A 57,128-nucleotide genomic window follows, 5' to 3' on the forward strand; every position below is an offset into this window, starting at 1 on the left:
AAGGATTTGCGAGGCAGTTATTACTCGTTGTTCAGTTTTCAAAGAGCAATCTTTTCTCTCTTGTCGACCGTGTATCTCGTTGGCGACCTAGATAATATATCATAGGCGCCTATGGCATTGCAAGTGTTTTTTTCATTATTTGCGAAAAACTTTTTGCATTAGCATTTCATACCTTCTTTTCACCTTTGCAGCTAGCCATAATGGCTTGTTTAAACAATATAACTTGCTACAACATATTATATAATTTCCTAACTTTCATTAATTATTCTTCTAATACAATAAAAAAAGTAAGTACAGTGTTACGGTGAGAAGACTTCGTTTAGTCTCCTTATCATTACACTGTACTTACTTAAAGTTTTGACGAATTCGCTTATCTGAGCACTTCTTTAATATGAAGATGCCTGTCTACGATTAAGTTTACAATGACACCTTCAATGGATACCCAAGGCCTAGTCGGATAATTACGATCCGAGAATACAATCTCTCCAATACGTTCATCGCTAAGCTTAACGACCGTCCCATTATGGAACTGAGTAGCCTTCTCTACAAATGTACGGACATAAGTAGGATCCAGCTTCCCGAAGGAATCGCTTTGGATTTGTTCCAATACGAGATATGGAGATGCAGCTTTCCTGTATGCCTTGTTCAAAGTCATTGCATGAAATATATCAGCAATCGCTACGATCTTGGCGTACGGGTTTATCTTCGTCGCATCAATGCCGAGCGGATAACCTGTTCCGTCAACCTTCTCATGATGCTGAAGCGCCGCCATCTTTACACCCTCATTAAGAGCAGATACATTTTTGAGCAATTGGTACCCAAGAACCGTATGACGCATCATTTCTTCTTTTTCTTCTGTTGATAATGTATTAGGCTTCGTCAAGATTGCTTTGTCAATTCGGACGTTGCCGATATCATGCAATAAACCGGCAAATGCAATTTGCATCCAATCCTTTTGAGGAAAGCCAGTCCACTGTGCAATTTGATAGGAGGTTAATGCAGACGTAATGCTGTTATGAAGCAAATAGTCTTTCTCCAAAAATTGACGCGGTACAAAGGTCAGCAAGTTGTAGCTCTTTATGTGCTCCAGCATTTTCTCAAGCTGCTTGCGTACATCCATGATCGGCATGGCTTGACCCGCTGCAACAGAGTTAAATACTTGGCGTAAAACAATAATCATTTTGTCGTACTCTTCATGAAGGGGAGATGCGACTAATGCTGAACTCGGTTCTTGGCTTGCATCCTCATCGGTATCCTCTTTTGTCTTGCTCAAATCAATATTGGATTCAATCTCGACACTTGTGATGAGAAATGCTTGCAATATTTCTATTTCTTTAGGGGTAACGATCTTTCCCTTTTGAAATAAAACACTGCCAAGTGGGGTGAGGACATCTTCAATGATTTTGTCGCCTAATTTGAGATGTAATAATGTTACTGCTGCCACGAGAGTCCTCTCCCCTTGTGCCTGAATAGTAATTATGTACTCCCATAAATAAAGCAAACCTAGGCTGACCCGTCATGCGACGGAGTCAGCTGCGTCTGCTTTCATTTATTCTTGCGTCGTTTCGCCGCCATCTTGCTCTTCATTTTCATCTATAGCTTCATTCTCTTCACTGCGAGCAACACGTGTAACAGTCGCTACCGTATCATCTTCGCGTGTATTAATCAGCCTTACGCCTTGCGTATTCCGTCCCATCGTAGATATGCCTTCCATGCTGGTACGAATCATCGTGCCAGATGAAGTCATAATCATAAGATCCTCATCATTCTCAACCACTTTGAGTGAGACGATCGGTCCATTCTTATCGGTTACGTTAAGCGTCTTAATCCCTTTACCGCCACGGTTCTGAATACGATAATCGGCCACTGGTGTCCGCTTGCCGTAACCTTTGGAGGTAACGATCAGGATATCATTATCCGGTACGATAACATCCATATCAATAACGGTATCTTCATCATCAAGCTGGATACCTTTCACGCCTGTAGCGGAACGTCCCATAGAACGGACATCCTGCTCAGAGTAACGTATGGACATGCCCTGCGCAGTTCCCATAATAATTTCCTGGTTACCGTCAGTCAGCTTAACGCCAATTAGATCATCGTCCTCACGAAGTGAGATTGCGATCAATCCGACTTTCCGAATGTTGACGTAGTCATCAAGCGGAGTCTTCTTCACAACCCCTTGCCTTGTAGCAAAGAACAAGTAATGTTCCGAATCAAATTCTTGTACAGGTATGACCGCATTGATTGTCTCACCCTGTTCAATTTGAATGAGGTTGATAATAGGCGTACCGCGTGCAGTACGGTTAAGATCAGGAATCTCATAGGCTTTCAGCTTATACACCTTACCTTTGTTCRTAAAGAACAACAGGTAGTGATGCGTATTGGATACAAATAGATGCTCAACAAAGTCATCATCCTTAGTACCCATGCCGACAACGCCTTTGCCGCCGCGCTTCTGGCTGCGGTAAGTGCCAACCGGCAAACGCTTGATATAGCCCGTGTGAGTAATGGAGATGATAACATCCTCACGAGGAATAAGATCCTCATCGAGAATTTCCTCATCACTTGCCATTATCTCCGTACGACGCTCATCACCGAAACGGTCCTTCAATTCAGCAAGCTCTGTGCTAATAATATCGAGCACAAGCTGCTCATCAGCTAGAATCGCTTTATATTCAGCAATTTTACGCATAAGTTCTGCATACTCTGCTTCTATTTTATCTCTTTCCAGACCAGTCAGGCGCTGCAAACGCATATCCAAAATCGCTTGCGCCTGCTCATGGCTGAGCGAGAATCTTGTAATTAAGCCTTCACGAGCTTGATCAGCTGTTTGGGAAGCGCGAATGAGTGCAATGACCTCATCCAAATGGTCAAGCGCTATTCGCAAGCCCTCCAAGATATGTGCGCGAGATTCAGCCTTTTTGAGATCAAACTCCGTACGACGACGAATAACCTCGATCTGATGCTGTAAATAATGATAAAGCATATCGCGTATGTTAAGCGTCTTAGGCTCACCATTTACGAGTGCCAGCATGTTAATCCCAAAATTGGATTGCAGCTGTGTATGCTTGTACAAATTATTAAGTACGATGCTCGGGTTAACATCACGACGAAGCTCAATGACTACGCGCATGCCGTTACGATCCGATTCATCTCGCAAATCAGTAATACCTTCAATTTTCTTCTCGCGAACGAGCTCGGCAATTTTCTCAACTAAACGAGCTTTAATGACTTGATAAGGCAGTTCATGCACAATGATGCGCGCTTTGCCGTTATTTTCTTCAATCGTCGCCCTTGCTCGCATTGTTACCGAACCGCGGCCTGTCAAATAAGCTTGACGAATCCCCATACGGCCCATTACAAAACCGGCTGTTGGAAAATCCGGACCTTTTATGTGTTCGATAAGTTCGAGTGGCGTAATGTCAGGATTAACAATAAGCGCCTGTACTCCATCGATAACCTCATTCAAGTTATGAGGTGGAATATTCGTAGCCATACCAACCGCTATCCCAGTAACCCCGTTTACGAGAAGGTTTGGATAACGTGCAGGCAATACAACTGGTTCCGACTCTTCACCGTCATAGTTAGGAACGAAATCAATCGTTTCCTTGTTGATATCGCGTAGCAACTCCATTGCCATCTTCGAAAGACGAGCTTCCGTATAACGCATGGCAGCTGCAGAGTCGCCATCAACTGAACCAAAGTTACCATGTCCATCTACGAGCATATAACGCATGGAGAAATCTTGTGCCATCCGCACCATCGACTCATAAACTGCGGAATCACCATGCGGGTGATACTTACCGATTACTTCTCCTACAATTCTCGCTGACTTCTTATGGGGCTTGTCCGGTGACATGCCCAGCTCAGACATCGCATACAATATGCGTCGATGCACTGGTTTAAGTCCATCCCTAACATCGGGAAGAGCGCGACTTACGATGATACTCATTGCGTAATCCATAAAGGAATCCCGCATCTCCGTACCAATATCTCGATCTCTTACAGACATACGTTGTTCTTCCGCCATGATTTACCTCCCTGACGCCATCTATAGCTACTCTTAAATCAACATAACTCTTATATTACTTTCTCAAAAAGCGAGCATATAAACCTTTTGCGCTCATGCTTTTGGAATTCCTGCGAAACTTTCGTCTTTACTTGCTAAAAATAGGTGAATTACCGCTCTCCATACATGAAAACCTGCCATAAAATAAACAGACCCAACTTTCATTATACCACTCAATCGAAAGTCTGTCTCCTGCATCATTTCAAATCGATGACCTGTAAAAGCAGCATTTTGAAAGGAGAAAAATCGTTGAGTATACAACGCGTTACGAGCAAATGGGCCAAAACAAAAGTCATGTTGAAATCTGACTATTTGCGCTCTTATATGCCCCCAACAAAACTATTCGGACGCGGCAGCCTTCAGTCAATGCTTAGTGAATATGGTATGGTCTACGTCAAGCCGATAAACGGTACGTTCGGCAATGGCGTCATCCGCGTGGAGAGAACTACTGTACCTGCTCTCGGATATCGCTATCAGCTAGGGACAAAAATCTTGTTTTTCTCAACACTCGACCAGTTATACCATAAGCTAGCTCAACAAACGAAGAAGCGAAGCTATCTTGTTCAAAAAGGTATCCATTTGCTAAAACATCAAAAGCGGCGCTTCGATATTCGCGTTATGGTTCAGAAAAACCCTCATAACGAATGGGAGGCCACTGGCATTATCGGTAGACTCGCCCATCCTGCGAAAATAGTAACCAATTATCACAGCGGCGGGACTCCGATGGCTCTTGAGCGGCTCATGGGCGATCATGCTAATGCTTCAGAACTTGCTGCCTTCAAAAACAAATTAAGAAAAGTCAGCATTACGATTGCCAACCAGTTACAAGGTGCCTACCCCAATATAAAAGAGCTAGGCGTGGACATCGCAATTGATGCAAAACTGCATCCATGGATTTTGGAAGTCAATACACTACCCGACCCATTTATCTTTCGAAAGCTGCCTGACCAAAATGTTTTTCATAAAGTATATCGTTATGCAGTCGCCTATGGCCGATTTAAAAAAAGAAGCAGTCGTCCATAATGGGCGGCTGCTTCTTTACGAGATCCTTTATTTTAAACATCTAGATTCGTTACGTATCTAGCGTATTTTTGAATAAATTCGCGGCGCGGTTCAACGTTATCGCCCATAAGCGTGTCGAACACGATATCCGCTTCAATTGCATCCTCAATCGTTACCTGGAGCATCGTACGGCTTTCAGGATCCATCGTTGTCTCCCAAAGCTGAGTAGCGTTCATCTCTCCAAGACCTTTATAGCGCTGAACGTTTACTTTTACGCCTTCTCCAAATTCAGCCAAAATCTTCTCGCGTTCCTTCTCGGTTTGCGCGTAGCGAATGACCTTATTACGCTCGATCTTGAATAGAGGAGGCTGTGCAATATAAATATAGCCAGCGTCTATAATTTCACGCATATAGCGATAGAAGAACGTTAAGATGAGCGTACGAATATGAGCGCCATCGACATCCGCATCGGTCATAATGATGATTTTGTGATAACGTGCTTTAGTTAAATCGAAATCATCGCTTATACCGGTGCCCATCGCTGTAATCATTGCCCGAATCTCAGCATTGCCAAGAATACGATCGAGACGCGCTTTTTCTACGTTCAAAATCTTACCGCGAAGCGGCAAAATGGCTTGGAAATGACGATCGCGGCCCTGCTTGGCAGATCCACCGGCAGAGTCACCTTCTACGATGTACAGTTCGCTGATCGATGCATCCTTGGATGAGCAGTCAGCAAGCTTACCAGGTAGAGAGCCAACTTCCAGAGCGCTCTTACGGCGAGTCAGCTCACGCGCTTTGCGCGCTGCTTCACGAGCACGAGCAGCAGATAGACCTTTTTCTACGATTTTACGCGAAACAGAAGGATTCTCTTCTAGAAATTCCTGCAGCTTCTCGGCAAAAAATGATTCTACAATTCCGCGGACTTCGCTGTTGCCAAGCTTAGTCTTTGTTTGTCCCTCAAATTGCGGTTCCGGGATTTTGACAGAAATAATAGCCGTCAAGCCCTCACGCACATCATCTCCGGAGAAATTCGAATCATTATCCCTGATGAGATTTGATTTGCGGGCATAATCGTTAATAATACGCGTAAGTGCGCTCTTAAAGCCCGACTCATGCGTACCGCCCTCATGTGTATTAATATTATTTGCGAAAGAGTATATATTCTCGGTGTAGCTGTCATTATACTGTAGAGCGACTTCTACTTGGATATGATCCTTCGAGCCTTCCACATAAATTGGCAGCTCATGCAAAGGTTCGCGATTGCGGTTCAAGTATTTTACAAACTCGATAATACCGCCCTCATATTTAAACGTATTGGATACGCCAGTACGCTCATCACTAAGCACAATTTCAATGCCTTTATTCAAAAACGCAAGCTCGCGAATACGCGATTGCAGCGTCTCATAGTCGTATACGGTCGTTTCCGTAAAAATTTCTGTATCAGGCTTAAATGTTACTTGAGTACCTGTTTCCGTTGTCTCGCCGACAATTTTAATATCATACTGCGGAGCACCCTTGCGGTACTCTTGCTGATAGATATTGCCTTCGCGTTTTACTTGAACAATGACAAGCTCGGACAGTGCGTTTACGACAGATACGCCGACCCCGTGCAAGCCGCCGGATACTTTATAGCCCTCTCCGCCGAACTTACCTCCCGCATGCAAAACAGTCATAACGACTTCTAGCGTCGATTTTTTCAGTTTCGCATTCTCTCCTACAGGGATACCGCGTCCATTATCGATAACCGTTACGCTGTTATTCTCATGCACGATAATTTCGATTTTTGAGCAATAACCGGCCAAAGCCTCGTCAATACTGTTATCAACAACCTCCCATACGAGATGGTGAAGACCTTTGCCACTAGTGGAGCCAATATACATCCCCGGACGTTTGCGTACCGCCTCTAAACCTTCCAAGACCTGTATCTGACTCTCGTCATACGTATGCTGTTCCAAAGACATGCAACTTCACTGCTCCTCTCAACTGCTGTTCCTGATCGCCTTCGCTCTAGCCGTTAGCCACAAACTGATGGGCTCTTTTCTTAAGCGTAGAGGATGAAATAGGCGAATAATATATTTTTTGCTTCGTTACAACGATCGATTTTGGCTCTTCCTCGCCTATCGTTTCAACGTCCTTACGCTTGCGTGCTCCCGCAACGAATTGCTTGGATAGTTTAGAGGATTGCTCGATAGAAATATCAAAGATGGCCACGAGCTCCGCAGCCCGAATTATTTTCTCGCCGCCCAAATGGATGTACATGTCCTCTTCCTCACCTCTCCTATTCGCAATTTAACGTGTCACTCGGCCGTCATGCACATGATAGATGCCGGCATCCTGAAGCCTGCTCACATTCACGCTTTCAAGGCCGGTCGTTGTAATAAAGGTTTGTACTTTGCTCTGAAATGTCTCAATAAGCTGTGTCTGACGGTTCTGATCAAGCTCTGACAGCACATCGTCAAGCAGCAAAATCGGATACTCACCGATTTCCTCGTTAATGAGTTCTATTTCTGCCAATTTTAAAGACAGGGCCGTTGTTCGCTGCTGCCCCTGTGAGCCGTAGACTTGCGCTTCTTTGCCGTTGATAAAAAACGCCAAATCATCGCGATGCGGACCCACGAGCGTAACACCTCTGCGAATCTCCTGTTCTTTCACCTGTGTTAACTTTATCATAAATTGATCAAATAAAACAGATTCATCTTGCTGGGCATCTGTATCAAAAGAAGGACGGTAGTCAATCGTGAGCTGCTCAGTCCCGTTCGTTATGCCTGCATGTATTCGTTCTGCAAACGTTTGTAATTTATGTATAAAGTGTTTCCTTTTTTTCATGATTTTAACACCATGCTCTGCGAGCTRCTGATTCCACACCTCAAGCATCGTTTGATTTGCCCCCCCAGGATAGGAGGCTTTCAAAAAATTGTTGCGCTGCTGCAGCACTTTTCCATATTGCTGGAGTGTATACAAATAGCCGGGCTGTACTTGTCCGATTTCCATATCGAGAAACCGTCTTCGCACTCCCGGCGTTCCTTTTACAATTTCAAGATCCTCTGGCGCAAACATGACGACATTTACCGAACCGATGAAATCACTGAGCTTACGCTGCTCAAGTCCGTTTATTTTCGCTTTTTTTCCTTGCGCTGAGAAAAGGAGATCCAGCTTAATCGCTCCGTACTTCTTATCGACCTCACCAGTAATGCGAGCGGAGCTTTCTTGCCAGCCAATAAGCTCCTTATCCTTAGAGGTACGATGAGACTTCGTTAAAGCAAGTACGAATATAGCCTCTAGCAAATTAGTTTTGCCTTGAGCATTTTGCCCAAGAAATATATTGACCTTATTCGGCGTTTGCAAGTCAATCTCGCTGTAGTTCCGATAATTTTGCAGCTGTATGCTCGTTAAAAACACGTTTTGACCTCCCGGTCCGTTGGTGCGTTACTCTCTACCTACCGTAAAGACGCCGCAGCCTTCAACTTCTACTTTATCGCCAGCATACAATTTTCTTCCTCTGCGGTTATCCGCTTCTCCGTTAATAACGACAGTGTTTTCTTGAAGGAAAAACTTCGCATGACCGCCGGTTTGAATGCAATCAGAAAGCTTCAAAAATTGGCCAAGCGTTATATATTCCGTCTTGATGGCGATTTCTTTCATGAAAATAGGTCAGCCCTTTCTTGCTTATATTTGAGATTTAGCCCGTTGTTCTATAAGGCAAGATGACATACATGCTATATGCATGATCCATAGGACGAATAATAATAGGGCTCATTGCGCCTGTAAAGCCAATAAACAATTGCTCGCTATCAATGACTTTAAGGACGTCTAGCATATATTTAGAGTTAAATGCGATTCGAAGAGGCTCACCATTAAATTCTTTTGCTTCAAGCTGCTCCGTTACTCGTCCAAGCTCAGTCGAGCTGGATGAAATTTCAATCGTTCCATCTTCAAGCGTCATAAGGCGTACGATATTCGTTTTTTCCTCACGAGACATGAGGTAGGCACGATCAATCGCGTCCATCACATTTTTTGTATCAAGTACAAGTTCTGTTTTGAACGTTTGCGGAATAATTTTAGAAGTATCGGGATAAGTTCCATCAAGGATACGTGTATAAAATAATACATTTCCGAGTTTAAACAACACTTGGTTGTCTGTTACAACGATATCGACAAGAGCATTTTGCTCTGGAACGAGCTTGGATAGCTCAATTAGTGTTTTCGCTGAAATGATGACATTGCTGAATTTGAGCTGTGCTTCTGTTTCAACTTGTGCCGTACGGCTTGCTAGACGGTGGCGGTCCGTTGCTACAAATTTCAATTCCCCTTCAAGCAAGTTCCAAAGTACACCTGTCAAAATAGGCGTTTGTTCACTTGCTGAGGCTGCAAGCACAGTTTGACGAATCATTGCTTTTAATAGATCGCCAGGCATTTGCAATATATCGTTTTGTTCGATGGAAGGAAGTACTGGAAATTCTTCCGGATCAAGTCCGACCATTTGTATTTCAGTAGAGCCCGAACGGATCATCGTCTGGTAAGTATTGCTCACATCGATAACGACTTGCTCGGATGGGAGTTTTTTTACAATCTCCACGAAAAACTTTGCGGGCAAAACGACGCTTCCCGGTTTATCCACATGTGCAATAACGAATTGATCTCTTTCCACAGGGATGAAGCTTTGAATAGAGATATCGGTATCGCTTGCTGTAAGTGTTACCCCAAGATGAGTAACCTCAATCTTGATACCGCCGAGAATAGGTATAGCAGGACGTGAGGAAGCAGCCTTTGCTACTTGCTGGATCGCATCGTTTAATTCATTTTTTGAGATTGTTAATTTCATGATTTCACTCCTAGCGTTCTTATAAATTCATCCAAGTATGAGCTCTCACAAACGATTTTTTTGAAAACGGCGTAAATGGGTTATGTTTTGATGATTTCGTGTTTATTTTAAACGTTATACAAACCTTATACTTGACTGCGAAGCGAGCATTTGCCTGTAAAGGCTGGCATCAGCCGTTTTGCCGTATTTGATGATGTTTTTTTAAAGATTTTTAGTAGTCGTAGTAGTAGGGGCACTGAATATGTGGATAACCCCTTGGAAGACCGATAAAGCAAGCCTATCCACATGTGCATAGCTTGTGCATAGGCTTGCCTAGTTGTTCACATATGATTTTTGATCTTTTCGGTCAGGTTTTGAATGATTTTGTACAGGTCCTGATCTATTTTAAGCTGCTGTGTAATTTTCTCATGTGCGTGGATAACGGTTGTATGGTCACGCCCGCCAAAAGCTTCGCCAATCTTCGGAAGCGAGAAATCGGTGAGCTCCCTGGATAGATACATTGCGATTTGCCTAGGATAGGCTACCGCCTTCGTTCGTTTCCGCGCTTTGAATTCCTCTAGCCGCAGCCCGTAGAACTCCCCAACCTTCGTCTGAATATCATGCATCGTAATCATTCTAGGTCTGCTGGAAGGAATGATATCCTTAAGCGCTTCTGCTGCCAAATGCGACGTAATGTCTGCATTTATCAAGGATGAATAGGCGACTACCCGAATAAGGGCACCCTCCAGTTCACGAATATTTGTATCGATTTGATTAGCGATATAGATCATCGCTTCGTTAGGAATATCTAGATTCTCAGCGCGTGCTTTCTTGCGCAGTATTGCAATCCGCGTCTCCAGATCCGGCGGCTGAATGTCGGTAATAAGTCCCCATTCAAAGCGAGAGCGAAGCCTTTCTTCCAGCGTAGGAATTTCCTTTGGAGGCCGGTCACTTGAAATGACAATTTGTTTCCGCTCCTCATGCAGCGCATTAAAGGTGTGGAAAAACTCTTCCTGCGTCTGTTCTTTTCCGGCTAGAAATTGAATATCGTCAATGAGCAGAACGTCGATATTGCGATACTTTGTACGGAAGCTTTCACCACGATTATCGCGGATAGCGTTAATGAATTCGTTGGTGAATTTCTCAGACGAGATGTAAAGAACTTTCGTATTCGGGTTGTGATCCATGATGTAGTGGCCAATGGCATGCATTAAGTGGGTTTTGCCTAGCCCAACTCCACCGTATAAAAACAATGGATTGTAAGCTTTGGCCGGCGCTTCCGCTACGGCAAGCGATGCTGCATGCGCAAAACGGTTGTTAGCACCGATAACGAATGTATCAAACGTATACTTCGGGTTAAGCATATGAGTAGGTGTCGCTTCCTCATTCATGACAGGGGAATGCACCGCTTTCGGTGGGAACATATATGCGGGCTCCGCACCCTTCGGTTCCTCAATAGAGAAGCGAACATCGACTTGTCTGCCCAAAAACTCAAACAGTGTCGTTCTTATTAGCTTCGTATAACGGCCCTCCAGCCATTCGGCCGCAAATGTTGTCGGCGCTGTTACTTCAAGCATGGAATCATCAACAAAATTAGCTTTCGTTGCTTTGAACCAAGTGTCAAAGCTCGGTTTGCTCAATTTCGTCTGTATGATCGACAACACTTGCTGCCATAAATCATAGGTATGGCTGTCCACAGACTGTCACTCCTTATCCAAATCGCCACAAGTGGCGCAGTTGCAAGAAAAAATGTCGAAAACAAGGGTATTATAACGAAAGCATCCACATTATGAAGAGAAATAAGTGAATGAGTTATAAATAGGGGATGAGTTTGTTCACAATGTTATCCACAGGCTGTTGATAAAACTGAGGCAATATTGATCTAATCCACAGTGAAAACATAATTATCATAGCAAAAGATGCCTTATATTTCAACGAAATCGCATATTTTATCCACATTCTCAACTGCTTGTGCATAAAAGTTATCTACACCACTACATATTGTTTATATCTTGTTAAGATTTCGACAAAGTTCGTTTAACCCGCCTGTGGATTGTGCACATGTTATTAGTTTTTGAAAAATGAAGTCAATTCATGCGTTTATCCACAGCTGACTTGAAATTATTTTTATCAACAAGAGGGTGCTGGAGCTGATCATTGACTTTTGGGGCTGGGCATGGTTTAATAAAAAAAGCGTTTTTTTAAATATAAGACGTTATAGGTGCATGCTTATAATGCTGCTTATATACACCGCGAAACGATGCTGCTCCGTCAAACTATGACGGCGAGAGCCGTTTACGCTTGATTGGAAACACGCAGTATAGGAGGTGCAGAACGATGAGACCTACATTTAGACCTAATGTAAGCAAACGCGCGAAAGTGCATGGATTCCGCAAACGGATGAGCACGAAGAACGGACGTAAAGTTTTGGCAGCGCGTCGTCAAAGAGGAAGAAAAGTACTGAGCGCATAAGCAGAAGACCACGTCCGGTGGTCTTTTTTTTTTGCTTGTGAGGATGAGGAGTGAGTGAGCAGCAGCTTAGGCTGCTCGCTTGCTGACTATACTTAGAAGATGAACAAGAGAACGGTGGCCAACAGTCGTGCATAGAAAATTGCGTCTTCGCAATCGTGAAGACTTCAGCCGGATTTATCGAGGCGGCAAATCGTTTGCGAATGGGCAATTCGTCGTCTATTGGTCGAAACAACCATCGGCGGAACCATTTCGCCTCGGTGTATCGGCAAGTAAAAAAATAGGCAATGCGGTAGTACGTAATCGCATGCGCAGAATGATTAAAGAAATTGTTCGTCACCAAGCCAATCGAATCGTTCCCAGAACCGACTTCATACTAATAGTAAGAAAGCCTGCTACATTGATGAAGATGAAGGATATGGAGAAGAGCGTTCTTCATGTATTGAAGAAGGCCGGTTTGCTGAAAAGCACGAGTATTTCAAAAGAGAAGCAGGCAGATTAACGATATTTTGCCGGCTTGCTTCGCATGCCTAAAAAACGCGATACAGCATGCGCCAAGAAAGCGGATGCAAGGATAGTCTCGTTGTTTCTTTGTCCCATAAATTATGGTATAGTCTAGAATGAAAATATAAGATTGTATTAGTCATACAATGCCTGTATTTTTCCACGAAACATATGCTGCGCCGCAAGAGCACGGCTATTGCCGCTGACGCTTGATGTAATGGCTTTCAGAGAGGAGTTTTAAAGTTGTTGTTTTGGACAAAAAACAAGAAAATGATTTTAGTGTTCGGTCTTGTTCTGCTTATGGGTGTGCTGGCAGGATGCGGCGCTCCATCAACAGAGACAACCGAGACTGCTGATCTATTGAAGGGGAACTTCTGGGAGAAGAACGTCGTTTATTACTTTGCCTTAACGCTTGATACGTTCGCAGGCTGGTTTGGCGACTCCTACGGACTTGCGATATTGCTCCTGACGATCATTGTAAGAACATTGATTTTGCCGTTAACGCTAAAACAGTACCGCAGCTCCAAAGCTATGCAAGCGTTGCAGCCGCAAATGGCTGAAATTAAGAAAAAGCACAAAGACAATCCGCAAAAGCAGCAAGAAGAGACAATGAAGCTTTTCCAAACGCATAAGGTAAATCCGATGGCGGGCTGTTTGCCTCTAATTGTTCAAATGCCGATTTTTATCGCTTTGTACAATTCAATCTACAAAAACCCTGATATTCGTGAGCATACATTCCTGTGGCTTCAGCTTGGAGAGAAAGATCCGTATTACATTCTTCCTATTCTCGCTGCCGCTACAACGTTCATTCAGTCAAAGATGATGCAGAAGCAGCAAACACAAACAATGCCAGGTATGGGCATGATGCTGGCGATCTTCCCTGTGCTCATTTTTGTAATGGCACTTTCTTTCCCAGCGGCTCTTCCTTTGTACTGGGTTTACAGCAACATTTACACAATCATTCAAAACTACTTCCTATACGTTCGTTCATCTGACAAAGGTAAGGAGGCCCCTGCGAAATGAAGAAAATCATTGCATCGGGGAAAACGGTAGAAGATGCTGTACGTAACGGATTATTACAATTGCAAGTAACTGAAGACCGCGTTAAACAAGTTGTGCTTGAGCAGCCAACCAAAGGTTTCTTTGGACTGTTCGGCGCAAAGGAAGCGAAAGTTGAGCTTGAGCTTATTCCCGATCCCATGCTTGAAGCGGAGAATTTCCTCCGTGAAGTGGCTGGCACGATGGGATTGCAAGTAAACATCGATCGAAAGCAAACAAGAGACGGTATACATATTGCTGTAACAGGCAGTGGAGATCTTGGCATGCTGATTGGACGTCGCGGACAAACGTTGGATGCATTACAGTACTTGGTTAATATTGTGGCTAATCGTTATTCAGACAGTCATTTGCGTATCGTACTTGATGCAGAAGATTTTCGGGAGCGCCGCCGCAAAACGTTAGCGGATTTATCCGATCGTTTGGCGGGACGAGTTATCCGCACAAGGAAAGAAGTTGTCTTGGAGCCGATGTCGCCGCATGAGCGCAAAGTTATTCATTCGCAGTTGCAGAACCACCCTAAGGTGAAAACGTTTAGTAAAGGCGATGAGCCGAACCGGCGAGTCGTTATTGCATTAAGACAATAAGCTGTACATTATAAATGTATACGAATCAATACGCTATCCACAGCAATGGCTCATAATGGTCATTGCTGTTTTTCCATTTGAGAGGTGCTGACAGCAATGGTACATGATACGATAGCTGCCATTTCCACAGCAGTCGGAGAAGGCGGAATCGCAATAATTAGAGTAAGCGGACCTGAGGCAATTGCAGGTATCGCGAGTGTTTTTCGTTCGAAAATAAATCTCAATGATGCGGATACACATACGCTGCATTATGGTCATATTCTCGATCCGAGGTCTGGAGAAGAGGTTGAAGAAGTACTTGTTACGCTGATGAGAGGTCCCCGTTCATTTACTGCGGAGGATGTTGTCGAAATTAATGCACATGGCGGCGTTATTGCTGTTAAAAAGGTGCTTGATGTCGTATTGCAGCTGGACGGCTATCGCACAGCGGAGCCAGGCGAGTTTACGAAGCGTGCCTTCCTGAATGGTCGTATCGATCTTATGCAGGCAGAGGCTGTTATCGATTTGATTCGATCCAAATCTGATCGAGCATTTTCCGTTGCCCGCAAACAAGCAGAGGGCGTTCTGTCGAAGCGGATTAAAGCTTTGCGGCAGACGGTCATTGAGCTGCTTGCCCATATAGAAGTGAACATCGATTATCCGGAGCATGACGTAGAGGAAATGACGAGCTCGTTTATTCGTGACCAATGCGATTCTGCTATTAATGAAATAGATCGTCTGTTAAAAACCGCAAACGAAGGCAAGATACTAAGAGAAGGTATTGTAACAGCAATCGTTGGGCGTCCCAATGTCGGTAAATCGTCTCTTATGAATGTACTGACGCAGGAGAATAAGGCTATCGTTACCGATATCCCAGGTACGACTCGTGATGTCATTGAACAATTTGTAGCGCTAAACGGAATTCCACTTCGACTGCTCGATACGGCTGGTATTCGTGAAACAACGGATGTTGTTGAGCGAATTGGGGTGGAGCGCTCTCGCAATGCGCTTGAAGAAGCGGATCTCATTTTGCTAGTGCTGAACTATAATGAGCCGTTGCAAGCTGATGATCGGGAACTTTTGTTGCAAATGAAGGGTCGCCCAGTCATTGCGATCATAAATAAGACTGACTTGCCGCGTCAATTAGAAATTGAGGTGGTGGAGGAGTCGATTCCGGTCGATTCCATCGTTAAAATGTCGGTTCTTGAGGAAGATGGGTTAGACCGTTTAGAGAAGACGATTAGCGAGATGTTTTTTGAAGGCCAGCTTGAATCAGGTGATCTGACATATGTGAGCAATGTTCGACATATTGCTTTATTGAAGCGGGCAAGGCGATCGCTAGTCGATGCAATAGAAGCATCTGATACAGGAATACCGATTGACCTTATTCAGATCGATGCCAGATCCGCGTGGGAGTCGCTTGGTGAAATTTTGGGTGATGAGGCTGGAGATTCATTAATCGATCAAATTTTCTCGCAGTTCTGCTTAGGGAAATAGATGGAAGTAGGCTTTTGCAGCCGATATGAATTAAACTTACAACATGTGGCTTTAATGAAGAAGTAAAGTTAGTTCGCTGCTAAAAAGTGATTTTGCTAATGAGGCAGAGTTTCCAGCTGTCTCTGTGATTTAAGATTAGCGCAGCTCTAAGTGTTAATTAAGGAAATAGAATATCGAGCTAATCGTTATTCTATTCAGCATATAGGTTTCACTGAAATGATGGGGCATAAGAAAGTTTTCTATGAAAGCCTTCGGATATGCTTACGAAGTGGTTTTCTGCGGCTTACGAAGTGGTTTTCTACGAAAACCTAAGATAATGCTTACGAAGTGGTTTTCTACGAAAACCTTTAGGAGGGTAAAGGACAATGAGATATATAGCTGGTGAATATGACGTGATCGTCATTGGAGCGGGGCATGCAGGCTGTGAAGCTGCACTTGCGGCTGCACGTATGGGCTGCGAAACGCTGCTGCTTACAATAAATCTAGACATGGTTGCTTTTATGCCATGTAATCCATCTATCGGCGGACCGGCAAAAGGCCATGTGGTGCGTGAAATTGATGCGCTCGGCGGTGAGATGGGACGTAATATCGATAAAACGTTCATTCAAATGCGGATGCTTAATACAGGTAAAGGTCCAGCGGTGCATGCACTGCGTGCGCAAGCTGACAAGTTTGATTATCAGCATTTAATGAAAAAGACAATTGAAGAAACACCTCATTTGACTCTGAGACAAGGTATGGCTGAAGAGCTTATTGTTGAGAATGGAAAATGCTTAGGAATCGTTACAAAAACAGGCGCTGAGTATCGTGCAAAGACTACGGTTGTTACAACGGGCACCTATTTGCGCGGCAAAATTATTATGGGCGAGCTGATGTATGAGAGCGGACCAAATAATCAACAGCCGTCAGTCAGACTTTCGGCAAGCTTGAAGGAGCATGGTTTGGAGCTTGTACGTTTCAAGACAGGTACGCCTCCGCGTGTTCACAAAGATACGATTGATTTTTCGAAAACAGAAATTCAACCTGGCGACGATAAACCGAAGTTTTTCTCGCATGAGACGGAATCTTCCACAAACGAGCAATTGCCTTGCTGGTTAACATATACATCTGAAGCGACGCACAAAATTATCAATGACAATCTTCATCGTGCGCCAATGTTCTCAGGTGCAATTGAGGGAACGGGCCCAAGATATTGTCCTTCTATTGAAGATAAAATCGTCCGTTTTGCTGATAAGCCAAAACACCAAATCTTCTTAGAGCCAGAAGGTAAAAATACCTCTGAGTATTATGTACAAGGTCTCTCCACAAGTATGCCGGAAGATGTACAGCTTGGTATTTTACGTTCTATACCAGGTTTGGAAAAAGTTGAGATGATGCGTAACGGATATGCGATCGAATATGATGCGGTAGTTCCTACACAGCTGTGGCCATCTTTGGAGACAAAGGTGATTGACGGTTTATTCACAGCTGGACAAATAAACGGAACTTCTGGTTATGAGGAAGCAGCGGGACAAGGCGTTATGGCTGGYATCAATGCTGCACGCAAGGTACAAGGGAAAGAACCAATTATTATTGGTCGTGCAGATGGCTATATCGGTGTAATGATCGATGATCTTGTTACGAAGGGGACGAACGATCCTTATCGTTTGCTTACTTCAAGAGCAGAATATCGTTTGCTACTTCGCCATGACAATGCAGATTATCGTCTAACGCCAACTGGCTACGAAATCGGTCTTATTTCGGAAGAACGTTACAATAAATTTTTGCGTAAAAAAGAATTGGTTGAGATTGATATTGAACGTCTACGCGGAACTAAAGTAAAACCTGATCAAGCAAATAAAATGCTGATAGCAGCGGGTACAGCTCCAATGGAGCATGGCACTGATGCGTTATCGTTGCTTCGCCGACCGGAAGTTACTTATGCGATGCTAGAAACGGTTGTCCCTTCCGTTCCAGAAATGACAGAGGAAATGAAGGAACAGGTTGAAATTCAAATTAAATATGCAGGTTATATTGAGAAACAGCTTGTACAAGTAGCACGTTTGAACAAAATGGAGAAAAAACGTATTCCTGATGACATTGATTATAGTGATGTTCGCAGCTTAGCATCTGAAGCGAAGCAAAAGCTTTCTGTTATCAGACCGCTATCTATTGGTCAAGCGTCAAGGATTGCCGGTGTTACACCAGCTGATATTTCCATACTGCTTGTTTACTTGGAACATTACAACCGTGTTACTGCAGCGAGAGGATCATAATATGGACGAAACTTTAAAATGGTTTACAAAACGAATGGAGGAGAGCGGCATTCCGCTTTCTCCCGTTCAGCTTGAACAGTTCGAAACTTATTATCGTCTGCTCGTTGAGTGGAATGAAAAAATGAATTTGACCGGCATTACCGAACGAGATGCTGTATACGAGAAACATTTTTATGATTCCGTATCGCTTTCTTTTTATACGAAGATGGACAGTGTTCGTAAGCTTGCTGATATAGGCTCAGGAGCGGGTTTTCCTAGTATTCCTTTGAAAATTTGTTTTCCTCATTTGCAAATCATGATTGTTGATTCTTTGAATAAAAGAATACAATTCCTAACGCATCTGACAGAGCAGCTTGGTTTAGAACAGGTTTTATGTTTGCATGGCCGGGCTGAAGATATTGCACAATTGCCAGACCACCGTGACAAGTATGATTTAGTAACGGCAAGGGCAGTTGCGAGATTAAATGTATTAAATGAATTTTGTTTGCCCTTCGTAAAAAAAGGTGGATTGTTTGCTGCAATGAAAGGCTCGCAATCGGATGAAGAAGTTCGGGAGGCAGCTTTAAGTCTAAGAGAGCTCAAAGGAAAAATTAAATCACAGCATCAGTTATCGCTTCCAAACGAGCAATCAGAGCGACATATTATTTTAATAGAGAAGCTAGATGCTACTCCGCATAAATACCCTAGAAAAGCAGGCACTCCACTAAAACAGCCACTTATGTAGCTGGCATCTAATGTTCCACGTGAAACATTTTGCAAATGGTTACTTGGGGAAAAGAACTTCCATTTTCTTATAACAATTATTTGTTCTAAAATGATGTCAAGCAGGAGATCGTCCAGTGATAGTCGAATTATTATAGTAGATGAAGAGACTGGACGATACCGTTACATAGACGAACCAATAAACGTCTTCATAAGACACATTGAAGTTCGTATCACGGGCAAATATAAGCATCGTATCAAGCTTTACAGCCATACCTGATTATATTTTAACTGAAGCCTCTCCTATCATTTCCGAATGAATTTTGTTATGGATGTTCGCCGTGCAGTTGACGATTATTACCTGAGAGAGGTTCTAGTAACCGAAATAATCCAATTGGCAATGAACCAATCTTACTGCTGAAGCGTATTTATTGCAAAAACCTTGTAATTGCTTTTTAATAGAATGGAGACATTTTCCTAGTTTACTAGTGTTAATGCTGACATTTTGTGTGAAACGCATGCTTCCCATTACTATGATGGGGGTTATGGTTTCTTTTGAAGTGATTAAAAACAAGGTTTATCTCATGATCGGGTGGTAATTATCGATATGAAAGAACAATTTTCTCGATTGTTCGGCCTGTCCGAGCAGCGCATACCGCAAGAAGAAGTTCGGCAAATACCGATTCAAGAAATCGACGCAAGCCCATTTCAGCCGCGGACGATTTTTGATGATGACCGAATTGAAGAATTATGTCAAACGATAAAAACGCATGGTGTTATTCAGCCTATCGTTGTTCGTATGCGTAATGGAAGATATGAAATCATAGCAGGGGAACGTCGCTGGCGTGCTGTTACTAAGCTAGGTTACGATACGATCCCTGGTATTGTTCGTGAATTCAACGATTCACAAACAGCTTCCATTGCATTAATTGAGAATCTTCAAAGAGAAGGTTTATCAGCAATTGAGGAAGCGATAGCTTATCAAAAATTAATCGAGCTTCATCAATTAACACAGGAAAGCTTGGCTCAGCGTCTAGGGAAAAGTCAATCGACGATTGCCAATAAATTAAGATTGTTAATGTTGAATGATACGATTAAGATGGCTTTAATGGAACGGAAAATTACGGAACGACATGCAAGGGCTTTGTTGTCGCTCGATAATGAAGAGTTGCAGCTTAAAGTATTAGATGAAATCATAACTAAAGATTTGAATGTTAAGCAGACTGAGGTTAGAATCGCTTTCCTAAAGGAGTCAACCAAACTCAAGAAAGCGAAACGTATTTCTTTTACTAAGGATGTACGTCTGGCCCTTAATACAATCAGACAATCCATTGAAATGGTTTCTGGTTCTGGATTACAAATTAAGACGAATGAAAAGGATCATGAAGATCATTATGAAATTACGATCCAGATCCCTAAAAGATAGAGTTATATCTTAAAATAGTATAATTTAATGCTTATTTGTGCCGTCCTCACTGAGGGCGGCGATGCCATTTGTAGCTAGTTTTTTATTAAATGTGCTGTACATGTATGATTCATGATAATTAACTAGTTTTATGTTATTAGCATTTTTACGTTAATGGATCTTAAGAAAATAGCACATAAAAGTTGTACACATAGAGGTGAGCCGGTTTTGTCGAAGATAATTGCAATAGCCAACCAGAAGGGCGGTGTCGGAAAAACGACAACGTCTGTCAATTTAGCTGCCTGTCTTGCATCACTTGGTAAAAAAGTGCTGCTAGTTGATATTGATCCACAAGGGAATACAACAAGTGGTCTCGGTATTAACAAAGGGGACGTAACGAATTGTATTTACGATGTGCTTATTAATGAAGTCCATCCAAAAGATGCAATGTTCGAGACGGCTGTTCCAGGTCTGAAAATCATTCCAGCAACGATTCAATTGGCTGGTGCCGAAATCGAATTAGTGCCGACGATATCAAGAGAGCTGCGTTTGAAAAAGTCTTTGCATATGGTTAAGGATGATTTCGATTATGTGCTTATTGATTGTCCTCCATCACTTGGGATATTAACGATAAATTCGTTAACCGCAGCTGATTCTGTTCTTATTCCTATTCAGTGCGAATATTATGCTCTTGAAGGTTTGAGTCAACTGCTTAATACGGTTCGACTCGTTCAAAAGCATTTAAATACATCGCTTCAAATTGAGGGTGTTCTTCTGACCATGCTTGATGCGAGAACGAATTTGGGAATTCAAGTTATTGAAGAAGTGAAAAAGTATTTCCAACAAAAAGTGTACCAAACGATTATTCCACGCAATGTACGTTTAAGTGAAGCGCCATCACATGGACAAGCTATTATCACATACGACCCGCGTTCTAAAGGTGCAGAAGTTTATCTTGAACTCGCAAAGGAAGTGATTATGTATGAGCAAGCGGCTAGGTAGAGGGCTGGATGCGCTTATCCCATCGCTTTCTGTGAATGACGATGATAAAGTGATTGAAATTACCTTATCCCAACTAAGGCCTAATCCGTATCAACCTAGGAAAACATTTGATGAGGATTCGATTAAAGAATTAGCTGAATCCATTAAGCAGCATGGCATCATTCAACCTATTATTGTTCGTACAGTATTGAAAGGTTACGAAATTATAGCAGGTGAAAGACGCTTCCGTGCTTCGCAATATTGTGGAAATGCAACAATACCTGCTGTAGTAAGATCGTTTACTGATCAACAAGTTATGGAGATTGCTTTAATAGAGAACCTACAGCGCGAGGATTTGAATGCAATTGAAGTTGCAATTGCTTATCAGGCGCTTATCGATAAGTTCAAGCTTACGCAAGAAGAGTTGTCCATGAAGGTCGGAAAGTCCCGTTCTCATATTGCCAACTTCGTTCGGTTGCTTTCGTTGCCAACTGAAATAAAAGATAATGTTTCACGTGGAACAATTTCTATGGGTCACGCAAGAGCGTTGGTCGGCATTAAAGATGATAAGGTGCAAAAGGAATTAGCAGATCTTACCGTTTCTCAAGAGTGGAGTGTCCGCGAGCTTGAAGAGGCGATTCAGAAGCTTGATTCTAAGCAGCCGGAAGATACAGCGAAGCCGAATCAGAAAAAACGCGATCCGTATATTGACCATTTAGAGGAGTCGCTTCGTGAACGATTTAAAACGACAGTGAAAATTAAACAGCAAAAAGATAAAGGCAAAATTGAGCTACAATACTATAGTAAACAGGATTTGGAACGTTTGCTAGAATTGCTTCAATACATGGCATAGACTATACCAAACAATGGCATACCTTAGTTGTAATCTTGCTTTTGAAAGATTAAACTAAGGTATGCCATTGTTGTGAGCAGGCAGCTAGGAAAGGTGTGAAATTCGTGAGCAATCATAATCAATCACTCATTTATTTGGATCATGCGGCAACCTCTTGGCCTAAGCCGCCTGCAGTAACAGAAGCAGTCGTTAACGCTATGTTAAATGACGCTGCTAATCCGGGAAGAGGCAGTCATGCTATGGCTGTGCGAGCAAGTCGAATATTATTTGAAACGCGCAAACAATTAGCTAAACTGTTTAACATAAAAAACCCGAATGACATAGCGTTCACCTCTAATACAACGATGTCATTAAACATGGCGATAAAAGGTTGGTTGAAGCCTGGTGATCATGTTATCGCAACTTCAGTTGAACATAATTCAGTAAGAAGACCATTATATTATCTGGAACAGACAATCGGTATTGAAGTGACATATGTAGAGTCGGATGAACGTGGAAATATTAACATAGATGATGTTTCCTCAGCTATTCGTTCTAACACAACACTGGCTATTGTTAATCATAGTTCCAACCTGTTAGGTACAATTATGCCTGTAGCGGATATAGCTGAACTAACAAGGAAGCATGGAATAAAATTGTTAGTTGATGCCGCGCAAAGTGCAGGTATTTTACCTATAGATGTAAGAACAATGGGCATTCATATGCTGGCTTTCCCGGGACATAAAGGGTTGCTCGGCCCACAAGGCACAGGAGGGCTGTACATCGATCCTGAGCTTGATTTGGTGCCTTTATTGCATGGCGGGACAGGGAGCCAATCTGAGGCAGTAGAGCAGCCTCAAGTGAGGCCAGATCGTTATGAGGCGGGAACACAAAATACACCGGGCTTGGCAGGGCTCAAAACCGGTGTACAGTATGTTCTGAATGAGACGGTGCACAATATCCATACTAAGGAATGGCTGCTTACTCAGAGATTAATGCAAGGACTTGAACCAGTAAAGGGAGTCAAAATACTGGGACCAGAGCTTGGGGAACAAAGAACAGGTATTGTAGCTTTTAACCTAGAGGGCGTTGATCCTTCTGAATTATCATTCATATTGGATCAGCATTACCGAATTGCTGTGCGAGCTGGATTTCATTGCACTCCACTCGCACATGCTTGTGCAGGAACATTGGAAACAGGAGCTATACGAGCAAGTGTCGGTGTATTTACAACGAATGAAGAAATTGATGCGTTAACAGGTGCAATCAGAGAGATTGCACAGCAATATGGCGTTTAGCATTGAACTGGGGGCGGAGTAGCTAAGATGGAAGATTGGACATCAAATCCGATGAATGCAGTTACGGTGGGCATTGCGTTATTTGCCATCGTATTATTCATTTGGATAGCGGTTTTAGGCGGACGGCTGAAAAAGCTAAGAAAGCAATATACAGCGGTTATGGGGAATACAGGTGTGACGAATATGGAAGATGTCATTGTTGAATTGAAGCAAGGCCTTGCCGAGCAGCAGCAAGCGAATGCGGAGCTGAAGGCGCAGCTAATTGAAATGCAATCTACTGTAACAAAGCAAAAAGGAAAAGTAGGCGTCATTCGTTATAACGCTTTTGCTGAACAGGGCAGTGATCTCAGCTTTTCAATCGCAATTATCAATGATGAGAAGGATGGAGCCGTATTCTCAGGTATTCATAGCAGGGAGAATACTTATGTCTATGCAAAACCTCTTGAAAAAGGCCAATCAGTATACCCTTTAACCCCAGAAGAGCATAAAGCTATTTTGGAAGCAAAATAGGAAACTTAATTGTTTTAAATATTATCCGATGCTGCGGTTTGTTCAAGAACGCTGGTCGTGATATGCGCATTGTTCGCAATAGCAGTAAATAGACTGAGCGAAATAATGTCAGCCATTTTCATAACGAGATGCAGACGAGTGTTTTGCAGCACAAAATACTCCATAAATCCGCCTACATTAACGATACCAGTAATATGAATGTCGCCAACAGGAGGAAGGTCCTTGTTGACGCCAGCACCAGGACGCACAGGGCCTACACCAACTTGAATGCTGCCTACGCTGGATACTTGACCAAGGCAGGCATCAATGCCAATCACAAATGGTTTGTGGAACCGCCGATTGATCTCGATAAGGGTATCATCTAAATTCATAGCATGAACTGGATTTTCAAGCGTGCCAAATAGTGAAAAATGAGGGCTGCGGTATTTCGATAGTGAGGTTCCAATCAGCGGTCCTAAAGAGTCTCCTGTTGAACGGTCCGTGCCTACGCAGACAACTACGATGGGGCGTGCAGCAGCCATTTCTTCGAGCATGGCTGTAAGTCGATTTACTAGCATGCCAATTACGTTTGCGGTGGTGTAGGGTACCTTCAAAGGCGTCTCTTTAATAAATGAAAGCTTCATAGAATCCCTCCGATTATACCGATATGCTACTAGTATATGGATAGGACAACCATTTTATACGTCAGATAGTTTTGATATTTTGTTTGCCAAGAAAGTTTGTCATGCTAATTTAATGGAGGTCTTGCTTGTGTTAATTGCCTTCGATTCAACTCAGCAAGCATTGCGTGCAGAAATGCTGCTCGAATACGCAGATATTGAAATTGACATATGTCCCACGCCGAAGGAAATTACAGCCGGCTGCGCATTATCTATTCATTTTCCTGAGGAAGATTTGATAACGGTTAAGGAAGTTATTGTGCAGGAAAACGTGGAAGTTAGAGGTATATTTAAGCCGATTGAAGCCGGTTATGAGCAAATCGACATGTAAATATATTCAAAGTTAATGAGGAGGAATTGTGATGTCAATCAGAGAACGATATGATGAATTTGTTGATTGGTTGACAAACAATGAATTATGGCAAGCATTTGGTAGTTCTGCGCTGCGAATCGTTATGTTCTTATTCATTGGCCGTGTAGTTGTATGGGTAATCCATAAAACCATTGATCGAATTATTTTAGAGCGTGAGAACAAGATGTTGATCAACCACACAAGGCGAATGACAACCGTAGGCAAGCTGATGAAAAATGTAACTTCTTACGTCGTCTATTTTATAACCATTATGCTCATATTGTCTGAATTCGGGATTAATTTAGGGCCATTGCTCGCAGGAGCAGGTGTACTTGGACTTGCTGTCGGGTTTGGTGCACAAAGCCTGGTGAAGGATATTATTACGGGATTTTTTATTGTACTCGAAGATCAGTTCGCTGTAGGCGATGTGATTCAGACAGGGCAATTCAAAGGGACCGTAGAAGTCATTGGACTTAGGACAACCCGTATTCAGAGCTGGACCGGGGAGGTTCATATTGTTCCCAATGGCATGATCAATGAGGTTACAAACTTCTCGATTAATAATAGCATCGCGGTTGTTGATATTTCGATTGCTTTTGAGGAAGAAGTCAATCGTGCGCTAGAGGTCATTCGACATACGATGATCACGATGAAGGATGAGAATTTAATTAATGCACCGGAAGTGCTTGGTATTCAGGCTATTGCTCCAACAGGGGTAACGCTTCGAGTGATTGCTGAGTGTCGACCGAATACGCATCCGATCGTATCACGCAAGTTAAATATGGAGCTGAAAAAGGCATTAGATGCGAGCGGTATTGAAATTCCGTATCCTCGAATGGTCACTTATCATCGCAATGGAAAGGGAGGCGAAAAAGATGGAGCGTAAGCAATTTGAGCTAGGTGATGTTGTTCAAATGAAAAAACAGCATCCATGCGGCTCTAATGAAATGGAAGTCATTCGAATGGGGATGGACATCCGCATTAAATGCGTCGGTTGTAAGCACAGCGTTCTAATACCTAGAGCTAAATTTGAAAAAAACATGAAAAAGGTGCTGCGCTCCAAAGCCTCTGAAGAAGGCTTAACGTAAGCAGAAGTATGAACGGCTGAGGTGTTTTAAGGAAATACTTGCGCGTTGACAAGCACTGTGATACAATAATTTTTACATGCGGAGAGGTACCCAAGAGGCCCAAGGGGGCTGACTCGAAATCAGCTAGGCGGGTCAAACCGTGCGTGGGTTCGAATCCCACCTTCTCCGCCATTATATTAAACATTTACGGTTCCTTCAGAGGAACCGTTTTTTTATGTCTTTTTAATAGATTAGGAAATACAAAGGAATAAATAATATAGAAAAGAGAGCTCTTGCGAGCTCTCTTCCTGACGGTGAATAATGGCTGAGTCGATCAATTCTCACTGCAAGCTGTTGAAACATCATTCGTCAATCGGAACAATTCAGCTAAAGCTTCATTAAATCCTTTTGAGCACAATCATACACGACCGATTGAACGGTAACGTGTATCAATGCTCGAATGCGCGTGTGTTACAGACAAGTGTCTTTGGCACAACCCTCCGCTTCTCTCCTGAGTGGACGAAATCCTCACGCGATGAGAGCTAATCCGTTTTTAGACGGGGATAGTGTCTCCGCGTTTGCCGAAATGGTTCAATGGAACCACACCTCTCTTGCACCGTCAAAAATTAGAATGGCCAAACTGATGTTTTATTATTCAAAACCATGTAGAAAAATTAATGGTCCATTCGTTTCCATTTACGCTCGTGATTAGAGGTGTCAGGAAAACGCTGTCCTTTGCTGAGCTTGACCTTCTTCGGATTATTGATTCCCATATGAAATGAGTTCACACCGTCCTCGATGTATGTGCCATCATTCGGAGCTTTGTCGCCCGGCGAAAACATTGTACCTTCACCCATTATGATCAGCCTCCAGCTTATATTTAGAGCGGATAGATAAATGCATAAGATCTATCCCTTCATGTTGTAGTATTAGCGGGCAATGGAATTTGCATGAGTAGCAGATAACGGCTATAAAATGGATTGACCATCGCCAGAAGTTGCCTGCGAAGCAACATCATCTATTTTCGCTTGTCATAGGCGTTCAGATTTGATATAGTATAGAGATGCGAGCAGAAGCTCGTTCCTTGCTCCATTTATGGGGCCGTTAGTCCAAGAGGAGGTGAAACAATATGCGCAAATATGAAGTAATGTACATCGTTCGTCCAGACGTTGAGCAAGAAGCCTTGCAAGCGATCGTTGACAAATTCCATGGCATTATCTCCAATGGCGGAGAAGTCACAAAGCAAGATGTGAGCGGAAAACGTCGTCTTGCGTATGAAATCAACAAGCTTCGTGATGGTTATTTTGTACTCGTTCATTTCAATGCAACTACTGAAGTTGTAAATGAACTTGACCGTATCATGAAGATTACGGATGAAGTTATCCGTTCGTTGATCGTCAGAGACGCCGCTTAATCCAAGCTGGATTGTTCGATTGGGAGGTCAGAAACGATGTTGAATCGTGTTATACTAATTGGTAGATTGACGAGAGACCCAGAGCTTCGCTATACACCTGCAGGTGTCGCAGTTACACAATTTACGTTAGCGGTAGATCGTCCGTTTACAAGCGGTGGTCAAGGTGAGCGTGAAGCGGATTTTATTCCGGTTGTAACATGGCGTCAACTGGCCGAGACTTGCGCCAACTATTTGCGCAAAGGCCGCTTAACAGCGGTTGAAGGTCGCATTCAAGTTCGGAATTACGAGAACAACGAAGGCAAACGCGTCTACGTGACGGAAGTTATCGCTGATAACGTTCGGTTCTTGGAATCCAACAAAGATGGCGGTGGATCGCGTGAAGAGGGTGGAAGCAGCTACAGCGGCGGTACAAGCACCGGCGGAAGCAATTTCGGCGGCAATGCGTCCCAAAGCAGCGGTAACCGTCCATCTGGTAATAACTCACGTAACGACAGCCGTGATCCGTTTCAGGATGACGGACGCCCGATTGATATATCAGAGGATGATTTGCCATTTTGATAATGGTGTAGCTCAGGCTGCACATGTCAATGGAGCAGTTGCACAGCCTTTAGCTGTTGTGTAATTGTAATATTTTCAACGATAAGGAGGATACCTATCATGGCTTTCAAGCAAAGAGATAACGGTGGCGACGAGCGTCCAGAACGTAAGTTCAGCGGACGTAAAGGCGGACGCAACAAACGCCGTAAAGTTTGTTTCTTCACTGTAAACAAAATTTCTAAAATTGACTATAAAGATGTTGATTTGTTGAAAAAGTTTATTAGCGAGCGCGGCAAAATCTTGCCACGTCGTGTGACTGGTACAAGCGCGAAATACCAACGCTTGCTTACAATCGCAATTAAACGTTCACGTCAAATCGCATTGCTTCCTTACACGACTGAATAGGTTGATGTCTGGAATCAAAAAGCCTACTGAGGTTTCTCAGTAGGCTTTTTTTGTATTTCTAATCGAATGATACGCATATATTCACGAGGCAAGTAAGGGGAATATGGCTCCAAATGATGGTTAGAATCATGCGCTGAATATATTTTGTATTGGAGTAAGGATGCAGGCTGCAGCAGCTGTTTGCTCCGCTGCTGGTCCATTTGCTGATCCAAATGCCATGCGCCAGCTAAAATCAGAATGAAAATGAATGAGCTGATCGCTATTTTTGTATGCCGCATGATGATCACTCCTTTAGTAAGAGTAATCCCCATTTTAACTATTTTCATTCTCCCCGCTTTGTCATCTCAATTCTTTTGACAATTTTAGACTTGAACGATATACTAAAGTGTAGTCAAAAAACAACTAAATTAACTTTTTTATCGGAGGAGCCTGCCAACAGCGGGCTCTTTTTGCGTTTTTTTAAGGCTCCGGCAGAAATGGAAGTACTTTTATAGAAATTGGGAAAAGCTATGGAAGTCATTTGTAGAGGAAGGGGAGAGTGTTTTTGCTATCTGTCATCATCATTTTACCATTTATTATGGCTGCTATTAGTCCTTTGCTGCGAAAGCTGCTGCATGGACTTCATACGGGTTGGATTATTCTGCCTTTGCCAATTTTGCTGTTTAGTTATTTTCTATGGAAAATACCAGCGATTCAAAGCGGAGATACCATAACAGCAACGATCCCGTGGATTCCTTCTTTAGGAGTCAATTTCACCGTTTATTTGGATGGTTTAGGTTTATTATTTGCCTTATTAATTACGGGAATTGGCGCGTTAGTCGTCCTTTATTCGATTTATTATTTGGATAAAAATAAGGAAGCGATAACATCCTTTTATGTTTATTTGCTTCTATTTATGGGGGCTATGCTCGGGGTTGTCCTATCAGATAATCTTATTGTGCTGTATGGTTTCTGGGAGCTGACGAGTATTTCCTCGTTCTTGCTGATCGCTTTCTGGAACCATAGAGAGAAATCGAGATATGGCGCATTAAAATCTATGCTTGTTACAGTATTCGGCGGCCTTTCTATGCTGGCTGGTTTTGTACTGCTATATGTGATGTCAGGCACCTTTAGCATTCGTGAGATCATCGGCAGCGTTGATACGCTAAGCGGCCATGCATTGTTTTTGCCCGCAATGCTGCTTATTCTAGTCGGAGCGTTTACGAAATCGGCGCAGTTTCCATTCCATATTTGGCTGCCCGATGCGATGGAGGCTCCAACCCCTGTAAGTGCGTATCTGCACTCAGCGACGATGGTTAAGGCAGGTTTATATTTAGTCGCTAGGTTCAGTCCAATCTTCTCTGGAGAGTCGGCTTGGTTCTGGCTCGTTTCGTTCTTTGGTCTTGTGACGATGATTTATGGCTCTTTCCGAGCGATGAAGCAGACGGATTTAAAATCATTACTCGCGTTCTCAACGATTAGCCAGCTCGGCTTGCTGATGAGTTTATTTGGACTTGGATCGGCGGCGGCTTTCTATACAGGAGGTACAGATTCACTCTTTTATGCAAAAGCAACGATGGCGGCCATCTTTCACTTGATCAACCATGCTGTGTTTAAAGGTGCTTTGTTCATGGTTGTTGGGATCGTTGACCATGAAACAGGGACGAGAGACATTCGCAAGCTAGGCGGACTTATGGCTCTAATGCCAATAACCTTCTCCATTGCGCTTATTGGAGCCTTCTCGATGGCGGGCCTGCCACCGTTTAATGGCTTTTTGAGCAAGGAAATGTTTTTTACAGCGGCTCTTAATATTAGGCAGCTGGACTTTTTCAACGTTTCATTTATGCTGGCTATCATTCCCGTTATCGCATGGGTTGCAAGTATATTTACATTTGTATACAGCATGATTTTGCTATTTAGAACGTTTATGGGACCAGCACAGTTTGAAAAGTTGGCGAAGAAGCCGCATGAAGCGCCGCTCGGCATGCTTATTTCCCCGGTCATTCTTGCTTCTTTAGCTGTCGTTATCGGTTTGTTCCCAAATCTGCTTGCGTACTCTTTAATTGAACCTGCCATGGCTGCGATTCATCCGAATGTGCTGCTGCCCGGCGAGCGTTTCCTCGTGCATATTCAATTCTGGCATGGCTGGACAGCTGAAATATTTATGACGATGGGCGTCGTTATTGCAGGGACACTTTTGTTCAAGTTTCATCAACGTATCCAGTGGATCAATCAACCGCTCTTCCAGCACATCTCATTGAACCAAATGTATGATGGAGGGCTTCGAGTATTGGATAGAGGCTCCAATCGGTTGACCAACCGTTATATGACGGGTTCCATTCGCCACTACTTGATGTACATTTTTGTATTTCTAATTGTGTCACTTGGGTTAACGATGATCCAAGAGAAAGTGAATGTGTTTCAGTTCTCGGATTATGCTCCAATATCCGTATATGAGGCGGTTATTATTATCGTCTTAGTCATATCGGTTATTGCTATACCGTTCACGAAGTCGAGAATGATGGCTATCATTTTAACGGGTGCGGCAGGTTATATGGTCACCTTGTTTTTTGTCATCCTACAGGCGCCTGATCTAGCTTTGACTCAGATGATCGTCGAGACAGTATCGGTGACGCTGTTCCTCTTATGTTTCTATCATTTGCCGAAGCTGAGCAAGGAAATAGCCGCCCTGCGTTTTCGACTATCTAATTTCGTTATTGCGCTTAGTGTGGGAATTATAATGACATTAATTGCGCTTGGTGCAAGCGGAAATCGCGCGTTTGATTCTATATCAGACTTTTTCTTAAAAGAGAGCTACGAATTAGCGGGCGGCAAAAATGTGGTTAACGTCATCCTCGTTGATTTCCGCGGCTTCGATACGATGCTTGAAATTGTTGTCCTTGCCATCGCATCGTTAGGTATTTATGCCATGATTAAGCTGAAGCTGGATACAGAGGATGAAAGAGTGTTTCTGCCTAAGCAAAGCAATAGAGGAAAGCTGGCGTTTCCTGTAGTAAGAAGCAACGATGTTATTCTGCAGACGATAGCGAAAGTCGTTATCTTCATTATATTGACGTTCTCAGTGTATTTGATGTTCGCAGGRCATAACCATCCAGGCGGAGGATTTATCGGGGCATTAATGGCGTCGGCTGCATTTATTTTGCTTACAATGGCCTTTGGATTGCAGACGATGCGAGAGGTTATTCCTATCGATTTCCGAGTATTAACAGCGATTGGGCTGTCGATTGCTATTTTGACGGGAGTAGGATCTTTTATATTTGATGCACCATTTCTCAGTCATGCCTTTGGTCACTTCGAGCTGCCGCTGTTGGGCGATACGGAGCTTGCTACGGCAATGCTGTTTGATTTAGGGGTATATTTGACCGTTATTGGCGTGACGATGACCATCATTTTAACGATAGGGAGGGATAAGTAGCTATGGAATTGTATATGTCACTCGCAATCGGTGTTATTTTTACAGTCGGGGTGTATCTGATCTTGTCCAAAAGCCTGCTGCGTATCATTTTGGGAACCTCTATCCTTACCCATGGTGTTCATTTGCTGCTGCTTACGATGTCCAAGCTGAAAACAGGAGCTGCGCCGCTGCTTGGCGAAAAGGCGGAAACGTATGTTGATCCGCTGCCGCAGGCTCTAATTCTAACTTCTATCGTCATCAGCTTTGGCGTGACTTCCTTTTTCTTTGTACTCGCTTATAAGGCTTATCAGAAGCTGGGTACTGACGATATGGAGCAGTTAAGGGGGAATGACGATGAATAATCTGCTTGTATTCCCGCTTCTCATTCCTTTATGTACGGCAGTTATTCTTTTGTTTTTTAAATATAGTGTGATCGGGCAGCGCTGGATAAGTGCGATTGGTATGCTTTTTAATCTGGCTGCAGCTATTGTCCTTATCTATCAAGTAAAAACGGAGGGCATTCAAACGCTGCATATGGGAGGCTGGCTGCCGCCGTATGGTATTGTGTTCGTTGGTGATATGCTTGCCGCATTGCTTGTTTTGGCTACTTCGATTGTCGGCACCTTCTGTTTGTTCTTTGCATTCGGAACGATCGGCAAGGAGAGAGAAAAATATTATTTTTATCCGTTTTATCAGTTTCTGCTCGTCGGTGTGAGCGGATCGTTTCTTACGGGAGATTTGTTTAATTTATTTGTGTGCTTCGAGGTTATGCTCATTTCCTCCTATGCGCTTATCGTGCTTGGAGGGACGAAGAAGCAGCTCCGCGAAACGTTGAAATATATATTAATTAATATTTTATCCTCAACACTATTTGTTGCAGCAGTCGCCTATTTGTACGGAGTTGTAGGCACTTTGAACATGGCGGATCTATCACAGCGCATAGCTGAAGTAGGTCAGAGCGGCGTCTTGAACGTCATAGCGATACTGTTCATGATCGTATTTTCTTTAAAGGCGGGACTGTTCCTATTTTTCTGGCTGCCCGGCTCTTATAGTGCGCCTCCGGCAGCGGTATCCGCATTGTTTGGTGCGCTGCTCACGAAAGTAGGCTTATATGCTCTCATACGGACATTTACGCTTATCTTTTATCACGAGCCAGCGATTACGCATAATTGGTTGGCTTGGATGGCCGCTGCAACGATGGTTTTAGGCGCGTTTGGGGCAGCTGCTTATTCCGATATTGGCCGTATTTTGAACTACAATGTCATCATCAGCGTTGGTTTTCTAGCTTTTGGGTTAGCAGTGAGCTCAAAGGAAGCGCTAGATGGAGTCGTGTTCTATTTGCTGCACGATATGGTTGCCAAAGCACTCCTTTTTATCATTGGAGGAATGCTTATGTATATTGCTGGTACGGGGCGTTTAAAGGAAATGGGAGGCTTGATCAAGCGTTATCCGTTTATGGGCTGGATGTTTTTTATCACAGCGTTAGCCATTGCAGGCATTCCTCCACTTAGTGGATTCACAGGAAAACTGCTGATCATTATGGGCGGCTTTCAGGAAAAATATTTCTGGCTTACAGCTGTGTCGCTGGCATCAAGTTTCATCGTGCTCTATTCCTTGATCAAAATATTTATGGCGGCTTTCTGGGGTGCAGAAATGAAAAACGCCGAATCGTTGCCTGCCGTTAATAAAGGATTCATCGTTTCCGCAGCAGGGTTATGCTTGATCGTCGTTGCGATGGGCATCGGATCGGAATGGGTGTATCAATATGTTTCTGAAGCAGGGCATACGCTTATCAATCCGGCGCAGTATATTGATGCCGTATTAAAGGAGTAGATGAGATGGCTTTGCAAATCTTATTAAACTTAATCATTTCGTTCGTATGGATGTTTCTTCACAATGACTGGTCGGCTCCGCGGTTTATCGTAGGTTACATCATCGGTATTTTATTTATAGGGCTGCTCAGCCGCTTTTGGCCGCATGACTTTTATATGAAGAGAGTATGGGCAATCCTTAAGCTGCTTGTCCTGTTCATAAAGGAATTGTTTGTTTCCAGCTTCGTTGTGATTGGACTAATCATTCGTCCTAAGCTCGCCATACGTCCAGGTATTTTTGCTCTGCAAACCGAGCTCAAAACAGATTGGGAAATCACAGTGCTGTCCTGTCTAATCTGTTTGACACCAGGGACGCTGACGCTCGACGTATCCAAGGATGGCCGAACGTTATATATTCATGCGATGGATATGGATGATGCGGAGCTGCTCTCACAGCAGATCAAGGATTCTTTTGAAAAAGCGATTATGGAGGTGACTCGGTAATGCTGTCCACTATGCTTATTGCATCATTAGTTATACTATCACTAGCTATTTTGGGTTGTATGTACCGGCTGCTCAAAGGTCCATCCATAACGGATCGGATCGCTGCTTTGGATACGATTGGCGTCATTTTATTATCGATGATTGCAGTCATTTGCATGCTGTTAAAAACAAAAAATTATTTCGATATCATATTATTGATCGGCATATTGACCTTTATCGGGACAACCGCTTTTGCAAGATATATTGAAAGGGGTGTCGTCTTTGAACATGGAGATGATAAGTAAAGCAGGAGAGCTGATTATTGGTCTGATGGTTCTGTTTGGTGCTTTAATTGGTGCTCTAAGTGCTTTCGGCTTAATTCGGCTCCCTGACGTATATTTACGATCACATGCGGCAACCAAAAGTGCGACGCTTGGGGTGTTGATCATTTTGGTAGCTGCTTTCCTATACTTTATGATTTATTTGGAGCATACGAGCGCCAAGCTGCTGTTAGGTATTGTGTTCGTATTCATCACGGGACCGGTAGCCGGACATTTGAATGGAAGAGCGGCCTATCGTTCAGGCGTACCGCTATGGAATAAAAGCATACAGGATGATTTGAAGGACGCCTCTAAAGAGGAACAGGGATAATTTCCAGCAAAGGCTAGCATACCTTTCTAATCGATCCGCTTCAAAAAGGAATGAAACATGATTTTTAATAAAATAAGATGATAGGCGAGCCCGATGCCAAATACCCCTAAAGCAGCTGAAGGCTCGCCTGCTATGCCTAATAAATAGCTTTTGGCAGGCCAGTAGCTTGGAATCCAAGCGCCTAAATATTGCCATGGCAAGGGGGTGAAGGCAGCAATAATAGGCCCTGCAAAAAGTAAACCGCTTATTTTGGACAAGGCTAAGCCTTCGACCTTATTAGAAGCAAAAGTCGCTAGAAACAAAGCCAAACATGGAGCCTCTAGGGTTAGCAATACGGTGGTATACAAACTTTCGATTTGAATCTTTGCAATGCCCGATAACAGGATGAATAAACTGGCTAAGCTTATTGCAAGTGCGCATGGCAGCAGTAATCGATACAAAAAATAGCCTTTACGTGTGAAAGGGGTAATCGCATAATAAGCAATCATGTTTTCATCCCGTTCATCGAGCATAAGAAGCCCAGCCATTGTCCCTGGAAGCAGCGGTATGACAAGCATAAGGAACGTTACCGCGAAATTGGAATAATCCATCAATAAAAAGCCGTACTGCTCCTGTATCCAATCGGATAATGGAGGGAAGGCATAACGTGTAACCACGATAATAGCTAGGGGACCAAATAAACTGGCCATAAGCATAGGATCCATCCTAATTTGCCTCGCATCATTTTTCATAAAAGCTTTAATTTTCAGTATCATTATGAATCCCCCTTTCCTATTTTCATAAGAATGACCTGCTGAAATGACCGTTTAGCCCATAAGAAAACGAGTGTGTTGCCCAATAGTAAAATGAAAATGGCATACATCGTTTCTGCGACAGTGGGCTGTTTGATCATCGATTTTAACAACAAGAGGGTCCCTTCCGTAGGGATGATTATGTATAAATATTGATTGCCAATGTGAAAGAAGTCGAGTAGAGGAAGCGCAAACGGCAGAGCATAGAACTGTGAGCGTAGAATGAAACCGTTTACCGATTGCGAGCGTACAACTACGCCAATAGATAACAAGGTGAAAAAGCTGGATGTAAGCAGGATGCCAATCGTGAAATGAAAGGGTGAAGCGGGTACACCAATGGAAAATAGATGTATAGCCCAGGCAGATGAAATCGAGAGCAAGGCAAGAGAAGAGGCTTTGGCGAGTAAATATTCGGTTACACGAAGCGGTGTTACGAACAGATTGTCATGAATGCCTTGGTCTTTCTCAAGCAAGACAATGCCGCCGGCTAGAATTAACCCTAACGCACTTGGATCAGAGAAGGTAAGCAATAGAGCAACGGTTGTTTTGTAGTCTGTGGGAATAGAGTGGAGCAATAGGAGATATATTGTGCAGATGAGCATGTAGATCAGGTAAAATTTATGGCGCCACTGGAAACGAAGATCATGACATACGGTCATCCACATTCTCATACTAAAGCCCTGCCTGTCACATCAATAAATATTTGTTCAAGAGTTGCTTCTAAGGAATGAATCGTTTCGATTTTTTCATCACGTATAAGGTTCATAAATTGCTGATTCCCCGCAAGCCCAGCCATAGAAAAATGTTCGGTTATCAGCTCATGCTGCTTTAAATATTCAATTCGAACACTGTTTTGGCCATGTCGCAGTCTTAGCTCTCTAGGAGAATCAATAAGCTTAATCTGACCATCGACAATAAAAGCAACACGGTCGCAAAGCTCCTCGGCTGCTTGCATGTTATGCGTTGTGATGACGATGGTAGTACCTGCAGCTTTCCTCTCCAAAATCAACTCTTTCATCCGCTTTGCATTTACGGGATCAAGGCCGGAGGTCGGTTCGTCGAGAAACAAAATATTTGGTTGATGCAGCAGTGCACGACAAAAATTCAACCTCATCTTCATGCCTTTGGATAGCTGTGAAACCTTCATATTCGCCGCATCCTGCAGTCCGACCTGGGAGAGGAGCTGCATAGGGTCCAAGGTAACGCCTGCATAAAGTGAACGAAACAATTTTAAGTTTTCAAGGACTGTAAATTTGCTGTAGAAGTTGGGGAATTCAAAAGCAACGCCGATTTGTTCATAATAGTCGGGACCAGTGTTCTTGATTTCATGATCCAAAACGCGCACACTGCCTGCGTAACCTTTGAGTGCACCGATTAATATTTTTTGCGTAGTGCTCTTTCCAGCGCCTGATGGACCGAGAAAACCAAATACTTCTCCCGGCGCGATTGAAAAGGTAAGGCCGTGCAGAATCGTATTTGTTGTGCCGGGATACTTGTACTCAAGCTGATTCACTTCGATCATCTGATAATTTCGCCTCCTAAATCACGCTTTGCATACATACCTTCCGCAACAATATCAAGCATAAATGAGATGGTATCGGAATAAATGCCGGGCCCGATTTCTTGCTTATGCAAGGTAAGAAGGACAAGCGCTCTAATCATACTAACGATGAGCTCAGGCTTTGTATGAGCGAGAATGCCAGCTGCTTGCCAATGGTGAATAATTGGCATTAAGGCATCTGCATCATCCGAGAAATTATGTTCCAAGAGCTCTGGAGGCAGCTTGCGTACAAGCTGAGCAAATTCACCTTCCAAATACATTTGACGAACCATAGGGCTTTCGCCTAATAGACGGAAGGATTCAATAAGAAATTTGTGAATACTCTCTTTGGTTACGAGTTCACTCCGATTTAGCGAAGCAAGCAGACGATTGCGGATTAAAGCCTCCTCTTCAAGCAGAATGTGATAAAAGAGCTCCTCCTTCGAATTAAAAAACATATAGAAGGAGCCTTGTGCAATGCCGCAAGCTTTCGTTAAATCCTCAATGCTTGTTTTGCGAAGACCAGCAGCTTCGAAGCTGCGTTTACCCTCTTCGAACAGCTTTTTGCTAATCCATTGTTTCTCTTGCTCACTGAATTTTTTGGGCATATGGATTCTCTTTTCTTTTTATGATTTTATGAATAATTTTATTTTATATTCACAATAAGCGATAAAAGAGATTTCAGTCAAGCATAATAAAATAGCAGTACCCAAGTAGAGGATACTGCCCTTCTGCCCTTATTTTGAAATTTTAGAAAGAAGATCATTTGCTGCTGTTATCTTATATTTCTCTGTCAAAGCGGTCACTATTAGCTTCAGCGTCGCCGTGAAATTCTGCTTTTGCCAACTTTTATGGATGGTTTAGACGTTCGCGGCTTGGTGAATACTTTGCTTGAGCTATTCTTTTGCTTATTGTCTTTCACAATCTTGCCCTTGGTCGCTGGCTTTGTGGTGATTGTATTCGTGCTTGCTTTGGGGGAAGAGGAGGAAACACCCGCCTCTTTGGAGCGTCTCATGACCGAGCCGGTACGATTAACGGTAACTGGCGGTGCAAGCTTCTTATCATCAACAGTAGGTATGCGGTACGTTGTCTTCGGCTTGTATGTATCCTTTGACGAATAACCTCGGTATTTGCCGCTGCCGTATTTGCCCTTATCAAACAGATCATCAAGAACACTCGCGATTAAGTAGGCTTGGAGAAAGCTTGAGCTATAATTCTGACGTACATATTCCGTTGAGTTAATTTCGATCAGTGTATCTTCCGGTGCATCAGGAGCCTGCTGCAAATCGATAACTTCATCGGAATAGACGAGAAACATCCGCTCTGTACTTGTCTCGCTCTGCTGCTTCGGTTTACGTTGCTCGTTAAAATCCGAAGCGACATCAGGAACGGAACGATTTGCGGCACGATAGACGTAAGAGGTTTGATTGCCAGAGCCATTGACTGATTCTAACGTGTACTGCTCCTTAACCGTATCTGAAATGGTGCATGCTGTGAGAAGCGGGATGATAAAGCTAAGCAGAAGCAGGTATTTTAAAGATTGATGCCACCATTTGTTCATCGTTATCCTCCTAGCCGCCGCGCAGCACGCGAACATCTGCAGGCAGCACGCTTTCTCCTTCATAGAGCATGAAGCGCCCGTTTTGCCATTCGATACGAAGCAGCTTCATATCATCCGATTGATATTGCCAGACAGACTGTTCGCCTCCCTGCATGTATGGCGTTTTGCCGGTCGCCGTAATTAAACCGGAGAATTGCTCCTCCATATGATACGTACGTTCATCCAGCTCCAAAATGGTAGGCACCTCGTCAATTGATTCCAAGCGCCCGTCTATAGGGTCATACAGCGCGAATACGTTTCTTTCTCGTTCCTCTATCGTTAAATAACGAATGGTTATGCCATCCTGCAGTGTGAGGACAATCGCGTTGCGTGCTCGATTATGAGTTCTGCCTGTGACGTTATAAGTTATTAAGGAAACCTCACAAGCATCGCCAGGTGACAATGTCATTATGCTCTTCTCAGCAATGGGCGGCGGAGAAGCAGCAATCAGGTTTTTGATCCGTTTGAACAAGCTCATCGTATATACTCCTTCTGAATAATTAGATAGACCCGATAATTAGTGCACCTGCAACATGAAGAGAACCTGCGAATAACGCGTAGTTGACTTTACCCTCATGAATACCTTGCTCCAGCTTCATACCGCTGATAGCGATGACGATTTTCTCTACGATCCACTCCAGTATGAGCAGCAGCACGAAGGAGATGAGCGAGATGAGTAGAGCTTCCCACATCTCACTTGATTTACTGATGGATTGGGACAATATGTACGCTTGAGCAAATAATTTGAGTACGAAGCGAGTCGTTACCGCGGTATTTCCTTTTTTAATTTCCTGCAAATCATTGTACTTCGTAAAACGCGAGTCTAAAAACATGATGATAATTAACAAAATTGCTCCAGCACCTGTCCAAATCGGAATTCGAATAAGGTCAATCCAAGACATCGTCAGTTCCTCCAATGGTCCAATTTATAAAAAAGACCGCTTCCGTTAAAACCGGTCCTCCGATTCGTAACATAAGCGGCCACACTAGATAATATTTATGAAGTGACTAAGCTATTACTGTTTCTCGTATTGCTTCATCAAAGCAGCAAGCTCATCATCGACCGCTTTATCCTTGCCGAGCTTCTCAAACTCAGCATCAAGCGATTTTCCTTTGGCGCTCAATTCGTTGCTGGCTTCAGCTTGCGCTTCCATTTGCAGCATCTTCTCTTCCATACGCTTCATGCCTGAAGCAGCTGAATCGGAACCGAAGCCAGACATTGCTTTATTAATTTCCGTTTGTGCCTTGGCTGCATTATAACGAGCGACGAGTGTCTCACGCTTGTTTTTAAGCTCAGTGAGCTGCTGGCGCATCTCATCCAGCTTGCCGCGCAGATTGTCTGCGAGCAATTTATTCTGATCGAAGCTCGTTTTGTACTCCGTTGATTTTTGTTCGGCTGTTTTCTTCTCTTCCAAGGCACGACGAGCGAGCTCAATGTTTTGCGCTTGTGCTGCCAGATGGGCTTGCTCACTGCGCTTCTCTACCAGCTGTGCTTGCTCTTCATAAAGCTGCTTGAATTTTTTCTCAATGGCAATTTGTGCTGCGACTGCTTTCTCGGCATCGGCTAGATCCTCTTGCATGTCGCGAATATATTGATCGGTCAACTTAACAGGGTCTTCCGCTTTCTCAATTAGAGCATATACATTCGATAAAGTTAGATCACGCAGTCGTTTAAATATGGACAATGAAATCCCTCCTAGAATCGTAGTACGCATAAGTCATAATACGCGAAGAGCAAGCGAGTCGTTGCAAGTAAATGCAGAATCACTGCCATTCGCGTTTGTATTTAAAGAAATGCTACAATAAACCAAAATGATCACCTGTATGAGAAGAAAAGAGGGAGCATAACCATGGAAAATAGCAAAACTGGAACGGAGCGGTTTAAGCGATTTATTTTAAACAATAAATTCGTATTATTTCTGCTTGTTTTGTTGCTTGTTGGACTGAATATTATGGTGCTGACGAAAATTTCATACATTTTCACGCCTTTAACCGTGCTGCTCAAGACCTTGCTGCTGCCGGTCATATTAGCGGGAATTGCTTATTACTTACTCAATCCAGTCGTCGACTTCTTAGAACGAAAGGGAGTCAAACGGATATATTCTATTATTATGCTGTTTCTGGTTGGCGCAGGACTGATTACAATTTTGCTGGTCATCGTCATTCCATTATTAAATGGGCAAGCCGTGAGCTTCGTGAACAGCTTTCCTAAATACGGCGAGCAATTGCGGGTTAAATTTGAGCAGTTTATGGATAGCGCTGGATTTATTCAGCTACAAGAGTGGTTTAATTTAAATCCGGAGAAGCTGACGTCGAATATTACAGAGCAAGCCACGTCCATTCTGAATGGAACGTTAACAAGCGTGGGTTCCTTTGTGGGAGCACTTAAAGAGGTTATTCTTGCGATATTGACGCTTCCGTTTATTTTGTTCTATTTGCTAAAGGACGGAAAAAGGCTGCCGGAAACGATCGTTAGTGTCCTGCCTAATAAGCTTCAGCCGCACACGAAACGAATTATGGCAGAGATGAACGGACAAGTCAGCAGCTATATCCGAGGTCAAATTATAGTAAGCTTCTGTATTGGGCTGCTATTATATATTGGTTACTTAATTATTGGCCTTGAGTACTCACTTGTGCTTGCATTGGTAGCTGCATGCACAAGCGTTATTCCGTATCTAGGACCTGCCATTGCGATTACACCAGCTTTAATTGTTGCTATGGTGACTTCGCCTGTCATGCTCCTGAAGATGGTGGTTATATGGACGATTGTTCAATTAATCGAAGGCAAGTTCATCTCGCCGCAAATCATGGGCAAAACGCTGCATATCCATCCGATTACCATTATTTTTGTTATTTTGACAGCAGGCAACTTGTTTGGCCTTGCAGGGATTGTACTTGCTGTACCGGGTTATGCAGTCATCAAGGTCGTTGTAATTCATCTGTTCGAATGGTTTAGAAGCCGCTCGATTCTTTATGAAGCAGATAAGAAAAGCGAAAACATGCTATAATAACCGATTTCGCTTAAGCAGCTTGAAATATATAAATACAATACCGAAAGCCAGCAGGTAGGATAAAAAGGTATACCCTATATTCCAGCCGTTGCCGTAGGTTACTTTGCCAAAGATTAGAGCCATAAACTCAAGCAGTGTAGTGCCCAGTATGAACAAGAACAAGATTAGTACGGTTAATATGGGGCGTGAATTGATCAACCAGATCATAAAGCATGCTAGTAGCGGGTAAAGACCTATATCAAGCGGCAAGGCGGAAACGGACTCGTCATTGGGGATAAGAGGAGTGAAATCCCAAAACTTTAATTGAAAACCGATTGAGTTGATGACTAAAGAGGAGACCGCTCCGATAGGGAAAATAAGAAGCAAGGTTTTGGGGCTTTTTATGCCCAAATATATACCGGCAATCCAAGGAACAAAGAACCCAAATATAGTATTGATAAGCATTATAAGTTCCTTTCTTGAACATTTTTTATTAGAATGTCCTGAATCCAGATCAGCATGCGTGAAAAAGAAAAAAGGAAGGCGCCAAGTGCGCCTTCCTTTTGTTTTAACCTACCTCTGGTTTGAGCAGTCGAATAGGTGGACCGATCGTCAGCTCAACTTTATTAATGCGATGTTTGCTTACTTCACGGACGGTAAAGGTCAAATTATGAAAGCCAAATTGTTTACCAGGCTTAGCTTCTTCCATTTCACTGTACAGCCAGCCGCCGACCGTATCAACCTCTTCATGCTCAAGCTCAGCTCCTATAAGGTCGCCCAGCTCAGTAAGCGATACCTTGCCATCCAGCATATAAGATGTATCCGACAGCATCTCGATATCTTTGCGTTCATCGGCATCAAATTCATCTCTGATATCGCCGACAATTTCCTCCAAAATATCCTCAATCGTTACAAGGCCGGAAGTGCCGCCATACTCATCTACGACGATCGCAAAGTGTACGCGTTCCTGCTGCATTCGTTTTAGCAATGTCTTGACAGGCATCACCTCGGAAACGGACATGACAGGCTGTATAAGTGTTTGCAAATCAATTTCTTTGTTTACTTGATATTGAAGAAACAATTGCTTCGTGTTGATCATCCCGACGATATGGTCTTTGCTGTCGCCGGCAACAGGGAAGCGGGTATACTGTTCCTTGCGAATAATATCCATGTTTTCTTGCAGCGTATTGTTCTTATATAAGACGGTCATGTCTGTACGCGGAACCATAATTTCTTTAGCTAAAATTTCATCAAAAGCAAAGATCCGATTTACGTAACCATATTCCGTATTGTTGATTTTACCGCTCTCTAAGCTGTCTGTTAAAATAATTTGAATTTCTTCTTCGGAATGGGCGTTCTCATGCTCCTTCGCTGGCTTTAAGCCAAACAAACGAACCAACGCATTGGCAGATCCATTCAAGACCCAGATGAAGGGGTACATGACTTTGTAGAAAAGAATAATCGGTTTTACGACAGTGAAGCTGACAAGCTCTGCCTTCTGGATGGCAATGCTCTTAGGAGCAAGCTCACCAACGACCACATGGATAAATGTGATGAATAGAAAGGCGATTAGAAATGACAAAATGTGACTCAAATTACTGTTTAGATTCCATTGCTCGAATAGAGGGAGAAGCAGTTTTTCAACGGTAGGTTCTCCTAACCAACCAAGTCCGAGCGCTGTAATTGTAATGCCAAGCTGACAGGCAGATAGGTAACCATCCAAATTGCTTACAACACGTTGAACGGCAATTGCGTTTTTCTTGCCTTCAACTACTAACTGGTCGACACGGCTGGAACGAAGCTTAATGATTGCAAATTCAGTAGCTACGAAAAAAGCGGTTAACACAATTAGTAAAGCAACTAAGAGCAGATTAAGTCCTATACCCATAATAAATGTTCACAATCCTTCTTATTCGTATTTAATTGATGTTATTTAATAGTACGAACTTTCTGCCAATTCATCAAACCGCTGAAAAAGGGTTATACGGCTGCAAAAGCTCAATTTTACCGATTTAGAGAAGCCAGTAGAACAATATTAGCCGATACCTAGCGATTACGAGATTATTTGTCTGGTTTAATGAATAGTTCTTATGAACTCGAAATGAATAAAAAAAAGAACGGCAGTAGGCCGTCCATTTTTTTTGAAATATAAGAAAGGATATGATTTACTGTTACTCACCTTATATTTCGTAGTCTAGGCGATATTAAAACTTATTTGCTTGCTGCTCTGACCACTCACCGATGACAGGCAGCTTATTCAGCTTCCCTTGCAGCGTGAGCAGCATGAGGCCAATCCATGCAATGAAAGCGGCTAGACCAAGCAATATCCCTAGCAGCCAACCAATTATCGGGATAAAGCCTAACAAAATATTAGCGGCGATGAAAGCGACCGATAAGACGATAGACTGTACAGCATGCAATCTAACGAAGCGGCTCTTCTTCTCTAGCACAAGGAATATAATGCCGGTTATAAAACCTGCCAGGTAGCAAAGCAAGCCTGCTACTTTCGGATCAAGTCCCGTTGATGAGCTGTCTGGTTGTAAGGATGGAGGTTGATTCAAGAGATTCACCCTTTCTATTTTACCTATACTTGCAATGATTGTATTCGTCATACATTTTCAGTAGACCTCTTTATTTTATAAAATATTATCCAAAATTGGTATCAAAACTTTGTAAAAGGTTTGTAACCTGTTTCGACAAATTATCGTCTAAACTAAAGAATGCGTATTTATAAAAGAATTGATAAGATAGGAGAAGTCATCATATTATGAATAAAATGAATAAACGTAGATGGTTAATTGCTGCATCAGCTGCAGTAGTGCTTCTTGGTGTTGTTGGTTTTTTCAACAGAGGAACATTGGCTATGCTAGGGTTTGATTGGTTTCTGGAAGGTCAGGTAAAGAAGCAGCTCGAGCAATCTTATAAACCTATCGATGGACGGGAACCCGTTCCAGTGAGTACAATTAATAAGAAACAAGATCCATTCTCCATCCTGCTGCTCGGCATTGACCAACGCGGCAAGGAGACTGGACGATCGGATACGATGATCTATACAGTCGTTCGTCCAAATGACGGCGAGATGCTCATGGTTTCCATACCACGTGATACGTATGTAGATATCGTCGGTAAAAATAAAGAGGACAAGATTACGCATGCATACGCTTTTGGCGGTGCGGGAATGGCAATGAACACGGTTGAGAAGTTTCTAGACACACCTATTCAATATTACGCTTCAATTAACTTTGAAGGATTCCGTAACGTGATCGACACGCTTGGCGGAATTTCGCTTCCTATCGAAGAGGATATTGTGAATAAAGATGCTGATCATGAGAAATTTGTCATTAAAGCTGGCCAGGAAACTTACAACGGTAAGGATACACTGAACTATGTTCGTTATCGTGAGGATGCTGGCGGCGATATCAATCGTACAGAGCGTCATCAGATTTTCTTGAATCTTCTTATGGATAAAGCGAAACAAATGAATCAATGGTCCAAAATTCCTGAGCTTATGGATATTATGGGCGATAATTTCAGTACAGATATGCGTCCGCAGCAGCTAGTCGATTTGGGTCAAATCATGCTCATGGCGAAGGATCGCAAAATCTACAGCCATTCGCTGCTTGGTGACGGACATCGCTTGAAGAGCGGCGGAGCTTGGTATTATTTTGCCGATGAAGAAGATTTGTCGAAGGTACAAACCATGATTAAAAACTGGTTAAATGCAGATACACCTGCTTCCAGCTTAATATTGCCTGATAAGTACAATGAAGATAAGGTCAAAGATGTAGGTGCATTATCAAGCAGCGAAACGACGACTAAGCAGCCTTAATGCTGTTTGCTCCGCTCCGTCTTGCTGCTTTAGGACCAATAGGAATGGAAAGAGCAAACGGAACGGAGTGGTTTAAGAAAAATGAATATCGCGTTTTTTTTGTTGCCGAAGCAAGAGGTCGTGTGTGTTACTCAGGATGTAACGTTAAGACAAACGCTAGAGCGTATGGAGTATCATCGCTATACGGCGGTTCCTATCATTAATGATGATGGCGGTTATGCAGGTACGGTTACGGAAGGCGATTTGTTATGGTATTTTAAAAATCATGCTGACTTATCACTGGAACAAACCAATAAGGTGAAGCTAATCGATGTACCGCTTCGAATGAACAACAAGACGGTACGAATTGATGCTAATATGGATGATCTGATCTCGCTGGCAAAGGTGCAAAACTTTGTACCGGTTGTCGATGATATGAACCGTTTTATTGGCATTGTACGCAGAAGCGAGATCATTGATTATTGCCAAAAAATTATTATGGAGCAGCATAATGTGCTTCAAGATAAATAAGAAACGGCAGCGATTGGGATCGTCTTCAGGTACTATTTTCAAACTAGGCAGGGCAATATAATAAGCAATAAGACGGAATAAGCTTGCTGTTCCGTCTTTTTCTTTTATAGGAAGCGCCTAAGCGGACAGTTCGACTAAAGAGTGAGCCTGCTGGAATGTGAGTGATATGTTTAGCTTTTATGCTATAATGAGTTGTAAAAGTTTCGTAAGAAACCAGATTATATAAGCAAGAGGTGAACGGTTTGAGAACCGGCTTGAAACCAGTGCTGTGGAGCTTTGCGGCACTCCTTTTATTATTGTCCCTTCTAGTACCGCTATTTAACGTAATTACCATGCTGCTGCTTATGGTGCCGTATGTCGTGCTGTATACGATACTGTCGCCAAAATCTTTTGTGCTGCATCTGCTTCCGGTATGGGCGCTGGCATTTATTATCGGCGGGCCAGCTACACTTATTATCGGATTATTTTTCCTCATACCGTCTATTGTGATGGGCCACTTGTATATGAAACAAGCGCCTGCCTCAAAGGTTCTTCGGACGGTCAGCGTCGTCGTTCTTGCTCAGTTGATGCTTGAGTTGATCATATTCGAGGCGTTCTTGAATATTTCGCTCATTAAAGAGCTCAGAACATTTATAAGGTCAACAGTCGATGAACTGATGACAAAGCAGCTGCTTCCTACAGAATGGAATTCGGATCTAACTGAGGTTGTTGCTCGTACGATGGTCAATTCTATTCCTGTAACCTTTATTATTATCGCTTTCGTACTCACTGCTATATCGCAATTTATAGCTCGCAGAGCTGTAAAGTGGAGCGGCGGCCCGGAAGTGCCTAGGTTTACGCGTGCCAAAGATTGGCGTTTGCCTCGTATACTCGTTGTGCTTTATTTAATTACTTATGTAATCGAGCTGTTCTCGTCGACGACGAGCGATTCTTTTTTTGCAGTGGCTTTGATGAACTTGGTACCTCTGCTTAGTTATGTTTTTGCGTTTCAGGCTGTCGGATTTTTCTTTTTCCTTGCTCATCAGCGAGGATGGAACAAAGCGGTACCGATTCTTATTGCGATTCCGGTGCTATTGATCCCGCCGCTTAGCTTGATCGGCGTGCTGGATACTGCTTTTCCAATCCGCAAGTCGTTTACGAAACCATAGCACAGGAGCGGATAGGAAATGCCGAAGTTTTTGGTTACACGATGGCACGGAATGCATCAAATGTGGGCCTTTGCATTGATGGTGCTCATGTCAGTGGGACTTGCATGGTTCGAGTGGCTGCTTGGGCTGCTCGGATTACTGCTCACGGCCTTGGTATTGTTTTATACCATAATGGCAGAACGTGCTTTCCGCAAAGATTTGAAATCGTATCTAGGCACGTTGTCCTACCGGGTTAAAAAGGCAGGAAACGATGTCGTCAGCGAACTTCCTTTCGGAATTATTTTATATAACGAAGATCGTATGGTGGAATGGCATAATCCTTATATTGCTAATATGGTGGAGCGGGAAACCGTCATTGGCGTTCCGCTAGCGGAGCTGTTCCCATCATTGCAGCAAGTGAAGGAACGCGAAGGAACGATTGAAGCTACAGTAGGCTCGCAAGTTTACCAGCTGATCTTCAAACAGAAGGAACGCATTCTTTATGTAAAGAACATTACGGATCTGTGGCAGCTTGGCCGCAAATACGATGATGAGAAGCTCGTTATCGGCATTGTAATGATTGATAATCTTGAAGAAGTTACGCAGGGTCTCGACGATCACCAGCGCAGCTCTATGCTCTCGAAGGTGACGACGGAAATTACCGAGTGGGCTCAAAAGTATCATATTTATTTGAAGAGGCTCACGTCGGATCGTTTTCTGCTCGTGACGGATCAAAAAACGTTAAAGCAGCTTGAGCAATCACGTTTTGTCGTGCTGGACGAGGTTAGAGATATTACCGGCGATCACAAAATTCCGGTTACGCTGAGCATCGGTTTTGCGGCAGGGGCTGAGCATATAATCGAGCTCGGTCAATGGGCGCATATGAGTCTTGATATCGCGCTCGGACGAGGCGGCGACCAAGCAGCGGTGAAGGTTGGCAGTCGGCAATCCTTCTATGGCGGCAAGTCGAATGCGGTAGAGAAACGGACACGCGTGCGCGCACGGGTGGTCGCACATGCATTACGTGATCTGATACGCGAGAGCCATAACGTAGTCATTATGGGGCACAAAATGCCCGATATGGATGCGATTGGAGCAGCGATCGGTGTTATGAAGGCAGCGCAGCTGTTCGGCAAGGAAGCTTATATTGTATTAGAAGGCGTAAATCCAGCCATTCAGAAAATGATGGAGCTCATCCGCGAAGACGAGAAGCTGTCCAAACGCTTTGTCTCACCAGAGCAGGCCTCGGCATTGATCACACCTCAGACGCTCGCTGTCGTTGTTGATACGCACAAAGTATCGATGGTAAAGGAGCCTAAGCTGCTTACACAGACCGACCGCATTGTCGTTGTCGATCATCACCGCCGCAGCGAGGAATTTATCGCAAATGCGATATTAATTTATATGGAGCCTTACGCTTCATCAACATGTGAGCTCGTAACGGAGCTGCTGCAATACATCCATGATCGAGTAGTACTCGATGTACGGGAATCAACAGCTTTGCTTGCCGGTATTACGGTAGATACAAAGAGCTTCTCGCTTCGCACTGGTGCGAGAACGTTTGAAGCGGCATCATTCCTGCGCCGTAATGGGGCAGATTCGATGATGATTCAGCGGATGCTGAAAGAGGATCTTGAAGAATACGTGCGCAAGGCTGAAATTATTAAGCATGCTGAGGTGCTTTATGAGCATGTCGCCATTGCAGTAACCGAAAGCGGTCGTAAATATTCGCAGCTGCTCATCGCGCAATCAGCGGATACGCTGCTGAATATGACGGATATACTTGCTTCCTTCGTTATCGGAGAGCGCCAAGATGGACTTATTGGCATTAGTGCGCGTTCATTAGGCCATATGAATGTACAGGTCGTCATGGAGAGAATGGGCGGAGGCGGACATTTGACGAATGCTGCCGCTCAGCTGGAAGGCTCTGTGGTGGAAGTAGCGGAGCGTTTGAAACAAGTGTTAGAAGAAATTGAAAAGGAAGAGGGGTTATTTGAATGAAAGTAATCTTTTTGCAGGATGTTAAAGGACAAGGGAAAAAAGGGCAAGTAAAGGATCTGTCCGAAGGGTATGTACGTAATTTTCTATTGCCGCAAGGGCTTGCGAAGCTGGCATCCGACGGCAACCTGAAGACGCTTGAAGTACAGCATGCTTCTGAACAGAAGCGCAAGGATAAAGAAAAGCAGGACGCGCAAGAACTAGGCAAGAAGCTTGAAGAGATGACCATCGTAATTAAGACAAAAGCAGGCGAGGGCGGCAGACTATTTGGTGCCATTACGAGCAAACAAATTGGCGAAGCATTAGCGGCGAAAGGCATTAAAGTAGATAAACGCAAAATCGAGCTTGATGATCCAATCCGTACGCTGGGTGTTACACAAGTCGTTGTGAAGCTTCACCCTGAAGTGAAAGCGAAGCTGAACGTGCAGGCGTCTGAAGAATAGAGCAGTCTAAAGTATAAGCCAAGGTTTGTTACAGAACCTTGGCTTATGCTTACGAAGTAGGCTTTTATGTAAGACTTAGCTATATGCTTACGATGTAGGTTTTCTTCGAAAACCTTAGCGTATGCTTACGAAGTAGGTTTGCTATGCAAACCTTTTAGGAGGGGCCCATGAGCACTGAATTGATGTTTGATCGTGTTCCACCGCAAAACTTAGAAGCGGAACAAGCTGTTATCGGAGCGATATTGCTGCAATCAGAAGCCTTGATTACAGCGATGGAGCGCGTGCGCAGTGAAGACTTCTACAGCGGTCCTCACAGACAAATATATGAGGCGATGGTTGAAATCGCAGAGAACAACCAGCCGGTTGATCTCGTGACCTTGACAGCGCATTTGCAGGATCAGCATTTGCTTGAGGAAATTGGTGGAGTCAGCTATTTGGCGAAGCTTGCCAACTCGGTGCCAACCGCAGCAAACGTTGACTACTATGCACAAATTGTAGAAGAGAAGTCGATGCTGAGGCGCCTTATTCGCACAGCAACAAACATCGTATCCGATGGTTATGCGAATTCAGAGGATGTTGGTGTACTTCTCGGAGATGCAGAGAAACAAATTCTCGAAATATCGAACCGCCGCTCTGGTAGCGGGTTCATCTCCATTAGAGACGTATTGATGGAGGTATTCGAGAAGGTAGAGCAGCTGTACCAGGATAAAGGCGGCACAACAGGCATTCCATCCGGATTTACCGATCTGGATCGGATGACGGCCGGCTTCCAGCGAAGCGACTTGATCATCGTTGCTGCCCGTCCTTCTGTAGGTAAAACGGCATTCGCGCTTAACGTTGCACAAAATGTTGGCGTTCGCGCACGCGAGACCGTCGCGATCTTTAGTCTGGAGATGTCAGCGGCACAGCTTGTACAGCGTATGATTTGCGCAGAAGCAAATGTAGACGCCCAGCGGATGCGGACAGGGCACCTCGAAGGCGATGACTGGGAAAAGCTGACGATGGCGATTGGATCGCTTTCGGAGGCACAAATCTTTATTGATGATACACCGGGCATTACGGTCGCAGAAATTCGCGCCAAATGCCGTCGCTTGAAGAAGGAAAAAGGGCTAGGCATGATCATGATAGACTATTTGCAGCTGATCTCCGGCCGCGGTAAAGCGGGCGAGAATAGGCAGCAAGAGGTATCCGAAATTTCACGTACACTGAAGCAAATTGCGCGTGAGCTTGAAGTTCCCGTTATTGCACTTTCTCAGCTGAGCCGGGGCGTTGAGCAGCGGCAAGACAAACGTCCGATGATGTCCGACCTTCGGGAATCGGGATCTATCGAGCAAGATGCTGATATCGTATCGTTCCTTTACCGGGATGATTATTATGACAAAGAGTCTGAGAAAAAAGATATTATCGAGATCATTATCGCTAAACAGCGGAATGGACCGGTAGGTACGGTTGAGCTCGTGTTTCTCAAAAAGTACAATAAATTCGTAAGTATCGATCGCGCGCATCAAGATCCGATGCAAGCGTCGTGAATATCCGAACAATTGCATGTGTAGTTATGCAATTGTTCGTTTTTCGTTTGACTTCTCGATGTTGGACTGCTACACTATTAATGCTGTCTTTTGACTTGTGACACGGGCCCTTTTATAAAAGGTTTGCTGGTGTATAAAGCATTGGGACGGTAATTTTCGGTGCTTATAAACACCGGACGGGGGTATAATTATGTCTACGGTTGTTGTAGTTGGTACACAGTGGGGAGACGAAGGTAAAGGCAAAATCACTGATTACTTGGCAGAGGGAGCCGACGTCGTCGCTCGTTACCAAGGAGGAAACAATGCCGGACACACCATCCTTATTGATAACAAAAAATATAAATTGACGATGATTCCATCGGGTATTTTCAATCATGATAAAACTTGCGTCATCGGTAACGGAATGGTTATTAATCCGGAAGCTCTGATTGACGAAATTAACTATATTCACGAAAATGGCTTCTCTACTGATAATTTGAAAATTAGCGATCGCGCTCATGTCATTATGCCTTATCACCTTGTACTTGACGGTCTTGAAGAGGATCGTAAAGGCGATAATAAAATCGGCACAACTCGCAAAGGGATCGGCCCTTGCTACATGGATAAAGCGGCACGCAACGGCATTCGTATTGCTGATTTGATGGATGCTGAGGAATTTGAATCCAGAGTTCGCAGCATTATCATCGAGAAAAACCAATTGATTGAGCAAGTATATGGCGGAGCGCATCTTAATGCGGATTCCATCGTTGCCGACTATCTTGGTTTTGCAGAAGTGCTTCGCAAATATGTAACAGATACTTCTGTTATTCTAAACGATGCTATCGATGCTGGTCAGAAGGTTTTGTTCGAAGGCGCTCAAGGCGTTATGCTTGATATTGACCAAGGAACTTATCCGTACGTAACATCATCCAACCCATCAGCTGGCGGAGTTTGTATCGGTTCTGGCGTTGGTCCGTCAAAAATCCAGCAAGTTATTGGTGTTGCTAAAGCATACACAACTCGTGTAGGCGATGGTCCCTTCCCAACAGAGCAAGACAACGAAATCGGTCAAATGATTCGTGACAAAGGTCATGAATACGGTACAGTAACAGGTCGTCCACGCCGCGTTGGCTGGTTCGATACGGTAGTTGTTCGTCATGCACGCCGCGTTAGCGGTATTACAGGCCTTTCTCTGAACTCGCTAGACGTTCTTACAGGCCTTGAAACAGTTAAAATTTGCACAGGCTACAAATTGCGCGGCGAAGTGATTGATACTTACCCAGCAAGCCTCAAAATGGTATCAGAGTGCGAAGCGATTTACGAGGAGCACCCAGGCTGGTCAGAGGATATCTCTGGCGCGAAAACACTTGAGGATCTTCCAGTGAATACACGCAATTACTTGAACCGTGTATCCGAGCTTACAGGTATTCCAATTGCGATCTTCTCCGTTGGCCGTAACCGTGAGCAAACGAACCCTGTTCGTCCGATTTACGAATAAAATGTTTTTTACAAAGGGTGGCCTGCGGGCCATCCTTTTTTTTGTATATAAATGTTGAAAACTCGCTTTAAAACACTCAATTATAGGAAATTAATAGAGTTTAGAAGAATGGTTGTCCCTAATGTTGACCATAATGATATATAACAGATTATGGCAATTGCGGCTGCTAAATAACAATTTGACAGCTGCTGGACGAAGGGATTGGTGCGGCAATGTTGAAAAAAGTAGAATGGCTGGCGAAAATTGTAGCAGCAGGATTAATCGTAAGTTTCTTATCCATTTGGACGACGGGATATATTGTAACCAGCTATGTGGAAACGATATTAAAACAATTCAATTTACCGCTTGAAGTGCCGCCGATGGCAATGTCAGGCGTATGGGGCAAACTATGGGGAGCAGATCCGCTAGTAACGACGGATATTGCAGATAAAGAAGAGAAGAAGACTATAGCTGATGGTGAGGATACTCCAGCAACAGATGCAGGTGAAAATGAGCAGACTGATCCACCGGCAGCCATCGACGCCTTTGGGCAAGCAACGGATGCTCCGCTTACCGATATGGGCATTGGCGGGGGCACCGAAGCAGGAAGTGGAGCAAAACCTGAAGATGGCAGTGTTGAAGAGGGAACAGCAGGTGTTGATGATACCGAGACAGCGATGACAACGGATGATTTGACTGAGGTAAAGGATCAAATGAGCGATGAGGATAAAGAAAAATTATTCAGTCTGCTTATGACAAAATTACCGCAAGAATCGTGGCAAACGATCTCTCAATATATCGAAAATGGGCTGACAGAACAAGAGTTGACAGAGATTCAACAAATAATGGCACAACATCTCGACAAGACCGAATATGGGCAAATGATGGAGATTCTGAAAAAATATTAATATTGTGAATAGGGTGTAAAGGTTGCTCCAATTGTTGGGCATATGTTACAGTATTAGGCGAACGATCCGACAGGATAATTCGTCTTTTTTTATGTCGGAAATCGGAAAAAAAGTTGCATTAGCGCGAAAAGGAGACAATCATGACCGTTTTCAGGGACAAGGGTCGGATTCAGAAAGTATGGAATCAAGCGATTCAGTACTTTCGGCATGACCGATCGCAACAACTGGATGGCAAGACACAGCAACAATCCGCAAGTGATCAGGCAAACAAGCCGTTTTGGCGAAAAAAGCCGGTTCAGTTAGCGGGCGGGGCGCTCGTACTCCTCACAGTAGCCGGATTTAGCGGAATCCAATATGTTCAAGCAAACACAGTCGAATTTTATAACGTATATATGAATGGAACAGCCGTTGGAACCGTAAGTGATCCACAAGAAGTAGAGCAGCTAGTTTTGCTGGAAACCGAAGAGGTTCAGCAAGCTAACCCGGGCATTAACATGGTGCTTGATACAGGAACAATTACCTATGAGCCTGATCATGCATTCAAAGGAACTCCAGAAACTGCTGGTACGCTGGACAAGCTTGAAGGGTTGTTTACCTCTCATGCGGTTGGTGTCGAAGTGAAGGTTGATGGAAAAGTCATCGGCATTGTGAAAGACCAACAGACAGCAGATGAAGTTTTATTGCGTGTGCAAAGCAAGTTTGCACCGAAGCTTGCCGCAGCGAAGAAGGAAGCAAAGGAAGTGAAGTCGCTTTCGTTCAATGCAAAAGATGCAAAGCCGCCAGCGCTTGATTCGAAGGCAGCCTCTAAGCAGCCTGGGCGTGAAGTGACAGAAGTTGAATTCATTGAAGCGGTAATGATGGAATCAATTGATACCGATCCAGAACAGATCATGGAAGCAGAAGCCATTTATAAGATGCTCGTTCAAGGCAGTATTCAACCAACTAAATATACGGTACAAGCAGGCGATTGCGTCGGCTGTATCGCACAGAAATTTGATATTTCCCCAGAGGTTATTTATAAGAATAACGCATGGATTAAAGATGATAAGATAACGATTGGTGATGTTCTTGATCTAACGGTGCTCCAACCGGAGCTCACAGTAAAGACAACCGAGAATTTAGTTGAAGTAGAAACGATTGAACCACCCGTTGAAATTATGAAAAATGCGAGCATGCGTGTAGGCGAGTCGAAGACGATAGCAAATGGTACGGCTGGCTCTAAACGTATGACTTATCGTATCGTGAAGCAAAACGGTTACGTCGTATCCGAAGAGCTTCTCACGAAAGAAGTAATTAAAGAAGCGACTCCAAAAATTGTTGAACGAGGAACGAAGGTTGTTTTGGGAGAAGGATCAGGACGTTTTGCAATGCCTGTCTCCGGATCTAGAATGACTAGTAAGTTCGGGAAACGCTGGGGACGCATGCATAACGGTATTGACCTTACTGGCAACAAGAACATTCTTGCATCCGATACAGGAAAAGTTGAGTTTGTTGGAACGAAGCCAGGTCTAGGCAAAACGGTTATTATCAATCATAAGAACGGCTACAAAACCGTATACGGTCACCTTAGCTCTTACAATACCAAAGTAGGGGATATTGTTGAGAAGGGTGAAAAGATTGCTATCATGGGCAGTACAGGAAACTCTACTGGCGTTCATTTGCATTTTGAAGTACACAAGGACGGCGTTTTGCAAAATCCATTAAAGTACTTATAACATATACCCATAATTTACTAGAGAGAAACACTTTTGCTATAAGCGAAGTGTTTCTTTTTTTTGCGTATATAAATGTTGTGTATGGACATGGAGTATTTAACTTATTCATGCAGTGATGGCGGACTGAGGAAAAACCTTTCAACATGAGGGAAGTTTCATTGTGAAGCAAGGGATAACAGTGTTAAAATAGAAGGTAATAAAAAGGACAAGCGACGGGCGGGTGTAGCGATGCACGGAAAAATATTAGTGGTCGATGACGAACAGCCGATTGCAGATATTATAAAGTTTAATTTGGAGAAGGAAGGGCATCAGGTTATTTGCGCTTTCGATGGCGGTGAGGCGGTACGGCTTGCGTTCGAGGAGCTTCCTGATCTTATTTTGCTGGACCTGATGCTGCCTGTAAAGGACGGTATGGATGTATGCCGCGAGGTTCGCGCCAAGCTGCAAATGCCAATCATTATGCTGACGGCCAAGGATACGGAAATTGATAAGGTGCTTGGGCTTGAGCTGGGCGCTGATGATTATGTGACAAAACCATTTAGCACAAGGGAATTGCTCGCGCGAGTGAAGGCGCATCTGCGCAGGCAGCAAAAGACAGAAGAAGCTGCAAGCGGTGATCATGCTGGCACTGCCGATCATTCCGCCGAGCAGGAGCAGCAGGGCTTTAAGCTGTTCAACCTATTTGTGGATACTGATATGTATGTCGTTTATAAGGACGGCGTACCGCTTGATCTGACTCATCGTGAGTATGAGCTCGTTTATTATATGGCCCGCAACAGCGGCAAGGTGATGACGCGGGAGCATTTGCTTCAAGCAGTATGGGGATTTGAGTATTTCGGAGACGTGCGAACGGTTGATGTTACGATTAGAAGATTGCGCGAGAAGATAGAGGATGATCCAAGTCGCCCTGAGTACATTATGACACGGCGCGGTCTTGGCTATATGATGCGCAACTCCAAGTCCGGAGGCTTCGGCCCAGGATGAAGGGCAAAAGTTTTTTTCGCACAATCCAAGTAAAGCTGGTCATCATCTATTTGCTGCTTATATTGGTGGCTATGCAGTTGATCGGTGTTTATTTTATAAGTACGGTCAAAAACTCCTTAATTGACAGCTTCACGAAAAATTTGAAGGAGCAAGCGGATATCTTATCTAAGTTTGCAGCTCCGAGCTTAGCGGCTAAACCAGATACTGAGGGTGATTCTGCGGAAAGCACGACAGAGGATCTTAGTTTGGTCGTTCGCAATCTGTTCAGCATTAGCGGCGCCGAGGTGCAGGTGCTTGATTCGAACGGGAAGATGGTAGCGACGTCCGTTCAAAGCAACGAGACCTATATTGGCCAGAAGAACAAATCGCTTGCTGTAAGCCGGGCACTTCAGAACATTACAGACAATGAGCAAGAAATTATAGATGATGATAATACACGCAAAAAGATGATTGCCCAGCCAGTGACGATTAATGACAACAAGGTGGTTGGGGTTGTATATGTCGTTGCGTCGATGAACGAGCTGTATGAGACCGTCAACAGGGTCAATCAGATATTTTTCTCAGGGACACTTATTGCGCTTGGTCTCACTGGTGTGCTTGGCATATTGCTTGCTCATACCATTACGAGCCCGATTCAAGGTCTGACGAGGCAAGCAGAGGCGATTTCACAAGGGAAATTCGATCTGCAGGTGCCCGTGCTTGGCGATGATGAGATTGGCAGCTTGAGCGTTGCCTTCAACGATATGACGATTCGGCTTAAAGAAGCTCTATCGGTAAATGAAGAGGAAAATGAGAAGCTGAATTCCGTTCTCTCCAACATGAGCGATGGCGTTGTTGCAGCGGATGAGAACGGCAAGGTCATCGTATGGAATAGGAGAGCACTAGAATTGCTCGACGTACGCTCCTGTGAAGGACTTGAGTTGTCCGAGCTGTTCGATCTATCCGAGGAACGGCTCGAAGAGCTGCAGCAAGGGCGCGGTCA

General features: G+C 43.7%; 60 protein-coding genes and 1 tRNA gene (1 of these 61 running past the window's edge). 38 read left to right on the forward strand and 23 right to left on the reverse strand.

What is annotated here, in order from left to right; all coding sequences use genetic code 11:
* Positions 1-370: 370 nt before the first annotated feature.
* Together AB4Z50_RS08770 and gyrA are read right to left on the reverse strand one after the other, a co-directional pair.
* A complete protein-coding gene (locus AB4Z50_RS08770) occupies positions 371-1,444 on the reverse strand; it encodes an HD-GYP domain-containing protein (RefSeq protein WP_441878042.1) in 1,074 nt (357 codons plus the stop codon).
* Between the two features lie 105 nt (positions 1,445-1,549).
* Entirely contained in the window at positions 1,550-4,033 is a 2,484-nt protein-coding gene (gyrA, locus tag AB4Z50_RS08775) for a DNA gyrase subunit A (RefSeq protein WP_441878044.1), read from the reverse strand.
* A gap of 288 nt (positions 4,034-4,321) precedes the next feature.
* Here gyrA and AB4Z50_RS08780 point away from each other — a divergent pair, with 288 nt between their 5' ends.
* Positions 4,322-5,095 carry a YheC/YheD family protein gene (locus AB4Z50_RS08780; RefSeq protein ID WP_441878046.1) on the forward strand — a complete coding sequence of 258 codons (774 nt, stop codon included), beginning with the start codon at positions 4,322-4,324 and terminating at the stop codon, positions 5,093-5,095.
* A 32-nt stretch (positions 5,096-5,127) separates the two neighbouring features.
* Here the strand turns inward: AB4Z50_RS08780 and gyrB are convergent, their stop codons facing one another.
* The 6 genes from gyrB to dnaA form a co-directional block, all read right to left on the reverse strand.
* Complete coding sequence (gene gyrB / locus AB4Z50_RS08785) at positions 5,128-7,038, reverse strand: DNA topoisomerase (ATP-hydrolyzing) subunit B (RefSeq protein WP_076266599.1); 1,911 nt, start codon at positions 7,036-7,038, stop codon at positions 5,128-5,130.
* 46 nt (positions 7,039-7,084) lie between these two features.
* On the reverse strand, positions 7,085-7,336 hold the full coding sequence (gene remB, locus AB4Z50_RS08790) for an extracellular matrix regulator RemB (RefSeq protein ID WP_054025778.1): 252 nt from the start codon (positions 7,334-7,336) through the stop codon (positions 7,085-7,087).
* A 30-nt stretch (positions 7,337-7,366) separates the two neighbouring features.
* Positions 7,367-8,476: a DNA replication/repair protein RecF gene (recF, locus tag AB4Z50_RS08795; RefSeq protein WP_441878049.1), complete on the reverse strand. Its 1,110-nt coding sequence runs from the start codon at positions 8,474-8,476 to the stop codon at positions 7,367-7,369.
* A 27-nt stretch (positions 8,477-8,503) separates the two neighbouring features.
* Positions 8,504-8,719, reverse strand: a complete 216-nt coding sequence (gene yaaA, locus AB4Z50_RS08800; protein ID WP_339205835.1) for a S4 domain-containing protein YaaA — start codon at positions 8,717-8,719, stop codon at positions 8,504-8,506.
* 37 nt (positions 8,720-8,756) lie between these two features.
* Entirely contained in the window at positions 8,757-9,899 is a 1,143-nt protein-coding gene (dnaN, locus tag AB4Z50_RS08805; RefSeq protein WP_441878051.1) for a DNA polymerase III subunit beta, read from the reverse strand.
* 320 nt (positions 9,900-10,219) lie between these two features.
* On the reverse strand, positions 10,220-11,575 hold the full coding sequence (dnaA, locus tag AB4Z50_RS08810; RefSeq protein WP_076266595.1) for a chromosomal replication initiator protein DnaA: 1,356 nt from the start codon (positions 11,573-11,575) through the stop codon (positions 10,220-10,222).
* Between the two features lie 640 nt (positions 11,576-12,215).
* Between dnaA and rpmH the strand changes: the two genes are divergently transcribed.
* The 7 genes from rpmH (at position 12,216) to rsmG (ending at position 18,949) form a co-directional block, all read left to right on the forward strand.
* A complete protein-coding gene (rpmH, locus tag AB4Z50_RS08815) occupies positions 12,216-12,350 on the forward strand; it encodes a 50S ribosomal protein L34 (protein ID WP_054025773.1) in 135 nt (44 codons plus the stop codon).
* Between the two features lie 127 nt (positions 12,351-12,477).
* A complete protein-coding gene (gene rnpA, locus AB4Z50_RS08820) occupies positions 12,478-12,849 on the forward strand; it encodes a ribonuclease P protein component (RefSeq protein WP_076266594.1) in 372 nt (123 codons plus the stop codon).
* 272 nt (positions 12,850-13,121) lie between these two features.
* Entirely contained in the window at positions 13,122-13,874 is a 753-nt protein-coding gene (locus AB4Z50_RS08825; RefSeq protein ID WP_441878478.1) for a YidC/Oxa1 family membrane protein insertase, read from the forward strand.
* Positions 13,871-14,494 (forward strand): RNA-binding cell elongation regulator Jag/EloR, encoded by a 624-nt coding sequence (jag, locus tag AB4Z50_RS08830; protein ID WP_076266593.1) that lies wholly within the window; start codon positions 13,871-13,873, stop codon positions 14,492-14,494. Before AB4Z50_RS08825 ends, jag begins: the two co-directional genes overlap by 4 nt.
* Before the next feature lie 96 nt (positions 14,495-14,590).
* Positions 14,591-15,970, forward strand: coding sequence for a tRNA uridine-5-carboxymethylaminomethyl(34) synthesis GTPase MnmE (mnmE, locus tag AB4Z50_RS08835; RefSeq protein WP_441878055.1), 1,380 nt, complete (start codon positions 14,591-14,593; stop codon positions 15,968-15,970).
* A gap of 365 nt (positions 15,971-16,335) precedes the next feature.
* Positions 16,336-18,225 carry a tRNA uridine-5-carboxymethylaminomethyl(34) synthesis enzyme MnmG gene (gene mnmG / locus AB4Z50_RS08840; protein WP_441878057.1) on the forward strand — a complete coding sequence of 630 codons (1,890 nt, stop codon included), beginning with the start codon at positions 16,336-16,338 and terminating at the stop codon, positions 18,223-18,225.
* A 1-nt stretch (position 18,226) separates the two neighbouring features.
* Entirely contained in the window at positions 18,227-18,949 is a 723-nt protein-coding gene (gene rsmG / locus AB4Z50_RS08845) for a 16S rRNA (guanine(527)-N(7))-methyltransferase RsmG (protein WP_441878059.1), read from the forward strand.
* A gap of 96 nt (positions 18,950-19,045) precedes the next feature.
* Here the strand turns inward: rsmG and AB4Z50_RS08850 are convergent, their stop codons facing one another.
* A complete protein-coding gene (locus AB4Z50_RS08850) occupies positions 19,046-19,201 on the reverse strand; it encodes a hypothetical protein (protein WP_441878061.1) in 156 nt (51 codons plus the stop codon).
* Positions 19,202-19,534: 333 nt separating this feature from the next.
* Between AB4Z50_RS08850 and noc the strand changes: the two genes are divergently transcribed.
* The 5 genes from noc (at position 19,535) to AB4Z50_RS08875 (ending at position 23,953) form a co-directional block, all read left to right on the forward strand.
* Positions 19,535-20,353 carry a nucleoid occlusion protein gene (gene noc, locus AB4Z50_RS08855; protein ID WP_076266589.1) on the forward strand — a complete coding sequence of 273 codons (819 nt, stop codon included), beginning with the start codon at positions 19,535-19,537 and terminating at the stop codon, positions 20,351-20,353.
* A 207-nt stretch (positions 20,354-20,560) separates the two neighbouring features.
* Positions 20,561-21,334: a ParA family protein gene (locus AB4Z50_RS08860; RefSeq protein WP_076266588.1), complete on the forward strand. Its 774-nt coding sequence runs from the start codon at positions 20,561-20,563 to the stop codon at positions 21,332-21,334.
* Positions 21,315-22,166: a ParB/RepB/Spo0J family partition protein gene (locus tag AB4Z50_RS08865; protein WP_441878064.1), complete on the forward strand. Its 852-nt coding sequence runs from the start codon at positions 21,315-21,317 to the stop codon at positions 22,164-22,166. The genes AB4Z50_RS08860 and AB4Z50_RS08865 overlap by 20 nt, the downstream gene beginning before the upstream one ends.
* 104 nt (positions 22,167-22,270) lie before the next feature.
* Positions 22,271-23,443, forward strand: a complete 1,173-nt coding sequence (locus AB4Z50_RS08870; RefSeq protein WP_441878066.1) for an aminotransferase class V-fold PLP-dependent enzyme — start codon at positions 22,271-22,273, stop codon at positions 23,441-23,443.
* Between the two features lie 27 nt (positions 23,444-23,470).
* Positions 23,471-23,953 (forward strand): DUF4446 family protein, encoded by a 483-nt coding sequence (locus tag AB4Z50_RS08875; protein ID WP_441878068.1) that lies wholly within the window; start codon positions 23,471-23,473, stop codon positions 23,951-23,953.
* Between the two features lie 14 nt (positions 23,954-23,967).
* Here the strand turns inward: AB4Z50_RS08875 and yyaC are convergent, their stop codons facing one another.
* Positions 23,968-24,576, reverse strand: coding sequence for a spore protease YyaC (gene yyaC, locus AB4Z50_RS08880; RefSeq protein WP_339205822.1), 609 nt, complete (start codon positions 24,574-24,576; stop codon positions 23,968-23,970).
* 112 nt (positions 24,577-24,688) lie between these two features.
* Between yyaC and AB4Z50_RS08885 the strand changes: the two genes are divergently transcribed.
* The 4 genes from AB4Z50_RS08885 (at position 24,689) to AB4Z50_RS08900 (ending at position 26,223) form a co-directional block, all read left to right on the forward strand.
* Positions 24,689-24,943 carry a DUF3343 domain-containing protein gene (locus AB4Z50_RS08885; protein ID WP_076266583.1) on the forward strand — a complete coding sequence of 85 codons (255 nt, stop codon included), beginning with the start codon at positions 24,689-24,691 and terminating at the stop codon, positions 24,941-24,943.
* Between the two features lie 31 nt (positions 24,944-24,974).
* Complete coding sequence (locus AB4Z50_RS08890; RefSeq protein WP_076266582.1) at positions 24,975-25,850, forward strand: mechanosensitive ion channel family protein; 876 nt, start codon at positions 24,975-24,977, stop codon at positions 25,848-25,850.
* Positions 25,840-26,052: a DUF951 domain-containing protein gene (locus AB4Z50_RS08895; RefSeq protein WP_054025760.1), complete on the forward strand. Its 213-nt coding sequence runs from the start codon at positions 25,840-25,842 to the stop codon at positions 26,050-26,052. The genes AB4Z50_RS08890 and AB4Z50_RS08895 overlap by 11 nt, the downstream gene beginning before the upstream one ends.
* An 80-nt stretch (positions 26,053-26,132) precedes the next feature.
* Positions 26,133-26,223 (forward strand) — tRNA-Ser (locus AB4Z50_RS08900).
* Between the two features lie 482 nt (positions 26,224-26,705).
* On the opposite strand, the gene AB4Z50_RS08905 is transcribed toward AB4Z50_RS08900, so the two are convergent.
* Positions 26,706-26,888: a YjzC family protein gene (locus tag AB4Z50_RS08905; protein ID WP_441878071.1), complete on the reverse strand. Its 183-nt coding sequence runs from the start codon at positions 26,886-26,888 to the stop codon at positions 26,706-26,708.
* Positions 26,889-27,160: 272 nt separating this feature from the next.
* Here AB4Z50_RS08905 and rpsF point away from each other — a divergent pair, with 272 nt between their 5' ends.
* The 3 genes from rpsF (at position 27,161) to rpsR (ending at position 28,387) form a co-directional block, all read left to right on the forward strand.
* The gene (gene rpsF / locus AB4Z50_RS08910; RefSeq protein ID WP_054025758.1) at positions 27,161-27,445 is read left to right on the forward strand and encodes a 30S ribosomal protein S6; all 285 of its coding nucleotides are present in this window, start codon (positions 27,161-27,163) and stop codon (positions 27,443-27,445) included.
* A gap of 36 nt (positions 27,446-27,481) precedes the next feature.
* Positions 27,482-28,003 carry a single-stranded DNA-binding protein gene (ssb, locus tag AB4Z50_RS08915; protein WP_054025757.1) on the forward strand — a complete coding sequence of 174 codons (522 nt, stop codon included), beginning with the start codon at positions 27,482-27,484 and terminating at the stop codon, positions 28,001-28,003.
* Positions 28,004-28,102: 99 nt separating this feature from the next.
* Positions 28,103-28,387, forward strand: coding sequence for a 30S ribosomal protein S18 (rpsR, locus tag AB4Z50_RS08920; RefSeq protein ID WP_054025756.1), 285 nt, complete (start codon positions 28,103-28,105; stop codon positions 28,385-28,387).
* 23 nt (positions 28,388-28,410) lie between these two features.
* Here rpsR and AB4Z50_RS08925 read toward each other — a convergent pair whose 3' ends face one another.
* Positions 28,411-28,665: a hypothetical protein gene (locus AB4Z50_RS08925; protein ID WP_441878074.1), complete on the reverse strand. Its 255-nt coding sequence runs from the start codon at positions 28,663-28,665 to the stop codon at positions 28,411-28,413.
* A gap of 260 nt (positions 28,666-28,925) precedes the next feature.
* Here AB4Z50_RS08925 and AB4Z50_RS08930 point away from each other — a divergent pair, with 260 nt between their 5' ends.
* Genes AB4Z50_RS08930 through mnhG form a run of 6 tightly spaced genes read left to right on the forward strand, consistent with a single transcriptional unit; the run spans position 28,926 to position 34,726 of the window.
* Positions 28,926-31,802: a Na+/H+ antiporter subunit A gene (locus AB4Z50_RS08930; RefSeq protein WP_441878076.1), complete on the forward strand. Its 2,877-nt coding sequence runs from the start codon at positions 28,926-28,928 to the stop codon at positions 31,800-31,802.
* Positions 31,803-31,804: 2 nt separating this feature from the next.
* Positions 31,805-32,143, forward strand: a complete 339-nt coding sequence (locus AB4Z50_RS08935; protein ID WP_054025754.1) for a Na(+)/H(+) antiporter subunit C — start codon at positions 31,805-31,807, stop codon at positions 32,141-32,143.
* Positions 32,136-33,614 (forward strand): Na+/H+ antiporter subunit D, encoded by a 1,479-nt coding sequence (locus AB4Z50_RS08940; RefSeq protein ID WP_441878078.1) that lies wholly within the window; start codon positions 32,136-32,138, stop codon positions 33,612-33,614. The genes AB4Z50_RS08935 and AB4Z50_RS08940 overlap by 8 nt, the downstream gene beginning before the upstream one ends.
* A gap of 5 nt (positions 33,615-33,619) precedes the next feature.
* Positions 33,620-34,096 (forward strand): Na+/H+ antiporter subunit E, encoded by a 477-nt coding sequence (locus tag AB4Z50_RS08945; protein WP_441878080.1) that lies wholly within the window; start codon positions 33,620-33,622, stop codon positions 34,094-34,096.
* A complete protein-coding gene (locus AB4Z50_RS08950) occupies positions 34,096-34,380 on the forward strand; it encodes a Na(+)/H(+) antiporter subunit F1 (protein WP_441878082.1) in 285 nt (94 codons plus the stop codon). Before AB4Z50_RS08945 ends, AB4Z50_RS08950 begins: the two co-directional genes overlap by 1 nt.
* A complete protein-coding gene (mnhG, locus tag AB4Z50_RS08955; RefSeq protein WP_441878480.1) occupies positions 34,364-34,726 on the forward strand; it encodes a monovalent cation/H(+) antiporter subunit G in 363 nt (120 codons plus the stop codon). Before AB4Z50_RS08950 ends, mnhG begins: the two co-directional genes overlap by 17 nt.
* A gap of 26 nt (positions 34,727-34,752) precedes the next feature.
* Here mnhG and AB4Z50_RS08960 read toward each other — a convergent pair whose 3' ends face one another.
* The 8 genes from AB4Z50_RS08960 to AB4Z50_RS08995 all read right to left on the reverse strand — a co-directional run bounded on the left by AB4Z50_RS08960 (position 34,753) and on the right by AB4Z50_RS08995 (position 40,342).
* Positions 34,753-35,481, reverse strand: coding sequence for a hypothetical protein (locus AB4Z50_RS08960; RefSeq protein WP_441878084.1), 729 nt, complete (start codon positions 35,479-35,481; stop codon positions 34,753-34,755).
* Positions 35,481-36,188: a fluoroquinolone export ABC transporter permease subunit gene (locus AB4Z50_RS08965; protein ID WP_441878086.1), complete on the reverse strand. Its 708-nt coding sequence runs from the start codon at positions 36,186-36,188 to the stop codon at positions 35,481-35,483. Before AB4Z50_RS08965 ends, AB4Z50_RS08960 begins: the two co-directional genes overlap by 1 nt.
* Positions 36,185-37,039: an ABC transporter ATP-binding protein gene (locus AB4Z50_RS08970; protein ID WP_441878088.1), complete on the reverse strand. Its 855-nt coding sequence runs from the start codon at positions 37,037-37,039 to the stop codon at positions 36,185-36,187. Before AB4Z50_RS08970 ends, AB4Z50_RS08965 begins: the two co-directional genes overlap by 4 nt.
* A complete protein-coding gene (locus tag AB4Z50_RS08975) occupies positions 37,036-37,665 on the reverse strand; it encodes a TetR/AcrR family transcriptional regulator (protein ID WP_441878090.1) in 630 nt (209 codons plus the stop codon). The genes AB4Z50_RS08970 and AB4Z50_RS08975 overlap by 4 nt, the downstream gene beginning before the upstream one ends.
* Positions 37,666-37,871: 206 nt before the next feature.
* Positions 37,872-38,618, reverse strand: a complete 747-nt coding sequence (locus tag AB4Z50_RS08980; RefSeq protein WP_441878092.1) for a DUF4247 domain-containing protein — start codon at positions 38,616-38,618, stop codon at positions 37,872-37,874.
* A 10-nt stretch (positions 38,619-38,628) separates the two neighbouring features.
* Positions 38,629-39,135 (reverse strand): DUF4178 domain-containing protein, encoded by a 507-nt coding sequence (locus AB4Z50_RS08985; RefSeq protein WP_441878094.1) that lies wholly within the window; start codon positions 39,133-39,135, stop codon positions 38,629-38,631.
* 22 nt (positions 39,136-39,157) lie between these two features.
* A complete protein-coding gene (locus AB4Z50_RS08990; protein ID WP_441878096.1) occupies positions 39,158-39,559 on the reverse strand; it encodes a DUF350 domain-containing protein in 402 nt (133 codons plus the stop codon).
* Between the two features lie 114 nt (positions 39,560-39,673).
* The gene (locus AB4Z50_RS08995) at positions 39,674-40,342 is read right to left on the reverse strand and encodes a PspA/IM30 family protein (protein WP_441878098.1); all 669 of its coding nucleotides are present in this window, start codon (positions 40,340-40,342) and stop codon (positions 39,674-39,676) included.
* A 165-nt stretch (positions 40,343-40,507) separates the two neighbouring features.
* Here AB4Z50_RS08995 and AB4Z50_RS09000 point away from each other — a divergent pair, with 165 nt between their 5' ends.
* Positions 40,508-41,665 (forward strand): AI-2E family transporter, encoded by a 1,158-nt coding sequence (locus AB4Z50_RS09000; RefSeq protein ID WP_441878100.1) that lies wholly within the window; start codon positions 40,508-40,510, stop codon positions 41,663-41,665.
* Here AB4Z50_RS09000 and AB4Z50_RS09005 read toward each other — a convergent pair.
* The 3 genes from AB4Z50_RS09005 to AB4Z50_RS09015 all read right to left on the reverse strand — a co-directional run bounded on the left by AB4Z50_RS09005 (position 41,660) and on the right by AB4Z50_RS09015 (position 44,259).
* Entirely contained in the window at positions 41,660-42,058 is a 399-nt protein-coding gene (locus tag AB4Z50_RS09005) for a CBO0543 family protein (RefSeq protein WP_441878102.1), read from the reverse strand. The two genes, AB4Z50_RS09000 and AB4Z50_RS09005, sit on opposite strands and share 6 nt — an antisense overlap.
* Before the next feature lie 157 nt (positions 42,059-42,215).
* Positions 42,216-43,535 (reverse strand): hemolysin family protein, encoded by a 1,320-nt coding sequence (locus AB4Z50_RS09010; RefSeq protein WP_076266563.1) that lies wholly within the window; start codon positions 43,533-43,535, stop codon positions 42,216-42,218.
* A gap of 316 nt (positions 43,536-43,851) precedes the next feature.
* Positions 43,852-44,259: a DUF4870 domain-containing protein gene (locus tag AB4Z50_RS09015; RefSeq protein ID WP_441878104.1), complete on the reverse strand. Its 408-nt coding sequence runs from the start codon at positions 44,257-44,259 to the stop codon at positions 43,852-43,854.
* 155 nt (positions 44,260-44,414) lie between these two features.
* On the opposite strand from AB4Z50_RS09015, the gene AB4Z50_RS09020 reads away from it, so the two are divergent.
* The 11 genes from AB4Z50_RS09020 to walK all read left to right on the forward strand — a co-directional run.
* A complete protein-coding gene (locus AB4Z50_RS09020) occupies positions 44,415-45,476 on the forward strand; it encodes an LCP family protein (RefSeq protein WP_441878106.1) in 1,062 nt (353 codons plus the stop codon).
* A gap of 81 nt (positions 45,477-45,557) precedes the next feature.
* Entirely contained in the window at positions 45,558-45,986 is a 429-nt protein-coding gene (locus tag AB4Z50_RS09025; RefSeq protein WP_076266562.1) for a CBS domain-containing protein, read from the forward strand.
* Positions 45,987-46,228: 242 nt separating this feature from the next.
* Positions 46,229-47,134 carry a DUF2232 domain-containing protein gene (locus tag AB4Z50_RS09030; RefSeq protein WP_076266561.1) on the forward strand — a complete coding sequence of 302 codons (906 nt, stop codon included), beginning with the start codon at positions 46,229-46,231 and terminating at the stop codon, positions 47,132-47,134.
* A gap of 18 nt (positions 47,135-47,152) precedes the next feature.
* Positions 47,153-49,114, forward strand: a complete 1,962-nt coding sequence (locus tag AB4Z50_RS09035; RefSeq protein ID WP_076266560.1) for a DHH family phosphoesterase — start codon at positions 47,153-47,155, stop codon at positions 49,112-49,114.
* Positions 49,111-49,554: a 50S ribosomal protein L9 gene (gene rplI, locus AB4Z50_RS09040; protein ID WP_076266559.1), complete on the forward strand. Its 444-nt coding sequence runs from the start codon at positions 49,111-49,113 to the stop codon at positions 49,552-49,554. The genes AB4Z50_RS09035 and rplI overlap by 4 nt, the downstream gene beginning before the upstream one ends.
* Positions 49,555-49,721: 167 nt before the next feature.
* Positions 49,722-51,083 (forward strand): replicative DNA helicase, encoded by a 1,362-nt coding sequence (gene dnaB, locus AB4Z50_RS09045; RefSeq protein WP_076266558.1) that lies wholly within the window; start codon positions 49,722-49,724, stop codon positions 51,081-51,083.
* 190 nt (positions 51,084-51,273) lie between these two features.
* A complete protein-coding gene (locus AB4Z50_RS09050) occupies positions 51,274-52,560 on the forward strand; it encodes an adenylosuccinate synthase (RefSeq protein WP_441878110.1) in 1,287 nt (428 codons plus the stop codon).
* 212 nt (positions 52,561-52,772) lie between these two features.
* Positions 52,773-53,447 carry a hypothetical protein gene (locus tag AB4Z50_RS09055; protein ID WP_441878112.1) on the forward strand — a complete coding sequence of 225 codons (675 nt, stop codon included), beginning with the start codon at positions 52,773-52,775 and terminating at the stop codon, positions 53,445-53,447.
* A gap of 140 nt (positions 53,448-53,587) precedes the next feature.
* The gene (locus AB4Z50_RS09060; RefSeq protein WP_441878114.1) at positions 53,588-55,162 is read left to right on the forward strand and encodes a peptidoglycan DD-metalloendopeptidase family protein; all 1,575 of its coding nucleotides are present in this window, start codon (positions 53,588-53,590) and stop codon (positions 55,160-55,162) included.
* 228 nt (positions 55,163-55,390) lie between these two features.
* Entirely contained in the window at positions 55,391-56,146 is a 756-nt protein-coding gene (yycF, locus tag AB4Z50_RS09065; RefSeq protein ID WP_441878116.1) for a response regulator YycF, read from the forward strand.
* On the forward strand, positions 56,143-57,128 hold the 5' portion of the coding sequence (walK, locus tag AB4Z50_RS09070; RefSeq protein ID WP_076266553.1) for a cell wall metabolism sensor histidine kinase WalK. 865 nt of this gene lie beyond the right edge of the window; 986 of the gene's 1,851 nt are visible here — the first part of the coding sequence; its start codon is at positions 56,143-56,145; its stop codon lies off the right edge, out of view. The genes yycF and walK overlap by 4 nt, the downstream gene beginning before the upstream one ends.

This window comes from Paenibacillus sp. 2TAB26, from assembly GCF_052115145.1.
GTDB lineage: Bacteria > Bacillota > Bacilli > Paenibacillales > Paenibacillaceae > Pristimantibacillus.

Excerpts from the sequence above, each read along its gene's own strand:
- gyrB (WP_076266599.1), bottom strand. The coding sequence starts at position 7,038 with ATGTCTTTGGAACAGCATACGTATGACGAGAGTCAGATACAGGTCTTG.
- remB (WP_054025778.1), bottom strand. The coding sequence starts at position 7,336 with ATGTACATCCATTTGGGCGGCGAGAAAATAATTCGGGCTGCGGAGCTC.
- yaaA (WP_339205835.1), bottom strand. The coding sequence starts at position 8,719 with ATGAAAGAAATCGCCATCAAGACGGAATATATAACGCTTGGCCAATTT.
- dnaN (WP_441878051.1), bottom strand. The coding sequence starts at position 9,899 with ATGAAATTAACAATCTCAAAAAATGAATTAAACGATGCGATCCAGCAA.
- rpmH (WP_054025773.1), top strand. The coding sequence starts at position 12,216 with ATGAGACCTACATTTAGACCTAATGTAAGCAAACGCGCGAAAGTGCAT.
- AB4Z50_RS08825 (WP_441878478.1), top strand. The coding sequence starts at position 13,122 with ATGATTTTAGTGTTCGGTCTTGTTCTGCTTATGGGTGTGCTGGCAGGA.
- jag (WP_076266593.1), top strand. The coding sequence starts at position 13,871 with ATGAAGAAAATCATTGCATCGGGGAAAACGGTAGAAGATGCTGTACGT.
- mnmE (WP_441878055.1), top strand. The coding sequence starts at position 14,591 with ATGGTACATGATACGATAGCTGCCATTTCCACAGCAGTCGGAGAAGGC.
- rsmG (WP_441878059.1), top strand. The coding sequence starts at position 18,227 with ATGGACGAAACTTTAAAATGGTTTACAAAACGAATGGAGGAGAGCGGC.
- AB4Z50_RS08850 (WP_441878061.1), bottom strand. The coding sequence starts at position 19,201 with ATGGCTGTAAAGCTTGATACGATGCTTATATTTGCCCGTGATACGAAC.
- noc (WP_076266589.1), top strand. The coding sequence starts at position 19,535 with ATGAAAGAACAATTTTCTCGATTGTTCGGCCTGTCCGAGCAGCGCATA.
- AB4Z50_RS08865 (WP_441878064.1), top strand. The coding sequence starts at position 21,315 with ATGAGCAAGCGGCTAGGTAGAGGGCTGGATGCGCTTATCCCATCGCTT.
- AB4Z50_RS08875 (WP_441878068.1), top strand. The coding sequence starts at position 23,471 with ATGGAAGATTGGACATCAAATCCGATGAATGCAGTTACGGTGGGCATT.
- yyaC (WP_339205822.1), bottom strand. The coding sequence starts at position 24,576 with ATGAAGCTTTCATTTATTAAAGAGACGCCTTTGAAGGTACCCTACACC.
- AB4Z50_RS08885 (WP_076266583.1), top strand. The coding sequence starts at position 24,689 with ATGGAGGTCTTGCTTGTGTTAATTGCCTTCGATTCAACTCAGCAAGCA.
- AB4Z50_RS08890 (WP_076266582.1), top strand. The coding sequence starts at position 24,975 with ATGTCAATCAGAGAACGATATGATGAATTTGTTGATTGGTTGACAAAC.
- AB4Z50_RS08895 (WP_054025760.1), top strand. The coding sequence starts at position 25,840 with ATGGAGCGTAAGCAATTTGAGCTAGGTGATGTTGTTCAAATGAAAAAA.
- AB4Z50_RS08905 (WP_441878071.1), bottom strand. The coding sequence starts at position 26,888 with ATGGGTGAAGGTACAATGTTTTCGCCGGGCGACAAAGCTCCGAATGAT.
- rpsF (WP_054025758.1), top strand. The coding sequence starts at position 27,161 with ATGCGCAAATATGAAGTAATGTACATCGTTCGTCCAGACGTTGAGCAA.
- ssb (WP_054025757.1), top strand. The coding sequence starts at position 27,482 with ATGTTGAATCGTGTTATACTAATTGGTAGATTGACGAGAGACCCAGAG.
- rpsR (WP_054025756.1), top strand. The coding sequence starts at position 28,103 with ATGGCTTTCAAGCAAAGAGATAACGGTGGCGACGAGCGTCCAGAACGT.
- AB4Z50_RS08925 (WP_441878074.1), bottom strand. The coding sequence starts at position 28,665 with ATGCGGCATACAAAAATAGCGATCAGCTCATTCATTTTCATTCTGATT.
- AB4Z50_RS08935 (WP_054025754.1), top strand. The coding sequence starts at position 31,805 with ATGGAATTGTATATGTCACTCGCAATCGGTGTTATTTTTACAGTCGGG.
- AB4Z50_RS08940 (WP_441878078.1), top strand. The coding sequence starts at position 32,136 with ATGAATAATCTGCTTGTATTCCCGCTTCTCATTCCTTTATGTACGGCA.
- AB4Z50_RS08945 (WP_441878080.1), top strand. The coding sequence starts at position 33,620 with ATGGCTTTGCAAATCTTATTAAACTTAATCATTTCGTTCGTATGGATG.
- AB4Z50_RS08950 (WP_441878082.1), top strand. The coding sequence starts at position 34,096 with ATGCTGTCCACTATGCTTATTGCATCATTAGTTATACTATCACTAGCT.
- mnhG (WP_441878480.1), top strand. The coding sequence starts at position 34,364 with ATGGAGATGATAAGTAAAGCAGGAGAGCTGATTATTGGTCTGATGGTT.
- AB4Z50_RS08960 (WP_441878084.1), bottom strand. The coding sequence starts at position 35,481 with ATGATACTGAAAATTAAAGCTTTTATGAAAAATGATGCGAGGCAAATT.
- AB4Z50_RS08965 (WP_441878086.1), bottom strand. The coding sequence starts at position 36,188 with ATGAGAATGTGGATGACCGTATGTCATGATCTTCGTTTCCAGTGGCGC.
- AB4Z50_RS08970 (WP_441878088.1), bottom strand. The coding sequence starts at position 37,039 with ATGATCGAAGTGAATCAGCTTGAGTACAAGTATCCCGGCACAACAAAT.
- AB4Z50_RS08975 (WP_441878090.1), bottom strand. The coding sequence starts at position 37,665 with ATGCCCAAAAAATTCAGTGAGCAAGAGAAACAATGGATTAGCAAAAAG.
- AB4Z50_RS08980 (WP_441878092.1), bottom strand. The coding sequence starts at position 38,618 with ATGAACAAATGGTGGCATCAATCTTTAAAATACCTGCTTCTGCTTAGC.
- AB4Z50_RS08985 (WP_441878094.1), bottom strand. The coding sequence starts at position 39,135 with ATGAGCTTGTTCAAACGGATCAAAAACCTGATTGCTGCTTCTCCGCCG.
- AB4Z50_RS08990 (WP_441878096.1), bottom strand. The coding sequence starts at position 39,559 with ATGTCTTGGATTGACCTTATTCGAATTCCGATTTGGACAGGTGCTGGA.
- AB4Z50_RS09000 (WP_441878100.1), top strand. The coding sequence starts at position 40,508 with ATGGAAAATAGCAAAACTGGAACGGAGCGGTTTAAGCGATTTATTTTA.
- AB4Z50_RS09010 (WP_076266563.1), bottom strand. The coding sequence starts at position 43,535 with ATGGGTATAGGACTTAATCTGCTCTTAGTTGCTTTACTAATTGTGTTA.
- AB4Z50_RS09015 (WP_441878104.1), bottom strand. The coding sequence starts at position 44,259 with ATGACGAATACAATCATTGCAAGTATAGGTAAAATAGAAAGGGTGAAT.
- AB4Z50_RS09020 (WP_441878106.1), top strand. The coding sequence starts at position 44,415 with ATGAATAAAATGAATAAACGTAGATGGTTAATTGCTGCATCAGCTGCA.
- AB4Z50_RS09025 (WP_076266562.1), top strand. The coding sequence starts at position 45,558 with ATGAATATCGCGTTTTTTTTGTTGCCGAAGCAAGAGGTCGTGTGTGTT.
- AB4Z50_RS09035 (WP_076266560.1), top strand. The coding sequence starts at position 47,153 with ATGCCGAAGTTTTTGGTTACACGATGGCACGGAATGCATCAAATGTGG.
- rplI (WP_076266559.1), top strand. The coding sequence starts at position 49,111 with ATGAAAGTAATCTTTTTGCAGGATGTTAAAGGACAAGGGAAAAAAGGG.
- dnaB (WP_076266558.1), top strand. The coding sequence starts at position 49,722 with ATGAGCACTGAATTGATGTTTGATCGTGTTCCACCGCAAAACTTAGAA.
- AB4Z50_RS09050 (WP_441878110.1), top strand. The coding sequence starts at position 51,274 with ATGTCTACGGTTGTTGTAGTTGGTACACAGTGGGGAGACGAAGGTAAA.
- AB4Z50_RS09055 (WP_441878112.1), top strand. The coding sequence starts at position 52,773 with ATGTTGAAAAAAGTAGAATGGCTGGCGAAAATTGTAGCAGCAGGATTA.
- AB4Z50_RS09060 (WP_441878114.1), top strand. The coding sequence starts at position 53,588 with ATGACCGTTTTCAGGGACAAGGGTCGGATTCAGAAAGTATGGAATCAA.
- yycF (WP_441878116.1), top strand. The coding sequence starts at position 55,391 with ATGCACGGAAAAATATTAGTGGTCGATGACGAACAGCCGATTGCAGAT.